We start from the raw sequence: 50,047 nt of genomic DNA on the forward strand, positions 1-50,047 counted from the left end.
ATTCCCTTCACGGACGCGCTGCGCGGCCAGGTGCGCGGCCTCGCGCAGGACCTCAACGAAGAGGGGCTGCGCGTGCTGGCCGTCGCCTATAAATGGATGCCGGGCGAGGATCGCGCCTATACGATGGAGGACGAGACGGACCTCGCGCTCGCGGGCTACATCGCCTTCCTCGATCCGCCCAAGGAGACCGCCGGGCCGGCCATCGCCGCCCTGCAGCAGCACGGCGTCCGGGTCAAGATCCTGACCGGCGACAACGAGCTGGTGACGGCCAAGATCTGCCGTGAAGTTGGCCTCAGGGTGGAGGGCATGCTGCTTGGCTCGCATATCGAGACCATGGACGACCAGCAGCTGGCACAGGCAGCGGAGTCGACCACGGTGTTCGCCAAGCTGACGCCGACCCACAAGGAACGCATCGTGCGGCTGTTGCACAACAAGGGCCACGTGGTCGGTTTCATGGGCGACGGCATCAACGACGCGCCGGCCTTGCGTGCAGCCGACATCGGCATTTCGGTCGACACCGCGGTCGATATCGCCAAGGAAGCGGCCGACATCATCCTGCTGGAAAAGAGCCTGATGATCCTGGAGCAGGGTGTGCAGGAAGGGCGCAAGACCTTCGCCAACATGCTCAAGTACATCAAGATGACGGCCAGCTCCAACTTCGGCAACGTCTTCTCGGTGCTGGTGGCCAGCGCGTTCATTCCCTTCCTGCCCATGCTGCCGCTGCAGCTGCTGGTTCAGAACCTGCTTTACGACATCTCGCAGATCGCCATCCCCTTCGACCGCGTGGACGACGAGTTCCTGGTGCGGCCGCAGCGCTGGGACCCGGCCGACCTGGGGCGCTTCATGGTGTTCTTCGGGCCGATCAGCTCGGTCTTCGATATCGCGACCTATGCGCTGATGTGGTTCGTCTTCGGTGCCAACACGCCCGAGCAGCAGACGCTGTTCCAGTCTGGCTGGTTCGTCGTGGGCCTGCTGACTCAGACGCTGATCGTGCACATGATCCGCACGCGCAAGCTGCCCTTCGTGCAGAGCATCGCGGCGCCGCCGCTGCTGGCGATGACGGCGCTGATCGTTGCGCTGGGCATCTTCCTGCCCATGGGGCCGGTGGCGGGCTACTTCAGGCTGCAGGCGCTGCCGCCGCTGTACTTCGCCTTCCTGCCGCTGATCCTGCTGGCCTACATGGGGCTCACGCAGTCGGTCAAGGGCTGGTACGCCCGGCGCTACGGCTGGCAGTGAACGGTCACGCAAGCCCCGTACGCTGAGCCCCCCCCAAGAGGAGAGACATGCAAGCTTTTCAGAACCTGAACCTGCCTTCGCTGCTGGACACCGTGACCAGCGTCGGCGCGGCATTCGCGCTTGGCGCGGCCATCGGCCTGGAGCGGCAATGGCGGCAGCGCACGGCGGGCCTGCGGACCAACGCGCTGGTGGCCGTCGCGGCGGCCGTGTTCGTCGACATGGCGAACCGGCTGGGCGGCCATGACGCGGCCGTTCATGTCGTGGCCTATGTGGTCTCGGGCGTGGGCTTCCTTGGCGCCGGCGCCATCATGAAGGAGGGCGCAAACGTCATCGGGCTGAACACGGCCGCGACGCTGTGGGGCTCGGCCGCCGTGGGGGCCTGCGCCGGGGCGGACCTGCTTGCCGAGGCGCTGGTCGCGACGTTCTTCGTGCTGGCCAGCAACACGCTGCTGCGCCCGGTGGTCAACCGCATCAACCGGCGCCCGCTGAAGGAGAGCGCGGGCGAGGCCAGCTATGTGGTGCAGCTGGTCTGCGCGCCCGATGACCAGGCGGAGCTGCGCGAGCAACTCGTCGAGTACCTGGAGGCGGCCGCCTACCCGGTGCGCGAGGTCGAGGCGCGGCCGCTGGGCGACGACGCGATGGAGCTCGAAGCCCGGCTGTTCTCGACGGCGGTGGACCCCGACGAACTCGACCGCGTGATGGACGGGCTGCGCCAGCTCGAGGGCGTGCGCCAGGCCTACTGGACGGGCTCGTCGGACGAGTAGCGCATCACCGCGCGGCGCCCGGCTGCCGCAGAATCCGGGCATGCCGTTCTTCGTCTACGTCAAGATCCCGCTGGATGGGGGCCAGGCCGAGCGCATGCCGGCGCTGCACGAGGGCCTGGAGCGCGTCCTGGCTGCCCAGGCGCTGGGGGAGCTCATCGGCTGGGGTGGCTCCTTGTCGGCCCCGCCCGGCGGTCCGGGCGGGGCCGCCGTATCCCACCACCGGCTGGACATCGAGGTCATCGACCAGGGCCGGGCCCTGGCGGTGCTGCAGGATGCGCTGGCAGGCTTCGCGGCCCCGGACGGCACCGAGCTGCATTACACGGAGGCCGGCCGGGCCATGCAGAGGGTCTATGCCGGCGCCCGCTGGGCGGCCGCGACGCCCAGCACGGCGACCAGTCGCCACGCGCGCGGCCCGGGCCGCTGAAACGCCGCGGCCGTCAGCCCAGTTGGCGGTCGCTGGGCCTTGCCAGGTAGAACCACTCCGTTCCAGGCTGCGACTTGGTGTTCGGGAACACGATGCGCCCCTCGCTGGGCGCCAGCACGGCCGCGCCGCTGGCGCGCGTGCCGATGCGCTGGTCCTTCTCGATGGCGTCGAAGCTGGCCCATTCGCGCTCGAAGGCGTCACCCATGTCGTCGCGGTCGATGACGTCGTAGAGCTGCAGCAGCTCGGGCGGCTGCGCGGGGCGGTGCGGCTCGACGGCGCTCTCGTCCAGCATGCCGAGGAAGACCAGCGCGCGCAGGATGGCCAGCCGCGCGACCTCGGGGCCGTTCGGGTCCAGGTGCTGGCCGCATTCCAGCGTGATGGCCCAGCCGCCGGTGGAGCGCATGTACTCGGTGGTGCCGACGCCGTAGTGCGGGTCGCTGATGAGCGCGGCGCGGCGCGAGCCGTCGTGCTCGCGCTGCTGGCGCCGCTCCAGGCCCAGCGCGTAGGTGGACAGCCAACCCTCGACGATGCGGCCCACGCCCAGGCGCGCGGCCAGTGCCGACTCGGTGGCCTCCTGCGCGAAGGGCTCCAGGTCGCCGCTGTTGTTGCGCGGGCCGATCATCGCGAAGGCCGGGCCCTGGCCCTGGAAGCTGTGCAGGTCCAGGATGCCGTCGTGCTGTGCGATCAACGGGCACAGCACGCGCGCGATGCGGTCCTCGAAGTCGTGCACCACGGCGGGCGGGCGCAGGTTGCGGTTCAGGTTGCGGTCGCCCTCGCGGCGGTTCAGCTGGTGGGCGAGCGGGTTGACGATGGGGACGAAGGTCAGCGTGCCGCGCAGCAGCGTCAGCTCGCCGGCATCGAGCTGGCGCATGATCTCGGTCATGGCCCGGGTGCCGTGCACCTCGTTGCCATGCACTGCGCCCGTCACGAGGAAGCGCGGGCCGGGCCGCAGGCCGGCGAACTGGTGGACGCGGAGGTGGGTCGGTTGGGTCATGGCTTGAGCAGGGCGGAGGTCAGGGCCTGGTCGGCGGGGAAGACGCGGCGCGGCAGGTCGGCTGCAAGCCGGCCGGCACGACATTCGACGAGGCGGTAGAGCGTGGCGAAGGCGAAGTCGGGCGGCGCCTCGCCGGCGCCCAGCACCAGCTCACCGCCGCGGCGCACGCTGTCGGCCAGGAAGGCCGGCAGGCGCAGGTGGTAGGGGTTGCGGGCGATCTCGCCGGTGTGGCGCTCGAGCGCGGCGATGAGGCGGGCCGTGTCGGCGATGCCGGTCTGCACCAGCGCATTGGGCTGGTCTTGCGTGGACCAGAACTCGGTCAGCGCCAGCACGGTGTCGCTGCGCGCGGCGGCCAGCGCGTCGACGACGAGACGGTACACGCCACGATGGCTGGGGTTGTCGTCCAGCGCATGCGGCGCCAGCACGAGGGCGGGGCGGTGCGCGGCCAGCAGCGCGGCGATCACGGCGACATGGCTGGCCCACAGTGCCGGATCGCGCTGCGCGGTGTCGGGGCGCACGTCGGACAGGCCTTCGGCGCCGACGGCCAGACAGTCGAAGCCCAGCACGTCGCAGGCGGCCAGCAGCTCGGCCCGGCGCGCCTCGCGACGCTCGGTGCTGCTGCCCAGCGTGACGGCGACGTTGCTGATACGCCAGCCGGCCTCCCGCTGCAGGCGCAGCGGCAGGGCGCCGACGATGCATTCGTCGTCCGGATGGGGCGCGAAGATCAGGCAATGGCCGGGATGCGGCTCGGCTGCGGGTGTGGCCGGGCGGTCGGGCGGGTTGCCCAGCAGCACGGCAAAACGGTTCAGGTGCTCGCGCCAGCGGGCGAGATCGGCTTCCAGGGACGACATGCCGTCATCCTACCGAGGCGCTGGTTTCGCGGGCCATGTCGCCAGCAGCACACCCAATAAGGCCAGGCCATAGGCCAGCGCCTGCGTGGTGGACATCGACTCGCCCAGCAGCAGCCCGATCAGCGCCGTGCTGATGGGCAGGAAGACCATGAAGACGCCGGCCTTGGCCGCCGGCAGCCGCCGCAGGCCGGCCATCCACAGCCACACGGTGATGACGCTGGCCGTGGCGGCGTAGTAGCCCAGCAGCGCCCAGTCCTGCAGGCGCGGCGCGGCGAAGTCGAAGCTGGAGGCCTGCCAGATCGCCAGCGGCGCGACCAGCACCAGGCCCCAGAGGTTGATCAGCGCGCTGATGCGCTTGGGCCCCAGGCCGGCCGTCAGCTTCTTCCCGATGACGACATAGCAGCCCTCGCAGAACACGGCGGCGAGCAGTAGCAGCGCGCCCAGCGGCGTGGTCTCGGCGCCGCCCTGCTTGCCGGCGGCGACCAGAGCGATGCCGCCCACCGCGCAGGCGATGCCCGCCAGCACACGGCGGCTGAGTTGCTCGCGCAGGAAGACCCGGCTCAGCAGCGCCACGGCCGCCGGGATGCCGGCCATGATGACGCCGGCCACGACGGCGGAGCTCTGCCGCAGGCCGAACAGCATGCAGATGGAGAACAGGAAGTTGCCGAGGAAGGACTCGAGGAAGAGCAGTCCGCGCGAGCGCGTATCCAGCGGCGCTTCGTGCGCCGGCTTCCTCAGCCAGGGCAGCATCAGCACGGCCGCGAGGCCGAAGCGCAGGCCGGCGAGCAGGAAGACGGGGAAGGCCGCCACCAGCAGCTTGGACAGGCCGACGTAGCTGCCCACCAGGCTGGTGCTGGCGGCGAGTAGCGCGTAGGCGCGCCAGGGCACGGGATGCATCTCAGGGCAGCGGGCCGTCGATCGTGAACGCGATGAACTGCGTGAACTGGGCCGGGTTGAAGTTGTTGTCCGACGCCAGGATCAGCGTGCGCTTGCCCTGGTGCATGGGACCGAAGGTGATGCCCTCGATGTTGTCCAGGGCCAGCACGCTGCCGTCGTCGTTCTTCAGGGAGGACAGGTCCAGCAGCAGGGTGCGCTTGACGGGCACGACGTCGCGGCCCTTGATGGTGGCCCAGCCCGACACGTCGGTGGCGCCGCGGGTGTCGACGAGGTAGAGCTTGATGGTGTTGCCCGTCGGCTGCCTGGTCAGCGCCGCGATGCCGGGCGTGGCGGCGCCGACCGCATAGGCGCGTTCGATGACGATGAACTCGTGGGCCGACAGCGCCAGCATGTCGGGCACGCCGTTGGTGGCGAAGTCGCCCGGGCGGGCCGGCGGGAAGGGCACGGGGCCCACCTCGTAGACATGCTCGGCGCCGGCCTTGCCGCTGTCCAGGTCGAAGGACAGCATGCGCGCGCGGCTGCCATGGCCCACCGCGCTGGGCGGGCTGTCCTGGGCCAGGCCGTTCTCGCTCATGGTCCACAGCGTCTTGCCGTCGGGCGTGATGGCGATGCTTTCGAAGGCCAGGTTGTTGTAGACCCCCATGTCGCCGGCCGCCAAGCCGCCGGCGCTGCCGCTGGGCAGGTAGTAGCTGGGCACCGGGAACTCGCCGGCCGGCTTGCCGTCAAGCGTCATGCGGCGCACGGTGGGGTTCTGGAACCCGGCTGAGCTGCGCTGACCCTCGTTGCTCCAGTAGATGAGGTTGCGCCGGCTGTCCAGGCGCAGGCTCTCGGGGTCGACCATGTTGCGGCCGAAGGGCCGGCCGTCGAGGTCCCGGATGGTGGTCATGTTGACCCAGCGGACGCCGGCGTCGCCGGGGCTGGCGCTGCGGCGGAACTTGGCCAGGTCCAGGGCCAGCTCGTAGAAGCGCGCCGGGCCCCGGTCGCTGCGGTCATCGCTGATGGCCAGGTAGCGGCCGGTGGCGGGCACGTAGTCGATGCTGGACAGACCGCCTACCGGCAGGCCGCGGAAGCTCGCGCTGGTCGGCACGATCTGCTGGCCGATGTAGTTCAGTGTCTGTGCGTGCGCGGACCCTGCCAGCAGCAGGGCGAGAAGCCATTTCATGTCGGGGGGACTCCAGGGGCGGCCGCGGCGGGCAACTGCGGCCGCCTCCGGCGGCGCGGATTATGCGGCGCGGCGCAGCGCGGCCCGGAGCGTGTCGATGATGCGCTCGATGTGGCCGCTCTCGATGATGAGCGGCGGCGACAGCGCGATGGTGTCGCCTGTCGTGCGGATCAGCAGGCCCTTGTCCCAGCAGTCCAAGAAGATGTTGAAGGCGCGCTTGGCCGGCTCTCCGGGCAGGGGCTTGAGCTCGATGCCGCCCACCAGTCCGATGTTGCGCACGTCGATGACGTTGGGTTCGTCGCGCAGGGAGTGCAGCGCCTCGGCGAACTCGGCCTGCATCTGGGTGGCGCGGGTCAGCAGGCCGTCGTCGGCATAGGTGTCCAGCGTCGCGAGGCCGGCCGCGCAGGCCAGCGGATGGGCGGAGTAGGTGTAGCCGTGGAAGAACTCGATGAGGTGTTCGGGCCCGGTCATGAAGGCGTCGTGGATCTTCTGCTGGGCGAAGACCGCGCCCATGGGCACGCAACCGTTGGTGATGCCCTTGGCCACCGTCATCAGGTCCGGCGTGACGCCAAAGGTCTGCGCGGCGAAGGGCTGGCCGGTGCGGCCGAAGCCGGTAATGACCTCGTCGAAGATCAGCAGGATGCCGTGCTTGTCGCAGATCTCGCGCAGGCGCTGCAGATAGCCCTGGGGCGGCAGCAGCACCCCGGTGGAGCCGGCGACCGGCTCGACGATGACGGCAGCGATGGTCGACGCGTCGTGCAGCGCGACCAGGCGCTCCAGGTCGTCGGCAAACTCGGCGCCATGCGGCGGGATGCCGACGGAGAACGAATTGCGCGCCGGGTCGTGCGTGTGGCGGATGTGGTCCACGCCGGCCAGCAGGCTGCCGAACATCTTGCGGTTGGCGACCATGCCGCCCACCGAGATGCCGCCGAAGTTGACGCCGTGGTAGCCGCGCTCGCGGCCGATGAGGCGGGTGCGCGCGCCTTCGCCGCGCACGCGGTGGTAGGCGATGGCCATCTTCAGCGCCGTCTCGACGGACTCGGAGCCGGAGTTGGTGAAGAAGATGCGGTTCAGCCCCTGCGGCGTGATCTGCGCCAGGCGCTCGGCCAGCTCGAACGCCTTGGGATGGCCCATCTGGAAGGGCGGCGCGAAGTCCAGCTCGGCGGCCTGGGCCTGGATGGCCTGCACGATCCGGGGGCGGTTGTGGCCCGCGTTCACGCACCACAGGCCGGCGATGCCGTCCAGCACCTCCCGGCCCTTGTCGTCGCGGAAGAACATGCCATCCGCCTTCGTCAGCAGGCGTGGCGCCTGCTTGAACTGCCGGTTGGCGGTGAAGGGCATCCAATAGGCGTCAAGCCTGGAAACGTCTGCGCTCATGGCGGGCTCCGATGAAGGACGTCAGAGTCTAGAGGCGATTTTGACGGGATGGTCAGAATTTGCCGCCGCCTCAGGGTTCCCACCAGCGGCATCAGCTGCACGAGCAGGATGCAGGCCAGCATCAGGCCGCAGCCGAGCAGGCCGGCGGCGTTGAGGCGCTCGTCCAGCAGCAGGTAGCCGAAGGCGGCGGCGAACAGCGTCTCGGACGACAGGATGATGGCGGCGTCCGCCGCGTGGGCGTAGCGCTGAGCGACGACCTGGGCCGTGAAGGCGACGCCGACCGACAGCACGCCGGTATAGACGATGGGCCAGGCGGCGGCCTGGATGCCGGCCCAGCGCACCGGCTCCGTGACGAAGGCTGCGGCGAGCGACAGCAGGCCGCAGACGGCGAACTGGCCGCAGGCGACCAGGAAGGGCGCGCCCATGCGGTCGGCCCAGCGGCCCACCATCAGCACGTGCACGGCCCAGGGGACGGCCGAGCCCAGCACCCAGAGGTCGCCCAGGCCTATGCTCAGCTCATGTGCGCCTGACAGCAGGAAGGCGCCGGCCAGGCAGCCCGCCGCCGCCGGCCAGACCGACCAGTGCGCGACATGGCGCAGCAGCAGCCAGGCCAGCACGGGCACCAGCGGCACGTAGACGGCGGTCAGAAAGCCGGCGTTGGTCACGCTGGTGAACTGGATGCCGATCTGCTGCATGACCGCGCCCAGCGTCATCAGCCCGCCCAGCACGGCGATGTGCCCGCCGTCCGGCTTCGTCAGCGGCCGGCCTTCGCGCGCGAGGCGGCGCCACTCCAGCAGGGCCAGCGGCAGCACGACAGCCGCGCCGATCAGGAAGCGCACGCCGGTGAAGAGCAGCGGGCCGACGTCGGCCATGCCCTTGTTCTGCGCGACGAAGGCCGAGCCCCAGATGAGGGCGACGAAGGTGAGGAGGAGATTGGCCTGGAAACGCGTCATGGCTGGGCAAGGGCGGCGAGTTCCGCCTCGTCGAAGCCGGCGGCGCGGCGGGCCTCGAGGTTGAACGGGGCGCGCAGCTTGGGTGCCTGGTGGCGGGCGGCCAGCTCGGCATAGGTCGCAACGGCGTCCAGACCGCGCTGCTCGCACAGGAAGCGGTACCAGCGGTTGCCAGCGGCCACATGGCCGATCTCGTCGCGCAGGATGATGTCGAGGATGTCGCCGGCCCGATGGTCACCCGCGCCGACCAACTTGCGCCTGACGGCGGGCGAGGCGTCCAGGCCGCGCGCCTCCAGCGTGCGCGGCACCAGCGCAATGCGGGCCAGCAGGTCGTGCCGGGTCCGCTGGGCCATGTCCCACAGCGCGTTGTGGGCATCGAAGTCGCCGTAGTCGAAGCCCAGCGTCAGCAGGTGCTCGCGAAGCAACGTGAAATGCCTGGCCTCCTCCTGGGCGATGCGCAGCCAGTCGCGGTAGAAGGCCTCGGGCATGTCGGGGAAGCGCCAGCAGATGTCCAGCGCCAGGTCGATGGCGTTCAGCTCGATGTGCGCGATGGCATGCACCAGCGCCGCGATGCCGGCCGGCGTGCGCATGGACGGTGGCTTCAGCGTGATGTGCTCGACGAGGCGGGGGCAGGCCGGGCGACCCGGGATGCCGGCGGGCTCGGCCAGCACGGCGGCAGTGTCGACGGGCAGCGTCGTGGGGAGGGCCAGCGTGGCGGCGGCCTTGGCGGGCGCGTCGGCGGTCAGCAGCGGGGCTAGCGTGGCCAGGCGGAGTTCGGACATTCGCGCAATTTTAGAATTGCCGGTTTTGACGGGAGGCCGCGATGGCGATCTACCAGCTCGACGAGCACATCCCCGACGTGGCCCAGACGGCCTGGGTGGCGGACAGCGCCAAGGTCATAGGCCGCGTCACGCTGGGCGAGGATGTCAGCATCTGGTTCAACGCGGTGCTGCGCGGCGACAGCGACACGCTGACGGTTGGCGCCGGCAGCAACATCCAGGACGGCTCGGTGCTGCACGCCGACCATGGCTTTCCGCTGGTCATCGGCACGAACGTGACGGTGGGGCATCAGGTCATGCTGCATGGCTGCACGGTGGGGGACGAAAGCCTTATTGGCATCGGGGCCGTGGTCTTGAATGGTGCCCGCATCGGCCGCAACTGCGTCGTCGGCGCCGGCGCGCTGGTGACCGAGGGCAAGGAATTCCCGGACGGCACGCTGATCGTCGGCGCGCCCGCCAAGGTCGCCCGCGAGCTGACCGAGACCCAGATCGCCGGGCTGAAGGCCAGCGCGGCCCACTACGTCAACAACGGCCGCCGCTATGCGGCCGGACTGAAGAAAATTCGATGAGCGAACTCCACAAATTCCTGTTCGAGGGCCTGCCGGTGCGCGGCATGCTGGTGCGGCTGACCGACGCCTGGCGCGAGGTGCTGGCGCGGCGCGAGCCTGGCCACGAATACCCGCCGGAGCTGCGCGACCTGCTGGGCCAGATGAGTGCCGCGGCCGTGCTGATGCAGGCCAACATCAAGTTCAACGGCGCGTTGGTGCTGCAGGTCTTCGGCGACGGCCCGGTCAAGCTGGCCGTGGCCGAGGTGCAGCCCGACCTGTCCTTCCGCGCCACGGCCAAGTGCGTGGGTCCGATCGAGCCCGGCGCGACGCTGGAGGCCATGGTCAACGTGCAGGGCCGGGGCCGCTGCGCCATCACGCTGGACCCCAAGGACAAGTTGCCCGGCCAGCAGCCCTACCAGGGCGTCGTGCCGCTGCACGGCGACCAGCGCGAGCCGCTGCAGAAGGTCAGCGAGGTGCTTGAGCACTACATGCTGCAGTCCGAGCAGCTCGACACCCGGCTGGTGCTGGCCGCCAACGGTGACATGGCCGCCGGCCTGCTGATCCAGCGACTGCCGGTCGAGGGCGAGGGCAACCTGGAGGGCAAGCGCAACGAGGACGACATCGGCCTGTCCGACGCGTTCAACCGCATCAGCATGCTGGCGGCGACGCTGACCACCGAGGAGCTGCTGACGCTGGACGCCGACACGGTGCTGCGCCGCTTGTTCTGGGAGGAGACGGTGACCCGCTTCGAGCCCCAGAAGCCGCGCTTTGCCTGCACCTGCTCGCGCGAGCGCGTCGGCCAGATGCTGCGCGGCCTGGGCCGTGACGAGGTCGACGGCGTGCTGGCCGAGCGGGGCGAGGTCGAGATCGGCTGCGACTTCTGCGGCCGCCACTACCGCTTCGATGCGGTGGACGTGGGCGCGCTGTTCACGCCGCCGGGCCATCAGCCCGAGGGTGGCACGGCGACGACGCTGCAGTAGCAGCCGCCGTTGCCTGACGACCTGCCGCGGGGACGCCGGGACGCAGGCCATCGGGTCCTGCTGCAAATTCAAGCCCTAGAACCGCGGGTCGGCGGGCCGGGTTTCCTCCGTCCGTACGATGGTGTTCGTGGTCAGGGCGACTAGCTTGTTAGGAGCGACGGCCCCGTGATCCGGGGTCTCGCCGGGCGCCCCGGCATCGCCGTTCCATGCCGGCCACTGGAGTGAAGCATGACCTCCGACCAAAGATTGCTCGCCCTCATCGGGCGGCGCCTGCCGGCCATCTTCGACGTCATCCCGCGCGGACCGCAGGGCCCGGCCCTGCAGGATCGCGTCAGCGCCGTGGCCCTCAATCCCCAGCCGCTGCCGCCCGGCCCGGCCGAGCTGGTCGGCGCCGCGCTGGCGCAGGAATTCGCCCACATGGCCTCGATCAGCGACCGGCTGGGCCTGAACTGGAAGACCATGGCCCAGGACCTGGATGACTGGTGTCCGACGCAGCCGCGCAAGATCAAGTTCCCGGCCGGCTGGCCGCATGTGCCCGAGCCCGATCCGCATCCGAACTGGCTGGCCGAGCTGCACCTGGGCTTCGCGGCCAAGCTGGCGGCCATCTCGGCCGACCACCCGGGCACCCCGCTCGCGGCGATGCTGGACCGTGCAGTCAACCGCTCCGTTGATGCGCTGTCGCAACTGCGCGCACAGTGAGGCGTCGTTTCAGCCGGGCCGCCGCAAGGCCTGCAGCGCCTGAGCCAGGCGGTCGCCGTCGCTGTCGCCGCGGATGTCCACCCAGGGCAGGCCATGCTGCGCCAGGGTCGTGCGGATGCGCGCATCGATGCGCGCCCGCACCTCGGGGCCGTCGCGCAGGAAGCCGTCTGCCTCCCAGGGCAGGTCGGGTGCGCACAGCAGCGTCAGGTCGCAACGGCGCTGGAAGGCGAGCGCTTCGGCCGTCAGCGAGGTGTCGCCGAAGTAATGCTCGCTGCACAAGGCCGTGATCAGCGGCGTCGTGTCGCAGATCACCAGCTCGTGCCGGCGGGTGGCGGCCTCGATGCGGGTCGCCTGCTCAGCCGCGATCGCGGCCTGCTCCTGCTGCTGCGGCGTGCGGCCCTGCGCGGCGCACCATTCGCGAAGGTACTCCGCCACCAGGCCGGCCTTGCAGCGCGCGGCCAGCGCCTCGGCCAGCGTGGACTTGCCGGTGCACTCGGCACCGAGCAGCGCGACGATGCGCGCGCTCATGCCTGTCGCCAGGCCCGCCAGCCTATGACGCTCATGGGGATGAAGCCGGCGTAGAGGATGACGGTCAGCCAGTAGCCCTTGAGGCCGAACAGCGCGACGCTGACCGCGTTGACGACGATCCAGGTCGGCCAGTTCTCCTCGTACTTGCGCGCCAGCAGCCATTGGCCCAGCAGGCTGGCCACGGTGGGGAAGGCGTCCCAGTAGGGCAGGGGGCTGTCGGTGGCCTTGGCGAGGAACAGGCCCAGCAGCGGCCAGGCGGCCAGCGTCAGCAGCACCGGCCTGGTGAGGCCCCGCAGGCCCAGGCGGCGCACGCTCAGCACCTCGCCGTCGCGCGTGCGGCCGAAGCGCCATTGCCACCAGCCCCACAGGGCCAGCGCCGCGAACACGAGCTGCAGCGCCGCCTCGCCGTAGAGTCGGCCGTCCCAGAAAAGGGCGAAGTACATCAGCGAGCTGATCAGCGCCAGCGGCCAGGCCAGCAGGTTCACCCGCATGTTGCAGACGACCATCCAGACGGCCAGCACGAAGGCGACCATCTCCAGCCAGGAGATGGGGCTGCCGAAAGCGGTGAAGGCCGGCGCCAGCAGCGCCGCCCAGGCGGTGGCCAGCATCAGCGCGTGCCGCCGCTTGACGCCGCGGCTACCGGCACGGGCACGAAGATCTCGTCGGACTTGATCATGCCCAGCTCGAAGCGGGCTTTCTCTTCCACCATCTCCAGGCCTTCACGCAGGTCGCGGAGCTCGGCCTGGAGCTGCGCATTGCGGGCACGGGCCGAGTCGTTGTCGGCCTGCGCCTCGGCCACCTCCTCACGGAGGTGGGCCACATAGGGAATGCTGCCCCGGCCCACCCAGAGCTGGGCTTGGATGGCCACCAGGAAGAGGGCCAGGACCAGGGCGAGCGCCTTCAATGCTCAGCGCAGGTTGTAGAAGGCAGCGCGGCCGGGGTAGACGGCGATGTCGCCCAGGTCTTCCTCGATGCGCAGCAACTGGTTGTACTTGGCCATGCGGTCCGAGCGCGACAGCGAGCCGGTCTTGATCTGGCCGGCGTTCAGGCCGACGGCGATGTCGGAGATCGTGCTGTCCTCGGTCTCGCCCGAGCGGTGCGAAACGACGGCCGTGTAGCCGGCGCGCTTGGCCATCTCGATGGCGGCGAAGGTCTCGGTCAGCGTGCCGATCTGGTTGATCTTGATCAGGATGGAGTTGGCGATGCCGCGCTCGATGCCCTGCTGCAGGATCTTGGTGTTGGTGACGAAGAGGTCGTCGCCGACGATCTGCACGTTCTTGCCCAGGCGGTCGGTCAGCAGCTTCCAGCCATCCCAGTCGCCTTCGGCCATGCCGTCTTCGATGGAGATGATGGGGTACTTGTCGACCCAGGTGGCCAGCATGTCGGTCCACTCGGCCGCGGTCAGCTGGATGCCGCCTTCGCCTTCGAGCACGTACTTGCCGTCCTTGTAGAACTCGCTGGCGGCGCAGTCCAGGCCGATGGCGATCTGCTCGCCGGCGTTGTAGCCGGCCTTGTCGATGGCCTGCAGGATCAGCTGGATGGCGGCCTCATGGCTCTCGACGCTGGGGGCGAAGCCGCCCTCGTCGCCGACCGCGGTGGAGATGCCCTTGTCGTGCAGGATCTTCTTCAGCGCGTGGAAGACCTCGGCGCCCCAGCGCAGCGCTTCACGGAAGCTCGGCGCGCCCACGGGGATGATCATCAGCTCCTGCAGGTCAAGCGAGTTGTTCGCGTGGGCGCCGCCGTTGATGACGTTCATCATCGGCACGGGCAGCTGGCAGCCGTTCATGCCGCCGAAGTAGCGGTACAGCGGCAGGCCGGACTCCTCGGCCGCGGCGCGGGCCACGGCCATGGACACGGCCAGCATCGCGTTGGCGCCCAGGCGGCTCTTGTTCTCGGTGCCGTCCAGGTCGATCAGCGTCTTGTCCAGGAAGGCCTGCTCGGAGGCGTCCAGGCCCAGCACGGCCTCGGAGATCTCGGTGTTGATGTGCTCGACGGCCTTCAGCACGCCCTTGCCCAGGTAGCGGCTCTTGTCGCCGTCGCGCAGCTCGATGGCTTCGCGCGAGCCGGTGGAGGCGCCGGACGGCACCGCCGCGCGGCCCATGACGCCGGATTCCAGCAGCACGTCACATTCGACGGTGGGGTTGCCGCGGCTGTCGAGGATCTCTCGGCCGACGATGTCAACGATGGCGCTCATTCAATGTCTCCAGAAATTAAAACAGGGCGGCGGCAGTGTGCCTGCAAGGCGTTACCGCGTCACAACATCAGACGCCGTCGATCAACACCATGCGCATCACGGCCGCGCCTTCGCGGGCCTGGCGTGCACGGGCGTACTCGGTGGAGTCGTAGAAGGCTTGGGCCGCTTCGCGCGACGGGAATTTCAGCAGCACGACGCGTTCGGGCGTCCAGTCGCCCTCCAGCACCGTCACCGCGCCGCCGCGCACGCAGACCTCGGCGCCATGCACCTGCATGGCGATGGACGAGAACTTGCGGTAGTCCTCGTACTGGGTCGGGTCGGTGACGGTGACGTTGGCGAGGATGTAGGCGGAAGGCATGGCCGGATCAGCAGGAGAAATCGTTTTCCAGCAGGGGCTGTTGCTTGACGACGCGATCCAGCGCCACCAGCTGCTCCAGCAGGGTCTTCATGTGCTTGAGCGGCACGGCATTGGGGCCGTCGCTGAAGGCCTCGGCCGGGTTCGGATGCGTCTCCATGAACAGGCCGGCCACGCCCACGCCCACGCCGGCCCGAGCCAGCACCGGCACCATCTCGCGAGCACCGCCGCTGGAGCCGCCGAGGCCACCGGGCTTCTGCACCGAGTGGGTGACGTCGAACACCACCGGCGCGCCCGAGTTGCGCATCTCGGCCAGGCTGGTCATGTCGGCCACGAGGTTGTTGTAGCCGAAGCTGACGCCGCGCTCGCAGGCGAGGAAACGGTCCTCCGACAGGCCTACCTCGGCCGCAGCGGCACGGGCCTTGTCGATGACGTTCTTCATGTCCCAGGGCGCGAGGAACTGACCCTTCTTGATGTTGACGGGCTTGCCACTCTGCGCGACGGCGCGGATGAAGTCCGTCTGGCGGCACAGGAAGGCCGGCGTCTGCAGCACGTCCACGACGCTGGCGACCTCGGCCACCTGCGAGGCGTCGTGCACGTCGGTCAGCACGGGCAGGCCGGTCTGGCGGCGCACCTCGTCGAGGATCTTCAGGCCGGCTTCCATGCCGACGCCGCGCTTGCTGGTGCCGGAGGAGCGGTTGGCCTTGTCGAACGAGCCCTTGTAGATCAGCGGGATGCCGAGGGACGCGCAGGCCTCCTTCAGCAGGCCGGCCACGTCAAGGGACATCTGCAGCCCCTCGATCGAGCAGGTGCCCGCGATCAGGAAGAACGGGCGGTCGATGCCGGCCTGGAAGCCGCAGAGTTCCATGTCAGTGACCTTCGTGCTTGTGGTTCAGGGCCGCCTTGATGAAGGCGGTGAACAGCGGGTGGCCGCCCCAGGGCGTGGACTTGAACTCGGGGTGGAACTGCACGCCGACGAACCAGGGGTGCACCTCGCGCGGGAGCTCGACCATCTCGGTCAGCTTCTCGCGCTGGGTGATGGCCGAGATGACGAGGCCGGCCTTCTGCAGGCGATCGAGGTAGTGCTCGTTGGCCTCGTAGCGGTGGCGGTGGCGCTCGTTGACGACATCGCCATAGATGTCGTGGGCCAGCGTACCGGACTTGACGTCGGAACTCTGCGCGCCCAGGCGCATGGTGCCGCCGAGGTCGGAGTTGGCGTCACGCTTCTGGATGCTGCCGTCGGCGTCCTGCCACTCGTCGATCAGCGCGATGACAGGGTGGGGCGTCTCGGGGTCGAACTCGGTGGAGTTGGCGTTCTCCAGGCCGGCCATGTGGCGGGCGTACTCGATGGTGGCGACCTGCATGCCCAGGCAGATGCCCAGATAGGGCAGCTTGTGCTCGCGGGCGTACTGCGCGGCCAGGATCTTGCCCTCCACGCCGCGCTTGCCGAAGCCGCCGGGCACCAGGATGGCGTCGAACTTGCCCAGTTCGCCCACCGTCTCGGGCGTCAGCGTCTCGCTGTCGATGTACTCGATCTTCACGCCGGCATGATTGTGGATGCCGGCATGGCGCAGCGCCTCGTTGAGCGACTTGTACGAGTCCGACAGGTCGGTGTACTTGCCGCACATGGCGATGGTGAGCTGCTCCTTGGGGTTCTCGACCTCGTAGACCAGGTTGTCCCAGCGCTTCAGGTCTGCGCTCTTGGTGTTGAGCTGCAGCTTGGTGCAGATGAGCTGGTCCAGGCCCTGCTCGTGCAGCACGCGCGGCACCTTGTAGATGGTGTTCACGTCCCACATCGAGATCACGCCGTACTCGGGCACGTTCGTGAACAGCGAGATCTTCTCGCGCTCGTCGTCGGGGATGCGGCGGTCGGCGCGGCACAGCAGCGCGTCGGGCTGGATGCCAATCTCGCGCAGCTTCTGCACCGTGTGCTGGGTGGGCTTGGTCTTCAGCTCGCCGGCGGCGGCGATCCACGGCACATAGGTCAGGTGCACGAAGGCGACGTTGTTCGGGCCGGCCTTCAGGCTCATCTGGCGCGCCGCCTCGAGGAAGGGCAGCGACTCGATGTCGCCCACCGTGCCGCCGATCTCGACGATGGCCACGTCCACCGCGTCCGGCGTGCCCTGGCCGGCGCCGCGGCGGATGAACTCCTGCATCTCGTTGGTGATGTGCGGGATCACCTGAACGGTCTTGCCAAGGTAGTCGCCGCGGCGTTCCTTCTCCAGCACCGACATGTAGATCTGGCCGGTGGTGAAGTTGTTGGCCTTCTTCATCCGCGTCGTGATGAAGCGTTCGTAGTGGCCCAGGTCCAGGTCGGTCTCGGCACCGTCGTCGGTGACGAAGACTTCACCGTGCTGGAACGGCGACATCGTGCCGGGGTCGACGTTGATGTAGGGGTCCAGCTTGATGAGGGTGACTTTGAGGCCGCGCGATTCGAGGATGGCAGCCAGGGAGGCCGACGCGATGCCCTTGCCCAAGGAGGACACCACACCGCCGGTGACGAAGACGTATTTGGTCATGTCTTGCAGCACGCCAGAACAGCATGCTGTGGTGGGAAATTGCGATTGTAATGGAGCCCCTCGTCCGGTCGCGTTTCGCTGGACGCGAACGCACCTTGCCGGTCATGCGGACCGTGCTGCGGCAGGCAGGTCCTGCCCGCTGAGCGTGGTGTGCCTGCGCGCGGACGTGCCCACGCTCAGGCCAGCAGCTCCAGCACCAGGTCCGCCGTCTCGTCGGGCTTCTCGAAGGGGAAGAGGTGGCCGCCCTCCATCCAGCGCCAATGGCTGCCGGCCAGTTTCATGGACGCGGCCGCGCCGGCCTGGCGCAGCTCGACCGAGCGCGTGCCGCCGATGAAGGCCACCGGGCATTGCGGTGGGCGCAGGCGCAGCAGCAGCGGCAGGTGGTGGGGCAGCGTGCGGTAGATGTGGGCTTCGACCTCGCGCTTGAAGCGCAGGCGCACCTGGCCGTCGTCCGACGCCTCGAAGCCGGCCGCGACGTAGTCGGCCAGCACGCGCGGGTCCCAGCGGGCGAATATCTTCTTTGCCGCGAAGTGCTGGTGGACGGCCTGGCGATCCGGCCAGGCATGGCGGCGCTCGCGGGCGATCTTGGACGGGCCGTAGCGGTGGATGAGTCCGGTCGTCTTGGCCATGGCGACGGCGGCGGCCTTCAGGCCGGAGACGACGGGCGAGTCCAGCATGACGAGGCGGCCGACGAGGTCGGGCCGGCGGCAGGCCGCCATCAGGCTCAGCATGCCGCCCAGAGAATGGCCGACGAGAGCGACCTGGCCTTCCGGCCTGACCTCGGTGTCGATGAAGTCCAGCAGCTGGTCGCGCAGCCGGCGCCAGTCGCCGGTGACCGGGAAGCGCGGGTCATGGCCGAAGCGGTCCAGCGCTTCGACGCGCCAGCCGGCCGCGCGCCAGCGTTCGAACAGCACGCGGTAGCAACCGGCGGGGTAGCTGTTGGCGTGCGAGAAGACGATGGTCCCTCGGCTCATGCCCTGGCCAGCCTCTTCAGCTTGTAGAGCGCTTCCAGCGCGTCACGCGGCGACAGCGCATCGGGGTCCATGCCGTCCAGCGCGGCCACCAGCTCGCTCGGCTCGGGCAAGGGCGGCGGAGCGGGCGGGGCGGCGAAGAGGTCGAACTGGTCGTCTGCCGCGTTGGAGCGCGCCTCCAGCGCCTCCAGCGTCGCGCGCGCCTGGCGCACCAGGCTGGCGGGCATGCCGGCCAGCTTGGCCACCTGCACGCCGTAGCTGCGGCTGGCGGGGCCGGCCTGCAGCTCATGCAGGAAGACGATGTCCTCGCCGCTCTCCACGGCCGAGACGTGCCAGTTCTGCGCCATCGAATGCTTGGCCGGGAACTCGGTCAGCTCGAAGTAGTGCGTCGCGAACAGCGTGAAGGCGCGGGTCTTGTCGTGCAGGTGGCTGGCGATGGCCGAGGCCAGCGCCAGGCCGTCGAAGGTGGATGTGCCGCGGCCGATTTCGTCCATCAGCACCAGCGACTGGTCGGTCGCCGAATGCAGGATGGCTGCGCCCTCGGTCATCTCCAGCATGAAGGTGGACTGCGCGTTGGCGAGGTCGTCCGCCGCGCCGATGCGGGTGTGGATGGCATCCATCGGGCCGAGGCGGCAGGTCGTGGCCGGCACATAGGAGCCGATGGCGGCCAGCAGCGCGATCAGCGCGACCTGGCGCATGAAGGTGCTCTTGCCGCCCATGTTGGGGCCGGTGATGACCAGCATGCGGGTGCGTGCGTCCAGCCGGCAGTCGTTGGGCATGAACTCGGCGCCGCCCGTCTCGGCCAGGCGTGCCTGCACGACTGGATGGCGGCCGGCCTCGATCTCCAGGCAGGGTTGGGCGACGAATTCGGGCCGGCTCCAGTTCAGCGTGATGGCGCGCTCGGCCAGCGCTGCCAGTGCATCCAGCCCGGCCAGTGCGCGGCCCAGCGCCGTCAGCGGCTCCAGGCGGCTGATCAGCGCGTCGATGACCTGCTCGTACAGCAGCTTCTCGCGCGCCAGCGCACGCTCCTGGGCCGACAGCGCCTTGTCCTCGAAGGCCTTCAGCTCCGGCGTGATGTAGCGCTCGGCGTTCTTCAGCGTCTGGCGGCGCTGGTAGTCCAGCGGCACCTTGTCCACCTGGCCCTGCGTGACCTCGATATAGAAACCGTGCACGCGGTTGAACTGCACGCGCAGATTGGCGATGCCGGTGCGGGCGCGCTCGCGCGTCTCCAGGTCCAGCAGGAAGCCGTCGCAGTTCTGCTGGATGCCGCGCAGCTCGTCCAGGTCGGCGTCGAAACCGTCGGCGATGACGCCGCCGTCGCGCGGCAGCAGCGCCGGCTCGGCGGCGATGGCCCGCTCCAGCAGCTCCAGGATGTCGGCCGGCGGGTTCATGGCCGCGTCGCGCAAGGCAGCCGGCGTGGCCGCGCGCAGCGCGGGCAGGGCCTGCAGCGTGGCACGGATGCCGGTCAGCTCGCGCGGGCGCACCTGGCGCAGCGCGATGCGCGCGGCGATGCGCTCCACGTCGCTGACCGACTTCAGGGCTTCGCGCAGCGGCTCGAAGCCCTCCGCATGCAGCGCCGCGATGGCGTCATGCCGCGAGATCGCTTCGCCGCGCTCGCGCCGCGGATGCAGCAGCCACTGGCGCAGCATGCGGCTGCCCATGCCGCTCTTGCAGGTGTCGATCAGCGAGAAGAGGGTGGGCGAGGACTCGCCGCGCAGCGTCTGCACCAGCTCCAGGTTGCGCTGCGTGGCGGGCGGCAGGTCCATCAGCTCGCTGGCGCGCTGCACGCGCAACGAGCGGACATGGGTCAGCGCCCGGCCCTGGGTGTGCTCGGCGAAGGCCAGCAGAGCGCTGGCAGCCGCATGGGCGAGGTTCAGCTCATGGGCGCTGAAGCCCTGCAGGTTGGCCACGCCCAGCTGTTCGCACAGCTTGCGCTGGCCCAGGGCGCCGTCGAACTGCCAGCCCGGCCGGTTCGTCACCGGGAAGCGCGCCTTCATGACGCCACTGGGCTGCAGCTCGCGGTTGACGAGGATCTCGGCGGGTGCCAGCCGCGCCAGCCAAGCAGGCAGCTCCACGTCGCTGCACTCGGCCAGAACGATCTCGCCCTGTGTCAACGACAGCCAGGCCAGCCCATGGCGGCGCCCCTGGCCGCTGACGCTGAGCAGCACGGCGTCCTGCTTGTCGGCGAGCAGTTCCGTGTCGGTGATGGTGCCCGGCGTGACGACGCGCACCACCTTGCGTTCCACCGGCCCCTTGCCGGCGCCGACCTCGCCCACCTGCTCGGCAATTGCCACCGCCTCGCCCAGCTTGATGAGCTTGGCCAGGTAGCTCTCCAGCGCATGCACCGGCACGCCGGCCATGACGACGGGCTGGCCGGCGCTCTGGCCGCGCTGGGTCAGCGTGATGTCCAGCAACGCGTTGCACTTGCGCGCATCGTCGTAGAAGACCTCGTAGAAATCGCCCATCCGGTACAGCAGCAGCGTGTCCGGGAAGTCGGCTTTGAGGCCCAGGTACTGGGCCATCATCGGGGTATGGTTGGAGAAATCGCTTGCGCTCCCCTCTGAAACTGGCGATTTCTCTTTATCAATCAACTGGTTATCTCCAATGTCTAACGAGCTCTAGCGACCGCTATTTGACCCTGTTGAACTCCGCCAAAACATGAGGACCTGAGCCAATTCGGAGCCAAAACGGCCGCCAGCGCCTAAAGTGGCCCCGCTTTTGGCGGGCAAGCTCTACCCAGCCTGCCGCGCCTTCACAGGAGCCAACCTGATGCGAATTGCCCTCAACCAGACCATCGTCGACACGATGTCGCTGGACGAGATTCCTATCCCGACCAAGCCGGTGACGTTCAAGGATCCTCCGCCTCCCAAGGTGGTCGTGACCGCCTCTGGCGCGAAAGTGGAAAAGGGCTTGGCCAATTATCTCGTCTACGACAACCACAACGATGCTCCGCCCGGGTTCGCCGTGCGAGTGGGGAAGAAGGCGTCGGTCTACTTGGTGGGCAAGCTGGTCGCCGGCCCCAAGCTCAAGATTCCCGTCGCGGTCGCGCCGCGGGCGCAAGGGAAGCGAGCCGCCGCTGCCCATCGCGCAAGCTCGGAAGCGGGCCTGGGATCTGCTCCAAATCGCCAAGAAGCATGGAGCGAACCCCAAGACTTGCCAACGGAGATGTTGGGGAGCGTGGGCGTGTGCGCGCTGAAATCGGCGGGCTGACTCATCGAAAATTCTGGGAATAGCAAAGCCCTCGGCGGAGGGCTTGAGAATGCGTCGCAGTCTAAGGGGCGGCCGACATCCGCCCGGGAGAGGGAGATGAACCGAGATTGGCTGGCCGGCCTGGCGCTGGTGGGCCTGGCTGCCACGGCGGCCGGTGATGACGGGGGCTCGCTGTGCACGCGGCTGGCCGATGAAGCCCGGCGGGCGCCTGCGTCCGCCTGGGCAGCACCCAGCCCCTTGGCGAACTGGATGAAGCCGGCGCCCGCTGCAGCGCCTTCGGCGCAGGCGGACGGGCTGGCCCGCGATGCGCGCTGGCGTGAGCAGCTCGCGGCGTCCGAGGGGCAGGTCGTGGGCGTGCAGCAGTTGGCCGGCGCGCCGGTCTTCCTGCTTGAGACGTTCGCCGGCACGGCAACTTGCCAGTCGCTGGTGCTGGTGGCCGCCCCGCCCGGCCAGCCCTCGCGGCAGCTTGAGCCGCCCTTCTCGCTGGACGGGTGGGACTTGTGCACGACCCGTTCAGCCGGGTTCTTCCAGGTGCTGGGCCGGCCGGCCTTCGTCGTGGGCGGTGCGCCGTCCATGACCAGCCCCGACTTCCACTACCGCATCGCGACCTGGGCGGGTCAGGGCTGGGGGCAGCGTTGCAGCGTCACGCTGAAGCGGCAGGTGGCGATGACGGCGGCGCAGCGCTTCTGCGCGCCGGGCGGCCGGGTCTGCGAGGCCGGCCAGCCGGTGGCGCGGCGGTTGGCGCAGGCCTACGAGCTGGCTCGCGCTGCGAACCGGCCGCTGGACGAGGTGGCCTTCAACGGCGGCCGCCGGCCGGATGCCGCGGTGGCCGCCGCGCTGAACCCGCCGCTCGCCGAGTCCGGTGCTGTGGGCGACATGAACCCACCGTTCCCGCTGTTCGGCGCGGATGAGAAGCGGCTGGATGCCATGCTGACCGTCTTCTCCAACGCCGATCCGCGCGTGCTGCCCGTGCGGGTGGAGGGGCGCTGGTGGCTGGCCGTCGTGGGTCGCTCCGGCGTGGGCTGGCGCGAGGGTGCTGCCGTCCTTGTCGCGCTGTTCGCCCCGCCAGGGCGGGCGGCCGATGGCGTGGCGTCGTATCAGTTCCTGGTTCGCCCTACAGGACTGCTCGATGCGGCAGCCTCCGACGAGCGGCCGTAGAAAACGCCTTGATAGAGCAACTGCACAAAGAGGGCGGTGGCCCGTTCGGTACCCGGCACTTGACGGGCGCTTCCGTCGGCTGCGCCCCTGTGAATGCCACCTGTTCCAACGATGGCGTGTTGAACGGTGCAGCCATAGAGCACGAGCATGCGCTGAAGCCGACGGAGTGGCCGCCGCTGGCGGCGCCGGATTCGCAGGAGTGCAAGCCCGCCAAGCCGCGTTCAGGACGTCCTCGCAAGGATGCGGCGGCCGATGAAAACCGGACGCAATGATGGTGTTTGCCCTCGCTGCTGCTTGGGGGGGGCATTTGACCTTGAAGCGCTTGTGGCCCTCAGGCTGAGCCGTTGCGAATTTGGCTGCCTCTTATGACTGCGCGGCGCGATTCGCCGTGGACTCAACTTCGGGTGCCAAAAAGATTGCGGCTCATTCAGTCACGCACACGAGGTGGTTTTGTCCGTCAGCAGCTCCAACGTCCGGCTTGCCGATCTTGAGGTGCTGGAGTGCCAGGGTCGCCTGGGCAAAAACGGTCCAGCCGTTGACGACCAGCGGCTTGCCGCCGCCCATTCATCGTCCGCCAAAGGTGCCAACGCTGGATCGTTGCCATCGCTGGCCGCGGCCCGCGTGAGTACGACCTCACCGTCGGGGCGGATCGTGTAGTGGATCCTGTCGCGTTTGCCCAGGTGCAGCGCCCGGCGCACCGACTCAGGCACGGTGGTCTGGTAGCGGTCGGTCAGCGTCGACTCGAGTCGAGTCGCATGATGGCAGGCATGGCGTGGCTCCGGCCGGGATGTTCAGCTTCAGCGGTAATGCATTTGCATTGCCACTTCAAGAGCTCCGCGGGTTTGCTTGCGAAGTCTGCTTCGCGCCAAGCCCCTCGGGCTTTGTCTCAACGACGTGTGCGAGGAGCGATCACCGAGCCGCCATCCGGTCGGCCGAACCCGAAGGATTTAGCCGCGCCGCCAGCATTGTGCTGGCGGTAGTTCAAGAGGCTCCTGGTCGAGCGCAGCCGCTCCAGCAGGGCGCTTGGCTCATGGCAGGCAGGCTGCCCCCTCATGAGCCGTCAGACAGGCCGCAGAGCCTGCCTTCGGTGCACATTCAGTCTTCCGACTTGAACACCAGCTTGACTTCGTGCGTCTGGGCGGCGCCGGTGCCTTCGAACTTCCACTGGCTCAGCGCGTCGATGGCGGCGCGATCGAAGATGCGCTTGGGTTCGGCCTCGACGATGTCCACGCCAGAAACCTTGCCGTCGCCGGCGATGGTCATCTTGGCGCGCACGCTGCCGGCGTTGATGTTCTTCTTGACCGCCTCGCTGGGGTACTCAGGAGCCACCTTCTTCAGGATCTTGGCATCGGCGTGAGCCAGGGAAGCAGCGGCGACGAGGGCGAGGGCGACAGCGGAGCGGGCAAACATCAGAGGGCTTCTTTCGGCGATTTGGATGGATGGAATAGGTGGCTTTGGGCCGTGTTGCAAAACGTATTCTGGCCAGTCGATCCCCCACGGGTAAGGGGGGTGGCCGTGCATAAGTCACGCCCCGATGCGCGGGTTTGCCCGTAGTCGACGCCCTTGCCAACTCCGTCACGGCGTGGGCGCAAAAAAGCCCTCGCGAGGAGGGCTGGTTTGGGGAGCGGGCGGGCTTCAGGCCGCTGCGTCGTCGCCGACCTCGTCCTTCTTGATGCGCACGGGACCGCGCTTCTTGGGCACGGCAGGCGCAGCCGCGGGTGCGGCCTCGGCCGCGGGGGCCGGTGAGGGAGCCGCAGCGTCTTCTTCCTTGATGACGCGGGTGTAGGGGGCCAGCGTCGTCACGAGCTGGGCATAGATCTTGGGGTTGCCGGCGACGACCTCGCGCTGGTGCAGGAAGTCGGCCTCGCCGGTGAAGTTGCCGATCAGGCCGCCGGCCTCGGTGACGATCAGCGAGCCAGCCGCCACGTCCCAGGGCTGCAGGCCGGTCTCGAAGAAGGCGTCGTAGTAGCCGGCGGCGACGTAGCAGAGGTCCAGCGCGGCGGCGCCCGGGCGGCGCAGGCCGGCGCATTGCTGCATGACTTCCTCGAACATCTTCATGTAGCGCTTGAAGTTGTCGCCGCGACGGAAGGGGAAGCCGGTACCGATCAGCGCATCGCTCATGCGGGTGCGCTTGGACACGCGCAGGCGGCGGTCGTTCAGGAAGGCGCCGCGGCCCTTGGTGGCGTAGAAGAGGTCGTTGCGCGTCGGGTCGTAGACGACGGCCTGCTGCACGACGCCGCGGTGCGCCAGCGCGATGGACACGCAGTACATCGGCAGGCCGTGGATGAAATTGGTGGTGCCGTCCAGCGGATCGATGATCCAGACGAACTCGGAATGCTTGGCGCCATGGGTGCGGCCGGACTCCTCGGCCAGGATGCCGTGGTCGGGGTAGGCGCCCAGCAGCGTCTCGATGATCACCCCTTCACAGGCGTGGTCGACCTCGGTGACGAAGTCGTTCGGGCTCTTGGTGTTGATGCGCAGAGCTTCGAGGTCCAGCGAGGCGCGGTTCATGATGGCGCCGGCCGCGCGGGCCGCCTTGATGGCGACATTGAGCATGGGATGGAGAGACGTCTGCTGCATGCGGGCACTCGCTGGAAGAAGGGGCTGACAGGAGGAAAGAGCGGCGGGGCAGGCCCCGGATAATGGCGAGATTCTAGCCGCAGCCCCGTACAAACCCGTGGAATCCACACGTTTCGTTCTCATCAACACCAGCCATGCCGGCAACGTCGGCGCCGCGGCGCGGGCGATGAAGGTGATGGGCTTTGGTGACCTGGTCCTCGTGGCACCCCGCTTCGCGGACGTGCTTTGCCACGAGGAGGCCGTCGCCATGGCCAGTGGCGCGGCCGACATCCTGGCCCGCGCCCGCGTCGTGCCGACGCTGGCCGAGGCGCTGGACGACGTGGACTTCGCCTGCGCCACCGCGATGACGCCGCGTGACTTCGGCCCGCCCACCCGCGAGCCGCGGGCGCTGTTCGCCGAGCTGGCCGCCCGCGAGGCCGCGCCGCGGCTCGCTCTGGTGTTCGGCTCCGAGCGCTACGGCATGAGCAACGAGGACGTCTACCGTTGCCATGCGGTGCTGAGCATCCCGACCCACCCCGACTACGGGTCGCTCAACCTCGCCCAGGCCGTGCAGCTGCTGGCCTACGACCTGCGCCAGGCCCTCGGCGGTTTCGGCGTGCAGGCCCGCACGCCCGACCCCGAGCTCGCCGACGCCCGCGCCGTGCAAGGCCTGCTGGACCACCTGCAGGCGGCGCTGACCGACATCGGCTACCTGGACCCCGCCGCGCCCAAGAAGCTGATGCCGCGGCTCAACCAGCTGTTCAACCGGGCGGGCCTGACGAACGAGGAAGTACACATCCTGCGCGGCATCGCCCGCCAGATGCAGAAGACCGCAGTCCCAGCAGGCCCAAGGTAGCCCCACCTACACTGGCTGGCCTTTCCCCACTGGCCGCACCATGTTCCAGCGCCTGCGCGAAGACATCGCCCTCATCCTCGAACGTGATCCGGCCGCCAGGTCGGCGTGGGAGGTGCTGACCTGTTACCCGGGCCTGCACGCGCTGATGCTGCATCGCCGCGCCCACTGGTTCTGGCAGCGCGGCTTCAAGTGGCTGGGCCGCTGGATCTCGCACTGGAGCCGCTGGCTGACCGGCATCGAGATCCACCCCGGCGCGCGCATCGGCCGCAAGGTCTTCATCGACCACGGCATGGGCATCGTCATCGGCGAGATGGCCGAGATCGGCGAGGGCTGCACCATCTACCAGGGTGTCACGCTGGGCGGCACCTCGCTCGTCAAGGGCGCCAAGCGCCATCCGACGCTGGGCCCGGGGGTCATCGTCGGCGCCAATGCCAGCGTGCTGGGTGGCTTCACGGTGGGTGCGGGCGCGCGCATCGGCTCGGGCGCCGTCGTGACCAAGCCGGTGCCGGCGGGTGCGACGGCGGTGGGCAACCCGGCCCGCATCATCGAGGCCGCCAGCGAGCAGGCCCGCGAGGAGGCGGCCGCCAGGATGGGGTTCTCCGCCTACGGTGTGACCCAGGGCGACGACCCGGTCGCGCTGGCCATGCGTGGCCTCATCGACAGCGCCTCCGGCCACGAGCACCAGATCGCGCTGCTGTGGAGCGCGGTCTGCAAGCTCTCGACCCAGGCCGGCCGGCCCGTCGGCGACTGCGTGCCCGACGATGCCCAGCGCGACGAGACTTTCGACGCGGCGGAGATGAATCGACTCGTCAAGTGAGTCGGGCAGTTCGCTGAGTGCCGCGAGCTGGATGAGAATCGCGGGTCCGGGCCATGTCGGCCTGCCCCCGGCGACGATCGTTGTGCTTCTGCGCGAGTTACGACTGCGGCTTTTCTCCGACTTGCGATGGCTGCTGGGCCTGGCGATGGCGGCCGCCGTCGCCACGGCCGGCGCGGCCCCGGCCGGCAAGCGTTGGTCCGGGCTGGCCGACATCACCTTCCAGCATCTCAGCCAGGAGCAGGGCCTGCCCAGCGCCATCGCCACGGCGGTGGCCGAGGACGGCGAGGGCTTCCTGTGGGTGGGCACGCCGGGCGGCCTGGCGCGCTGGGACGGCTACCGCTTCAAGATCTACAAGAGCGGCGGCGAGCAGCCCGGCGCGCTGCCGGACAACTACGTGCAGTCCCTGCATGGCGACGCGGCAGGGCGGCTCTGGGTGGGCACCAGCGCGGCAGGCCTGCTCCGGCGTGACCCGGCGACCGACCGCTTCGTCGCCGTCCCGGTGGGTGGGCCGCAGGGGCTGAGCCATGTCAGCGTGCGCCAGATCGCCGACGATGGCGCCGGCGGGCTGTGGATCGTCACCGATGGCGGGCTGGACCACCTGGACCCGGCCAGTGGCAACATCGAGCATGCCAGCGTGGCCGGTGCCTGGGCCGAGCGCGCCGGCGCCCAGGTCTGGACCGTGCTGCTGGACCGCCGCGGCCAGCTCTGGGTCGGCAGTGCGGCGGGGCTGTTCCGCCGCCCCTCCGCTGGCGCGCCCCTGCAGGCCGTGCCGCTGGTGCCGGGGCGCGTCGTGCAGCCCCAGGCCCTGACCCAGGACGGGAACGGGCAGATCTGGGTCGGCAGCTTGCACGAGGGTGTCTTCGTGCTCGGTCGCGAGGGCGAAGCGCCCGCCGTCGAGGTGCGCGAGGCAGGCGTGGCCGGCAAGGACAACCTGTTCGGCAGCAACCAGATCACCCGGTTGCTGGAGGTCCAGCCGGGAGAGATGTGGGTGGCGACGCTGGGCCAGGGTGCCGTGGCCGTGGACATCGAGAGCCGCGAGACGCGCCGCATCCGTCATGTGCCGGCCTGGCCCGTCAGCCTGGCGGACAACGCGTTGCGCACCCTCTACCGCGACCGCGCCGGCCTCGTCTGGCTGGCCTCCGACCGCGGCCTGAGCCGCTACGACCCGCGCCAGGTCGGCGTGCTCGCGCGGCTGGGCGTGGCGGCCGACGTCGGCGACGCGCTGGATGCGCGCTTCATCAGCACCGAGATCAGCTGGATCCTGCCCATGCCTGACGGGCGGCTGTGGCTGGCCACGCACAAGAGCGGCATCGACATTCTCGACGCCAGTGGCGCCCGCGTGTCGGGCCTGCGCCCCGACGCCAGCCGCCCCGAGACCGCGCTGCCGCCGGACATCGTGCTGGCCATGGCGCGGGTGGCCGACGGCAGCGTCTTCATCGCCACCAAGCGCGGCCTCTACCGGGCCGACGCCGAGGGCCGCCGGCTGCAGCGCGTCGGCCTGGCGGGCCGCGACCCGGCCGCGTCGACCTGGGCCCTGCTGGCCGACGGCAACAGCTTGTGGATAGGCGGCCAGTTCGACGGCCTTTGGCGACTGGACCTGGCCAGCGGTCGCGGCGCGGCGGTCGTGCCGGCCGCGCCGGGCCTGACCGACCAACGCATCATGGTCCTGGCTCGCGGCGCGGCGGGCGAACTCTGGGTCGGCACGCGCAACGGCCTGAATCGCGTCGACCCCATCAGCAACGGCGTCGTGCGCTACCCGGCCGGACCGACGCGGCCGCGCGGCCTGTCGGCCGGCTTCGTGACCGCGCTGATGCTGGACGACGAGGGGCGGCTCTGGGTTGGTAGCTACGGCGGCGGCATCGACGTGCTGCCGGCGCCGGGCCGCGGCGAGCCGGTGCGGCGCCTGGGCGTTGCCCAGGGGCTGCCGGACGGCACGGTCAACGCGCTGCTGCAGGATCAGCAGGGCCGCGTCTGGGCGAGCACCGATGACGGTCTGGCGCGCATCGACGCCGGGACCCTGGCGGTGCATGCGCTGCGCCGCGCCGAGGGCGTCGTTTTCCCGACCTACTGGACAGGCGCCGCGGCGCGCACCGAGCGCGGTGAGCTGCTGTTCGGCGGCGCCGGCGGCATGACGGTGGTCATGCCCGAGAAGCTGCAGGCCTGGACCTATCGGCCGCAGGTGCTGGTGACGGATGTGCAGATCGGCGGCCGGTCGGTGGCGCTGGCGCCGGGCGGCGGGGCGCCGCTGGAGGTGCCGGCCGACGGCAACAGCCTGGCGGTGGAGTTCTCGTCCAGCGACTTCTCCGCGCCGGAGCGCAACCGCTACGCCTACCGGCTCGAGGGCTTTGACGCCGGCTGGATGTCGGCCGACGCGACGCGGCGCCTGGCGGCCTACACCAATCTGCCGCCCGGTAACTACAAGCTGCGCCTGCGCGCCTCCAACCGCGACGGGCAATGGGGCGAGCGCGAGCTGGCCCTGCCGGTGCGGGTGGGCGCGGCCTGGCACCAGACCTGGTGGTTCCGCATCATGCTGGCCGTGGTGCTGGGTCTGCTGCTGGCCGTGGCGGTGGCGGTGCGCACGCGACTGCTGCGTCACCGCCAGCTGGAGCTGGAACACAAGGTGCGCGAGCGCACGGCCGAGCTTCGGGCGCTGCACCAGGCGCTGGAGGAGAAGTCCGTGCAGCTGGAGCTGAGCAGCGTGACCGATCCGCTGACCGGCCTTCACAACCGCCGCTTCCTGAGCGACCACATCGAGCAGGACCTGGCGGCCAGCCTGCGCCGCTCGCAGGAGACGCTGGCCGCGGGCGGGCAGCCGCTGGACACAGACAGCGTCTTCCTGCTGCTGGACATCGATGCCTTCAAGCGCATCAACGATCGCCATGGCCATGCGGCGGGCGACGCGGTGCTGGTGCAGTTCGGCGCGCGGCTGCGCTCGGTGCTGCGCGAGTCCGACTACCTGGTGCGCTGGGGCGGCGAGGAATTCCTGGCCGTCGCTCGCGACACCGACCGCCTGCGCGCCGAGGAGCTCGCCGAGCGCATGCGCAGCGTCGTCGCCGCCATGCCGTTCACGCTGGACGACGGCAGCGAGCTGGCGGTCAGCTGCTCGGTCGGCTTTGCATGCATGCCCTTCGAGCCGGAGCGGCCCCAGGCGCGCAGTTGGCAGCAGGTCGTCAACCTGGCCGATCTGGGCCTGTACGCCGCCAAGCGCTCCGGCCGCAATGCCTGGGTGGGCGTGCACGCGGCCGTCGGGCGCGGCGCCCTGGGCCGGCGCCTCGTGGGGGACTTCGGCCTCAGCAGCAGCCGCGGCCTGGACGAGGTGGTCGCCGCAATGGGCTCGTCCTCCGAGCCCGATGCGGTCGTCGGTTAGGCCGGCCGCTGCGCGGACTTGGGCCTGAAGGCCTTGCAGACCTCGTCGCGCGTTTCCAGGTAGGGGCCGCCGATCAGGTCTATGCAGTAGGGTACCGCCGCGAAGATGCCGCTGGCCTTTTCGTGGCCGGCCAGCGTCTCGGCGATGGCCTTGGGTTGGCCTGGCAGGTTGATGATGAGCGCCTTGCCGCGGATGACGGCGACCTGGCGTGACAGGATGGCCGTCGGCACGAAATGCAGCGAGATCTGGCGCATCTGCTCGCCGAAGCCCGGCATCACGCGGTCGGCCACGGCCAGCGTGGCCTCGGGTGTCACGTCGCGCGGTGCAGGACCGGTGCCGCCGGTAGTCAGCACGAGGTCGCAGCGCTCGGTGTCGACTAGCTCGACCAGCGCGGCCGAGATGCCGGCCTGCTCGTCGGGGATCAGCCGCGGCACGAACGTTATGGGGTTGTGCAGCGCGCCGGTCAGCCAGTCCTTGAGCGCGGGCAGGCCCTTGTCCTCGTAGACGCCGCTGGAGGCGCGGTCGCTGATGGAGACAATGCCGATGCGGACCGGGTCACTCATCGTCGTCCGCCGCCTCGCTGGCCTTGATGAACTGGAACAGCTCGCGGTAGGCGCGGCCGCTGCGCTTCTCGGGCGCGTTGGCGGCGTCCTTGCGTGCGGCGCGCACGAGGCTGCGCAACTGCTGGATGTCGACGTCGGCATGGGCAGCGAGGAACTCCTGCAGCGCGTCGTCGCCGGCCAGCAGGCGCTCGCGCCAGCGCTCGGACTGGTGCAGCTTCAAGCTGTCCTGCGCATGGCCCAGCTTGAAGGTGGCGACGGCCTCCCGGATGGGCTCGGGATCGATCTTGCGCATCAGCTTGCCGATGTACTGCATCTGCCGGCGCTTGCCCTCGAAGTTGGTGATCTTCTTGGCGGCCTTCAGCGCGTCCGACAGGATCTCTGGCAGGGCCAGCGGCTCCCAGCGGCTCTCGGGCAGGGCCAGCAGCTCTTCGCCCAGCTTCTGCAGCGCGGTCATGTCGCGCTTCATCTGGGACTTGCTGGGGCGGTCGAAGTCGTCGTCGTCTTCGAATTCGGGGATGTTTTCTAGCATTGGTGGCCGTGTTCAGGCGAGTCCTATGATTGTCGCCCACACGAATTCAGCGCTCTTCATGTCCCACGCCCAAGACGGTTTCGCCTACAGCCCAGAACAATTCCAGCAGTGGATCGAGGACGCTCTCGCCGAGGCCAGGAAGCTCGGCGCGAGCGACGCTGGCGCGGAGGTGTCCGAAGGCTGCGGCCTGTCGGTTTCGGCCCGCCTGGGCAAGCTGGAGAACGTGGAGCGCAACCGCGACAAGTCGCTGGGCATCTCGGTCTACCTGGGCCAGCGCCGCGGCAATGCCAGCACGTCTGACTTCTCGCCGCAGGCCATCCGCGATACGGTGCGCGCGGCCTACGACATCGCCCGCTTCACGGCCGAAGACGAGTTCGCCGGCCTTCCCGAAGCCGCCGACCTGGCGCTGGATGCGGCGGCGCGACCCGAACTGGACCTCTTCCATCCCTGGGCCGTCGACGCGGCCCAGGCAGCAGAGATCGCGCTGCGCTGCGAGGCCGCGGCACTGGGCGTGGACCGCCGCATCACCAACAGCGAGGGCGCGGCCGTGTCGGCCCAGCAGTCGCATTTCTGGATGGGCAACACGCGGGGCTTTCGTGGCGGCTATGCCAGCTCGCGACATTCCATCTCGGTCGCGCCCATCGCCGGCCGCGGCAACGACATGCAGCGCGACGCCTGGTACAGCTCCATGCGCGACGCGGCCGACCTCGCGTCGGCGGAGGCCGTGGGCCGCTATGCCGCCGAGCGTGCGCTGTCGCGCCTGAAGGCGCGCAAGGTCGCCACGGCCGAGGTGCCGGTCTTGTTCGAGAGCACGGTCGCCATCGGTCTGCTGGGCGCGCTGGTGCAGGCCACCAGCGGCGGCGCGCTGTACCGGCGCACCAGTTTCCTGCTCGACAGCCTGGGCCAGCCGGTGACGGCGCCGCATGTCGACATCGCCGAGGATCCGCATGTGAGGAAGGGCAAGGGCAGTTCGCCCTTCGACGACGAGGGCGTCGTCACGCGCGCCCGCTCCGTCGTGCAGGGCGGCGTGCTGCAGGGCTACTTCCTGTCCAGCTACTCGGCGCGCAAGCTGGGCATGCAGACCACGGGCCATGCCGGCGGTTCGCACAACCTGCGCATGAGCAGCCGTGCGACGGCGCCAGGCGACGACCTCCCGACCATGGTGAAGCGAATGGGCCGCGGCCTGCTCGTCACCGAGTTGATGGGGCAGGGCGTCAACTACGTGACCGGCGACTACTCGCGCGGCGCCAGCGGCTACTGGGTGGAGAACGGCGAGATTGCCTACCCGGTTCATGAAGTGACCATTGCCGGCAACTTGAAGGACATGCTGCAGAACATCGTCGGCATCGGCGCCGACGAGTACACGATGGGCACCAAGACCGTCGGCTCCATGCTCGTCACCGGCATGAAGCTGGCCGGCAACTGACTATCATCAAAAAAACCTGCCAAAACCTGGAGACCTGCCAATGATCCGTTGCACGTTGAAGCCGCTCGCCCTGGGCGTCGCGACCGCCTTTGCGCTGCTGGCCGGCGCGGCCCATGCCGCCGACATCAAGCTCGGCGTCGCCGAGGCGCTGTCGGGTGGCGCGGCGCAGTATGGCCAGAGCATCCGCAACGGTTTCCAGCTGGCCGCCGACGAGATCAATGCGGCCGGCGGCATCAATGGCAACAAGCTGGTGTTGGTCGTCGAGGACGAGCAGGGCAAGAAGGAAGAGGCGATCAACGCCTTCAAGAAGCTGATCTTTCAGGACAAGGTGCTGATGCTGTTCGGCCCCACGCTGTCCAACTCCGCCCAGGCCGCCGACCCGATCGCGCAGGCAGCCAAGACGGTGGTGTTCGGCACGTCCAACACGGCTGACGGCATCACGTCCATCGGCGACCATGTGTTCCGCAACTCGGTCACCGAGGCCGACGTGCTGCCGGTCACGCTGTCCACTGCGGTCAAGAAGCTGGGCATCAAGAAGGTCGCCGTGCTGTACGGCAATGACGACGTCTTCACGAAGAGCGGCTACGACAACTTCAAGAAGGCCCTGGACGCGCAGAAGATCACCGTCACGTCGACCGAGACTTTCGCCAAGGGCGACGTGGACTTCAAGGCCCAGCTCACCAAGATCAAGGCGAGCAGTCCCGATGCGGTGGTGCTGTCCGCGCTGATCGCCGAGGGCGCGCCCATCATGGTGCAGGCCCGTCAGCTGGGCCTGAACGTGCCGGTCATCGGCGGCAACGGCATGAATTCGGTCAAGGTGTTCGAGCTGGCCAAGGGCGCGTCCGACGGCCTGTGGATAGGCTCCCCCTGGTCCATCGAGAACCAGACCAAGGAGAACGGCGCCTTCATCGTCGCCTACACCAAGCAGCACAAGTCGGCGCCCGACCAGTTCGCGGCGCAGGCCTATGACGCGATGCACATCACGGCCCAGGCACTGAAGAAGATCAAGCTCAGCGGCGACCTCGCCAAGGACCGCGCCGCGCTGCGCAATGCGCTGCCGGATGTGAAGTGGACCGGCGCGACCGGCGGCTTCGCCTTCCGCCGCGCGCTGGACAAGGCCGGCAAGCCGGCCGGTTACGACGCCGACCAGACCGCCATCGTCAGCGTCACCAAGGGTGGCCGCTACGCCATAGAGAAGTAAGGCGGCGCCAGCCGCTGCGGCCCGCGGAGCTCCACCGCGGGTCTGGTCTTTTGCGCAGGTTCCGACGTGCTCGAACAGCAACTCTTCAACGCCCTCTCGCTCGGCAGCGTCTATGCGCTGTTCGCGCTCGGCTTCACGCTGGTGTTCGGCGTGCTGGGCGTTGTCAACCTGTCGCACGGCGCCGTCTTCATGGTGGGTGCCTACGCGGCGCTTCAGGCCGTCCTCAAGCTGAATCTGCCGCTGGCCGGCGCGCTGGCCGTGGCCTTTCTCGCGTCGGGCCTGCTGGGGCTGGTCATCGACCAGCTGGTGCTGCGGCCGCTTCGGGCTCGCAATGCGCCGCACCTGATCCCGATGATCGCCACCATAGGCCTGGCCATCGCGCTCAACAGCCTGGCCCAGGGCCTTTTCGGCGCCGAGAACCTGCGCTTCCCGGCCGAGGTGCTGCCGCATGATGCGCTGACCCTCGCCGGCCTGCACGTGACGGTGCTGGAGCTGGGCATCATCGTGCTGTCCTTCTGCCTGATGGCCTTGCTGCTGCTGGTGCTGCGCGGCACGCAGCTGGGCCGGGCGCTGCGGGCCATCGCCGAGTCGCCCAAGGCTGCGGCGCTGCTGGGCATCAACGTCGGCGGGCTCTTCATGCTGACCAGCTTCTTTGCCGCCGGCCTGGGCGGCGTGGCCGGCGTGCTGATCGGCCTGTACTCCAACGCGCTGTTCCCGCTGATGGGCCAGCCCATCCTGCACAAGGGCATTGCCGTCATCATCCTTGGTGGCATGGGTGACATCCGCGGCGCGATGCTGGCGGGGCTGTTCCTCGGCTTCGCGGAGGTGCTGTCGGTGGCCTACATCGGCTCGACGATGCGCGACGCCGTCGGCTTCGGCCTGCTGTTCGCCGTGCTGCTGCTGCGGCCCAAGGGCCTGTTCGGCACCACCAACGAGCGAAAAGTGTGATGGCCGAGAGTTTCGACAGCTTCTGGGCCGTCTACAGCAACCTGGTGCTGACCCTGGGCACCAACTCGCTGCTGGCCCTGTCCATCTACCTGACGCTTTCCTGCGGCATGCTGGCGATGGCCAACGCGGCCTTCATGGGCATAGGCGCCTATGCGGCCGCGCTGCTGACGATGAGTGCCGGGGCGCCGTTCCCGCTCGCGCTGGCCGGGGGCATGGCGGCGCCGGCGCTGGTGGCCTTCGTGATCGGCGGGCCCACGCTGCGGCTGTCTGGCGTCTATCTGGCGATGGCGACTCTGGCCTTCGGCGAGGTGGTGCGCATCTTCATCCTCAACACCGAGGACTGGACCGGCGGCGCGCTGGGCCTGAACGGCATCCCGCAGCAGACTGAGTGGTGGCATGTCGCGCTGGCATTGGGCTTGGCCTGCCTGGTGCTCGGGCTGCTGCGCCGCTCCAAGGTCGGGCGCGCCTTCGAGGCCATCAAGCTCGACGAGACGGCGGCCGGGCTGATGGGCATCGACGTCAATGCGCACAAGATGCTGGCCTTCGTGCTGGGCGCGATGCTGGCCGGCCTGGCCGGCGCGCTGAACGCACACCTGACCTTCTTCATCGGTCCCAACGAATACGGCTTCGACCGTGGCGTCGAGATCCTGACCATGACCATCCTGGGCGGCATCAACGGCCTGATGGGCCCGATCTCCGGCGCCATCATCCTGACGCTGCTGCCCGAGCTGCTGCGCGGGCTGGCGGACTTTCGCAACGTCTTCAACGGCCTGATCCTGGTCGTCATCGTGCTGTTCCTGCCGCGCGGTCTGTGGGACCCGGCGCGGTTTTCCGCGCTGTGGCGCGCGTTGCCGAGCCGGCGGAGCTGAGCATGCTGAAGCTGCAATCCGTCTCGCGCCATTTCGGCGGCCTCAAGGTGCTGCAGGACGTCAGCTTCGAGGTGCCGACCGGCGGCATCTTCGGCCTGATCGGCCCCAACGGCGCGGGCAAGACCACGGTGGTCAACCTGATCACGGGCCTGCTGCCACCGACCTCGGGAGACATCCTGTTCGACGGCGCGAGCCTGGTCGGCCGCAAGCCGCACCGCATCACGACGGGTGGCATCGCGCGCACCTTCCAGAACATCCGCGTGTTCAAGGAGATGACGCTGCTGGAGAACGTCATCGTCGGCATGCACGGCCGGCTGGGCTATGGTCCGGCCGGGATGCTGCTGCGCCTGCCGGGTTTCCGCACCGCCGAGCGTGCCGCCCGTGAGCGGGCGCGCGAGCTGCTGTCGTGGATGAAGCTGGAGCACAAGGCCGACGACATCGCCGACAACCTCAGCTACGGCGAGCAGCGCAAGCTGGAGCTGGCACGCGCGCTGGCCACCGAGCCCAAGCTGCTGCTGCTGGACGAGCCGGTGGCCGGCATGAACGGCGCCGAGAAGGCCGAGCTGATGGAGGAGATCCGCAACATCCAGGCGCGCGGCTACACCCTCTTCATGATCGAGCACGACATGCGCTTTGTCATGGGCCTGTGCGAGCACATCGCCGTGCTGAACTTCGGCCGCATCATCGCCCAGGGCGGGCCCGACGAGGTGCGCAACGACCCGCAGGTCATCGAGGCCTACCTGGGGCGCGACGACGATGAATGAACCTCTGCTGAGCGTGCGCGGCCTGGCCGTCAACTACGGTCATGTGGAGGCCGTGCGCGGCATCGACCTGGACCTCGCGGCCGGCGAGATCACGACGCTGGTGGGCGCCAACGGCGCCGGCAAGTCGACCACGCTGATGGCCTTGTCCGGCCTCGTGAAGAAGGCGGCGGGCCGGGTGCTGTTCGACGGCCGCGACATCTCCGGTGCGGCGCCGCATCGCATCGTCGGCGACGGCCTCGTGCAGGTGGCGGAGGGCAGGGCGACGCTGACGACGCTGAGCGTGCGCGAGAACCTGGAGTTGGGCGCCTACACGCGCCGCGACGGCGCGGCGGCGCGCGCGCGCGACATCGACCGTGTCTATTCGCTGTTCCCGCGCCTGGCCGAGCGCGCCGCGCAACTGGCCGGCAGCCTGTCCGGCGGCGAGCAGCAGATGCTGGCCATAGGCCGCGCGCTGATGGCTCGGCCGCGGCTGCTGTTGCTGGACGAGCCATCGATGGGCCTCGCGCCCATCATCGTGCAGGACATCTTCCGCACGCTGAAGGCAATCAACGCCGAGGGGTTGACCATCTTCCTCGTCGAGCAGAACGTGAAGCAGGCGCTGAAGCTGGCGCAGCGCGCCTATGTGCTGGAGAGCGGCCGCGTGGTGCTGCAGGGCAGCGGCACCGATCTGCTGGGCGACCCGCGCGTGCAGGCCGCCTATCTAGGCCATTAGCCCAGCTGCTGCGCCTGCACGAACAGCCGGGTCGAGCGCGCGCCGGAGCGGCAGAAGCACAGCAGCGGCCGCGGCAGCGTCGCCAGCAGATCGGCAAAGGCGGCGATCTCCTCGGGCGACTGGTAGCCGCCCGCCACCGGCAGGTGGCGGTACTCCAGGCCCGCGGCCTCGGCCGCAGCCTGAATGGCTGCCGAGGTCGGCTGGTCCGGCCCATGCTCGAAGTCGGGGCGGTTGTTGACGACGCTCTTGAAGCCCAGGGCCGCGGCTTCGGCCATGGCCTCGGGCGTCAGCTGCGGGGCGACGCAGACATCGGGTGTCAGCGCTTGCAGGGGCAGGCTCATCGCAACCTCCTTACTTGGCCAGCGCGGCCTTGACGGCGGCCGACACCGTGCTCATCTCGGCCACGCCGCCCAGCTGGGTTTTGGCGGCGGCCATCACCTTGCCCATGTCGCCCGGGCCGCTGGCACCCAGCTCGGCCACGATGGCGGCGACCTTCTCGGCCACGGCCTCGGCCGACAGGCGCTCGGGCAGGTAGACCTGCAGCACGGCCAGCTCGGCGCTTTCCTTGGCGACGAGGTCGTCGCGGCCGGCGGCGGCGAACTGGGAGATCGAGTCCTTGCGCTGCTTGATGAGCTTGTCGACGATGGCCACGAGGGCGGCGTCGTCGACGGTGATGCGCTCGTCCACCTCTTTTTGCTTGACGGCGGCCAGCAGGCCGCGGATGGTCAGCAGACGGTCGGCTTCCTTGGCGCGCATCGCGGCCTTCATGTCTTCGGTGATGCGGTCTTTCAGGCTCATGGGGACATCCGGTTCGAAAAGACAAAAACCCGCGACAGCGTCCTGTGGCGGGTTTCGGGTCAACCGGAGCCGAAGCTCCGGGTCGCGTCAGAGACGATCAGTACAGCTTCTTCGGCAGCTGCATGCTGCGCACACGCTTGTAGTGGCGCTTCACGGCGGCAGCCTTCTTGCGCTTGCGCGCGGCGGTGGGCTTCTCGTAGAACTCGCGAGCGCGCAGCTCGGTCAGCAGGCCCAGCTTCTCGATGGTGCGCTTGAAACGGCGCAGGGCGACGTCGAACGGCTCGTTTTCCTTGACGCGGATGGTGGTCATGTAATTCCTTCAGATTGCGCTCGGTGTTCGCGGCTGGGTTCAGCAGCAGGTTCCGGATTGCTGCATCAACTACAGATGCCTGCGAATCGACGCGCGGGGTTTGCCAGCAAAGCCGGGGATTGTAGCCGGGAAATCAAGGACTTGCCAAGATTTGCTCAGGCGGTGACTGGGGCGGCCGCCAGGGCCTCGGCGCAGGCGGCCGCGCTGGCCCACGCCCACTGGAAGTTGTAGCCCCCCAGCCAGCCTGTCACATCAACGACCTCGCCGATGAAATACAGGCCGGGCAGATGCTTGCTTTCCAGCGTCTGCGAGCTGAGGTCGCGGGTGGAGACGCCGCCGCGCATGACCTCGGCCTTGCGCCAGCCCTCGTCGCCATTGGGCATCAGCGCCCAGTCGTGCACGCTGCGGCCCAGGCGTTGCAGATCGGCGTCGCGGCATTCCGGCAGCGGTCGGGCCACGTCCAGGCCGGCGCGCTCCAGCCAGGCGGAGGCCAGGCGCTGCGGCAGCCGTGCCGCCAGCTCGTTGCCCAGTTGGCGGCGCGATGTGGCCTTGGCCTCGACGAGTTCCTGGTCGAGCTTCAGCTCCGGCGCCAGGTTGATCTGCAGCGGCTGGTCGGCGGCAGTGCGGTAGCTGGAGATCTGCAGGATGGCCGGCCCGCTGAGGCCGCGGTGCGTGAACAGCAGGTCTTCCAGGAAGCGCCCCCGCGTCTTGCCGGCGCCGCAGGCCACCTCGACCGGCAGCGACAGCCCGGCCAGCGCGGCAAAGGGTGCCCAGGCTTGGGCGTCGAAGGTCAGCGGCACCAGCGCCGGGCGGGGTTCGACGATGGCATGCCCGAAGCGCTTGGCCAGGCGCAGGCCCCAGTCGCTGGCGCCTATCTTGGGTACCGGCAGGCCGCCGGTCGCGACGACCACGCGCGGCGCGCGCACCGGCCCCTGGCTGGTGTCCAGCTCGAAGCCGCCCTCGGCCAGCGGGCGCACGTCGGCCACCGTGCAGGGCTGCCAGCGCGTGACGCCGCCCGCCTCGCATTCCCTGAGCAGCATCTGGATGATCTGCTCGCTGGAGTCGTCGCAGAACAGCTGGCCCTTGTGCTTCTCGTGGAAAGCGATGCCGTGGCTCTGCACCAGCTTGATGAAGTCCTGCGGCGTGTAGCGGGCCAGGGCCGAGCGGCAGAAGGCCGGGTTCTCGGACAGGAAATTGGCCGGCCCGGCCTCGCGATTCGTGAAATTGCACCGCCCGCCGCCCGAGATGCGAATCTTTTCGGCGAGCTTGGGCGCGTGGTCGATCAGCAGCACCTTGAGCCCGAGCTGGCCGGCCCGACCCGCGCAGAACAGGCCTGCCGCCCCCGCGCCCACCACCACCGCATCGAATCCCTGCATACGCCTCCCGTGAATGGGCGGCATTGTCGTGGGTGGGTGCCCCGAAACTCGGTAGGATTCGAGCCGGGCATTGAAGTGGGCTTCTAGGGGGGAGTCCCGATTCGTGGGGTGGTCCGGCCTTGCTGGCGTCTCTTTTGCCCTACTACATTCCCTTGACACCCAGGGCGCGTCGCGGTTTGGGCCGCGAGTGCACGATCGCATCAAAAACGATTCCATGGACATGACTGCCGACCAGACAGCGATGGAGCCGCAACCCGGCAGCCTGGCGCATTGGCTGGCTGGACATGCCGAGCTCGGCAGCGAGGCGTTGGCCGGTCTGGTGGCGTTGATCGAGCCGCTGGGCAGCCAGGCCGCCATCAAGGCCGTGGCCACCGGGCGCTACGTGTTTGCGAGCGCCGGCCTGGCCCAGATGTTCGAGTGCGAGGCCATCGTCGGCCATGCCGATGCCGAACTGCTCAAGCCCGACGAGACGACGGCGCTGCGCCGCGTCGAACAGACCGTCATGGCCCAGCGCTTCCCCGTCGTCAGCGAGCACAAGCTGGAGATCAACGGCCGCCGGCGCGAGTTCAGCGTCACGCGGCTGGCCCTGGGGGCCGACTTCCTGCTTGCCGTCTGGCATGAGCGCACCGAGGAGCGCCACCGCGAGGCGCATCTGCAGCGCGCGTTGGCCCAGATCGAGCAGCAGCAGAGCGCCATCGAGCAGATCCGCCGCGAGCTGCAGCAGGGTTCGGGCCGCGATGAGGTTTCGGGCCTGTACATGCGTGCGCAGTTCGACGACCAACTGCTGCGCGAGATCGACCTGTCCTCGCGCGAGCATCGCGAGTTTGCCCTGGTCGTCATCGCGCTGGATGCGTCGCCCGTCGTCGCAGACCTGGGCGAGGACGCACAGCAGCGCCTGCTCGAAGGCATAGGCCGCATGCTGCGCGCCAACACGCGGGCCATGGACTCGGCCTGCCGCATCGGCGCCCAGCGCTTTGCCGTGCTGCTGTCGGGAGTGGGCCTGGCGACGGCCCATGCGCGCATGGAGCAGTTGCGCCGGCAATGCGCGGCCCAGATCGTCGTGCTCAACGGCCAGGACCTGGGCCTGTCGATCTCCATGGGGGTGTCCAGCTTCCCGCACACGGCCTCACGCCAGGACGAGCTGATGCTGGCCAGCGAGGCCGCCGTGCACGAGGCCCAGCGCCGCGGCGGCAACCAGGTCGTGCTGGCGTCCATCGCCTTCGGCTAGCGCGGGTTTAGGTGGCGGCATTCCTACAATGCCGCGATGCCCGAGACCGCTGTTCAAGATCTGCCCTTCGTCCACCTGCGCATGCACACCGAGTTCTCGGTGGTGGACGGCACGCTACGCACCGATGACGCCGCCGATGCGGCCGCCAAGGACGGGCAGGTGGCGGCGGCGATCACGGACCTGGCCAACCTGTTCGGCGGCATCAAGTTCTACTCGGCCGCGCGCAAGAAGGGCGTGCAGCCCATCCTCGGCGCGGACTGCTGGCTGGAGAGTGACGCGAGCGACAAGCCGCCCACGCGTCTGCTGCTGCTGGTGCAGGACCGCCAGGGCTATCTGAACCTCAGCGAGCTGCTGTCGCGCGCCTGGATACAGAACGTGCAGCGCAACCAGGCCTGCGTGACCTGGGACTGGCTGCAGGAGCTGGGCGGCGGGCTGATCTGCCTGTCCGGCGCCCAGCATGGCGGCCTGGGCCAGGCGCTGCTGCAGGGCGACAAGGTGCGCGCCAGGGAGTGGGCGCAGAAGCTGGCGGCGCTGTTCCCCAACCGCTTCTACATCGAGCTGCAGCGCGCCGGGCTCCCCGGCCAGGAGGCGCTGGTGCAGGCCAGCGTGCCGCTGGCGGCCGAGCTGGGCCTGCCCGTCGTCGCGACCCACCCCATCCAGTTCCTCGGCGAGGACGACTTCGAGGCCCATGAGGCGCGCGTCTGCGTGGCCGAGGGCGAGACGCTCGCCAACCCCAAGCGCATCAAGCGCTTCCTGCCCAGCCAGCACTTCAAGACCCAGGCGCAGATGCGCGAGCTGTTCAACGACGTGCCGAGTGCGATCCGGAACACCGTCGAGATCGCGCGGCGCTGCTCGCTGACGCTGGTGCTGGGCAAGCCGCAACTGCCCAACTTCCCGACGCCGCTGCTGGAAGACGGCACGCCCATGCCGATGGACCGCTACTTCCGCGAGCTGAGCCACGAAGGCCTGGCCGGGCGGCTGGAGCACCTGTTTCCCAACGAAGCCGAGCGCGAGAAGGAGCGCCCGCGCTATGTGGAGCGGCTGGACTTCGAGCTGGACACCATCATCAAGATGGGCTTCCCGGGCTACTTCCTCATCGTGTCGGACTTCATCCGCTGGGCCAAGGAGAACGGCTGCCCGGTGGGCCCGGGCCGGGGCTCGGGCGCCGGTTCGCTGGTGGCCTACGCGCTGCTGATCACGGACCTGGACCCGCTGCGCTACAACCTGCTGTTCGAGCGCTTCCTGAACCCCGAGCGGGTGTCCATGCCCGACTTCGACATCGACTTCTGCCAGGGCAACCGCGACCGCGTCATCGAGTACGTGAAGGACAAGTACGGCCGGCCGGCGGTCAGCCAGATCGCGACCTTCGGCACCATGGCTGCCAAGGGCGCGCTGCGCGACATCGGCCGCGTGCTGGGCATGGGTTTCGGCCATGTGGACTCCATCGCCAAGCTGGTGCCTGCCCCGCCCGGCAAGACAGTGACGCTGGCCAAGCTGCCGCCCAACTTCGATCCGGACAAGGCCAAGATGGTCTACGCCCGCCACGAGTCGCCGGAGATCGAGGAGCGCGAGAAATCCGACGAGGAGGTGGCCGGCCTGCTGGAGATGGCCGCGCGCGTGGAGGGCACGGTGCGCTCCATCGGCATGCACGCCGGCGGCGTGCTGATCGCGCCCGGCAAGATCACCGACTTCTGTCCGCAGTATCAACAGCCTGGCTCGACGTCCGCGGTGAGCCAGTTCGACAAGGACGACGTGGAGGCCATCGGCCTGGTGAAGTTCGACTTCCTGGGGCTGGCCACGCTGACCATCCTGGAGCTGGCCAAGGACTTCATCGTCGCCCGCCACGCCGACCGCAAGGGCTTCGACTGGGCCAATGTGCCGCTGGACGACCGCAAGGTCTTCAAGCTCTTCGGCGACGGCTATTCGGAGAGCGTGTTCCAGTTTGAATCGCCCGGCATGCAGCGACTGCTGAAGGACGCCAAGCCGTCGCGCTTCGAGGATCTGATCGCCCTGGTGTCGCTGTACCGCCCGGGGCCCATGGACCTGATCCCGTCCTTCGTCGCGCGCAAGCACGGCAAGGAGACCATCGAGTACCCGCATCCGTTGCTGGGCCAGGTGCTGGAGGAGACCTACGGCGTCTTCGTCTACCAGGAGCAGGTGATGCAGGCGGCCCAGGTGCTGGGCGGCTACAGCCTGGGTGGCGCCGACATGCTGCGCCGCGCCATGGGCAAGAAGAAGGCCGAGGAGATGGCCATGCACCGCGAGATCTTCCGCAAGGGGGCCGCGGAGAAGGGCATAGACCAGGCCAAGGCCGACGAGGTCTTCGACCTGATGGAGAAGTTCGCGGGCTACGGCTTCAACAAGTCGCACGCCGCGGCCTACGCCTTGCTGTCGTACCACACGGCCTGGCTGAAGGCGCATTACACGGCCGAGTTCTATGCCGCGAACATGACCATAGAAATGGACGACACCGACAAGCTCAAGGTGTTGCTCAACGACGCCAAGATCTTCGGCATCGAGTTCCAGGCGCCCTGCGTGAACAAGGGCCAGTACCGCTTCGAGCCGCTGACGAGCCGGCTCGTGAACTACGGCCTGGGCGCCATCAAGGGCACGGGCCGGGGCGCCATCGAGGCCATCCTGGCGGCGCGCGAGGCCGGCGGGCCCTTCCTGAGCTTCTACGACTTCTGCCTGCGCGTGGACCGCAAGTCGGTCAACAAGCGCGTGGTGGAGGCGCTCATCAAGGCCGGCGCCTTCGACAGCATCAACCCCGAGCGCAGCAAGCTGCTGGCCAGCGTGGCTCGCGGCTACACGCATGCGGAGACGACCGAGGCCAACGCCGACCAGGGCGGGCTGTTCGACTTCGGCGACACGCATGGCTCGTCCACCGCCGAGCCCGACCTCGTGCACGCCGAGCCCTGGAGCATCAAGGAGCGGCTGTCGCTGGAGAAGACGGCAATCGGCTTCTACCTGTCGGGCCACCTGTTCGACCAGAGCGGCGCCGAGGTGCGCCGCATCGTCAAGCGCCAGATCGCCGACCTGGCGGACAGCCGCGAGCCGACGCTGGTGGCCGGCATCGTCAGCGGCATGCGCGTCATCAACGGCCAGCGCGGGCGCGTCGCCATCTTCAAGCTCGACGACAAGAGCGACGCCATCGAGGCCGTTGCCAACGAGGAGTTGCTGAACGCCAACAAGGAGTTGCTGGCCGAGGACGAACTCATCATCGCCCAGGGCAAGGTGCAGAACGACCGCTTCTCCGGCGGCCTGCGCATGAACGTGCAGGCGGTGTGGAGCCTGGCGGCCGCCCGGGCGCGCTTCGGCCGGCATCTGCTGCTGGGCAACGCCGGCGCGGCGGGACTGCTCAAGGAGATCGCCGATCGCTTCCCGCCGCGCGACGTCGAGACCGAGGAGGGCGGCACGCGCAAGCTGGGGCTGCCGGTACGCGTGGCCCTGCGGGCCGAGCCCGAGGGCGAGCGGGTCGGCGCGCGTTGGCTGATGGAGCTGGGCGAGGCCAGCCGCTTCTGGCCGGCCGACGAGGCGCTGGCGAGGCTGGGTGAGGCGGCCGAGGTCATTTACGAGGCCGGCTGAGGCCCGGTATCGGCGATGATTTCGCCGATGCCGCAAGCTGCGCCCCAGCCCCGACTCCAGTTGCAGGGGCTCGTCCGCCCGCAGCCGGTCACGGGCCTGATCCTGACCGGCGGCGGCGCGCGTGCGGCCTACCAGGCGGGCGTGCTGGCCGCGATCGCCCAACTGCGCCGCGACGCCGGCGCGACGGGCAATCCCTTCCCCGTCATCAGCGGCACCTCGGCCGGCGCCATCAACGCGGCGACGCTGGCCTGCCATGCCGATGACTTCGACGGCGCCGTCGACGGCCTTCTGCACCTCTGGCAGGGCTTGCACGTGGAGAGCATCTACCGCGCGGACGCCTTCGAGGCCGTGAAGAGCGGCGCGCGCTGGCTCAGCATGCTGAGCCTGGGCTGGGCGATTGCGCGCTGGCGTCGCAGCCACCCCAAGAGCCTGCTGGACAACTCGCCGCTGCGGTCCCTGCTGGGCAAGTACCTGGACATGAACCGTGTCGAGGCCATGCTCGCCGGTGGCCACCTGCGCGCGCTGGCGCTGACCGGTTCCAGCTACACCTCGGGCCAGCATGTCACCTTCTTCCAGACCCACCATCATGTGGTGCCCTGGCTGCGTGAGCAGCGCATGGCGGTGCAGACACCGCTGACGCTGGCCCACCTGATGGCCTCGTCGGCCATCCCTTTCATCTTCCCGGCCGAGTTGCTGGACCTGGAGGGCATGCCCGAGTGGTTCGGCGACGGCTCGATGCGCCAGAGCGCGCCGATCTCGCCGGCCGTGCACCTGGGCGCCGAGCGCATCCTCGTCATCGGTGCCGGCCGCATGAAGGAGCCGGAAGGCCGCCGCCTCGGGGCGACGGACAACCACCCCAGCATGGCCCAGATCGCCGGCCATGCGCTGTCCAACATCTTCCTGGACGCGCTGGCCGTCGACGTCGAGCGGCTGCGCCGCATCAACCGCACGCTGGCCCTGCTGCCGCAGGAGGCGCGCACGGCGACGGCGCTGCGTCCCATCGAGCTGCTGGTCATCGCGCCCAGCCGCCGCCTGGACGACCTGGCCGGCGAGCACCAGGCCAGCCTGCCGCATTCGGTGCGGGCCATGCTGCGGGCCATCGGCGTGTCCGGCAAGGGCCAGAAGACGAGCGGCTCGGCACTGATCAGCTATCTGCTGTTCGAGCCCAGCTTCATCAACGAGCTGATCAACCTCGGCATGAGCGATACGCTGGCCAAGCGGGCCGAGGTGCAGCGCTTCTTCGGCTGGCCGGCCCGCACGCCGCAGATCGACCCGGCGCTGCTGCGCCGCAGCCGTTCAGCCGGCTTCGCGGCCAGCGGCTGAGAACGGCCTTGCGGCCAGCGGGCGCTGAGGCCGGCAAGGGCAGAGGCTCCAGGTGGGCGTGGGTCGCCTGGTTCGCGTCGACCTCGGCCTGCGTCAGCGCGGCGAGCGTGGGCGGGGCGGGTGAGCGCCGTGCAGCGGCGCCCGCCGCCTCGCCTTCAGGCCTCGCCGGCCTGGGCCCGGACCATGGCCGCGTAGGCGCCGTCGCGTGCGATCAGCTCGGCATGGGTGCCGGTCTCGACCAGCCGACCGCCGCCCAGCACATGGATGGCGTCGGCGTCGCGGATGGTGGACAGGCGGTGGGCGATGACGATCAGCGTCTTGCGGCCTGACCAGGCCGCCAGCGCCTGCTGCACGGCGCGCTCGCTCTCGGTGTCCAGCGCCGAAGTGGCCTCGTCGAAGATCCAGATCGGCGCGTCCTTGTAGAGGGCCCGGGCGATGGCCAGGCGCTGGCGCTGGCCGCCGGACAGCTTGCTGCCATTGGCGCCCACGGCCGTCTCCAAGCCCTCGGGCAGCGTCTGCACGAAGTCCCACAGGTGGGCGGCGCGCAGCACCTGCTCCAGCTTGGCCTCGTCGCGCGGCTGGGCATAGGCGATGTTGGCGGCGACGGAGTCGTCGAACAGCACGATGTCCTGCGACACGACCGCGAACTGGCGGCGCAGCGATGCACGGCTCAGTGCCTCGATGTCGGTGCCGTCCAGCAGGACTCGCCCTCCGTCGGGCAGGCCGAAGCCCAGCAGCAGGTGGATGATGGAACTCTTGCCGGCGCCTGAGGCGCCGACCAGCGCCGAGGTCTTGCCGGCCGGGAAGAGCAGGTTCAGGCCGTCCAGCGCCGGGTGGGCAGCGCCGGGATAGGTCAGCCGCACGTCGTCCAGCCGGATCTCGCCGCGCGCCGGGCCTTCCAGCTGGCGCGTGCCGCGGTCCACCTCCTTGGGGGCGTCCATCAGCTCGAAGCAGCCGCGCGCCGTGATCAGCGCCCGCGTGACCGGCGCGGCGAGGTCGGAGAGGTGGCGCAGCCGCGAGGTCAGCAGCAGCAGCGCGGCGACGAACTCGGCGAAGTCGCCCACGCCGGTGCCGGTATGGCGGGCCTGCCAGAGCGCGATGCAGATGATGGCCGACAGCCCCACGGCAGCGACCAGCTGCGACAGAGGCTGCGACAGCGCGCCGGCCGTCACCGTCTTCAGGTTGGCGCGGCGTACCTCCTGCGACAGGGCAGTGAAACGCTCCAGCTCGTGAGGCGCTGCGCCGAACTGCCGCACCACGCGCCAGGCGCGCGTGATGTCGTCCACGCGGTTCACCAGCGCCAGCTGGGTGTCGTAGGAGCGCGAGGCCATCAGCCGCACGCGCTGGTTGACCTTCTTCATGACGAAGGCCATCAGCGGCGTGATGACGAGGCTCAGCAGCGTCAGCTGCCAGTTCACGTAGAACAGGTAGATCAGCATCGCGAGGGCGGGCAGGCCGTCGCGCAGCACGTTGATGCCGACCTCGCCGACGAGCTGCAGGATCTGTTGCGGGTCGTTGACGACCTTGCTGACCGCGGTGCCGGGCTGCATGCGCGTGTAGACCTGGGCGTCCAGCCGCAGCAGCGCATTGACCAGCGCGGCGCGGAAGTCCATCACGCAGCGCGTGACCGTCCAGTTGAAGAGGTACTGGCCCGCAAAGCCGAACAGGCCGCGGATGAAGTACAGCCCGATCAGCACCACCGGCACCATCCACAGCGAGAAGGCGTTCTTCGCGAAGCCCTCGCCAAACGCATACTTGATGAGCTTGGGGATGGCGGGCTCGGTGGCGGCCAGGCCGATGTAGGCCAGCACCGTCAGCGCGGCGCCCCAGCGGTGTGGATAGACGAACTGGCCGAGGCGTCGGGCAGGAGAGACGTTGTCGGGAGACATGGGGCGCGATTGTCGTCGCTGTTCGGGCGCCACCCGTGCGCGGCCGGCCATGGGGCGGCCCCACCATAGAATGCCGCGCCTCCGGCCCCATTCCCGATGCCCCAGACTTTGCTGCACGCCACCGACACCCGCCCGCGCACCGCGGTGCTGCTGCAGTGGGTCGGCATGGGGGATCTGGTCTGGCATGTGCCCTATTTCCGCCGCGTCGCAGAGACCAGCCAGGGTGGGCAGGCATCGCTGATCGCGTCGCCGACCGTCTTCGCGTCCCAGCTGGTGGGCCACGAGCCCTGGGTGGGCGAGATCATCGACTTCGACCGCCACCCACGCCGCCACGAAGGCCGCCAGGGCCGCCACCGGGGCGTGCTGGGCATGCTCCGCATGGGCCTGGAACTGCGCGAGAAGCAGTTCGACCGCATCGTGCTGTTCACGAACCACACCAACCGCTCATTGGTCGCGCTGGCAGCCAAGATTCCCGAGCGCCTGGGCTATGGCACGACCTGGCTGCAGCGCCGGCTGCTGTCGCACGGGCCGTGGATCAAGCGCTACAGCGGCCCGGCCGTGGGCACCTACGAGGACGCGACGCGGTTCGCCGTGGCGCATGGCTGGTGCGATGCGCCCATCGTGCCCAGTCTCGTCGTGCGCCCCGAGGCGCTGGAGCGAGTGCAGGCGCGGCTGCAGGGCCTGCCCCGGCCCATGCACGCGCTGTGCATAGGCTCGTCGGAGCCGTACAAGCAATGGGGCCTGGACAGCTTCGCGGCGCTGGCTGCCGAGATCGCACGCGCCGGCCATGGCGTGGTGCTGATCGCCGGCCCGGCGGAGCGCGAGATGGCGCAGGCCATCCTGCAGCGTGTCGACCCGGCGCTGCGCATGCGCCTGCTGGCCGTCACCGACGGCACGGTGGCCGAGACGGTGGCCGCCATGTCGCTGATGCGCACCTGCCTTGGCAACGACACCGGCGGCGTGCAGATCGCCGCCGCCGTCGGCACGCCGACCTGGGTCATGCTGGGGCCGCGCCCGCTGCTGGCCCATGACCCGCAGACGCTGCACCTGCTGACCGCGCGCCGCCTCGCCGACATCCGGCCGGATGACGTCGCCCGCATCGCATTGGGGCAGGGCGCATGAGCGGTGAAGACACCCGGCCGCTGACGGCCGTGCAGCTGCAGCTCAACGGCATGGGCGATCTGGTCTGGCATGCGCAGTACTTCCGCTGCGTCGCCGAGCAGAGCCGCGACGGGCAGGTCAGCGTCATCGCGGCGCCCACGACGATGGCGCGCGAGCTGATCGGCCACGAGCCCTGGGTGCGCGAGGTCATCGACTTCGACCGCCGCCCGCGCAAGAGCGAGCGCCGGCGCGGCCGGCACAGCGGCCTGGACGGGTTGTGGCGTTTCGGCGCCGAGCTGGCGCCCAAGGGCTTCGACCGCATGGTGCTCTTCTCCGACCACCCGGGCCGCGCCATCCTGGTCTGCTGGCGGGCCGGCATACGCACCATCCTCGGCTTCGGCGAGACCTGGCTGCAGCGCCTGCTGCTGACCCGGTCGGCATGGATCCGGCGCTACCGTGGCCCGGCCGTGGCCGGCTACAAGGATGCCACTGCCTTCTCCATCGCCCAGGGCTTCTGCACGGCGCCCATCGTGCCGCGCATCAGCGTGCGACCTGACGCGCTGGACCGCATGCGCGAGCGCCTGGCCGCGATGCCGCGGCCGCTGCATGTGCTGGCCATAGGCGCCTCCGAGCCCTACAAACAGTGGGGCGAGGGCAACTTCGTCGAGCTGGCCGGGCGCCTGGCTGCGCGTGGCCACGGCGTGCTGCTGCTGGGCGGCCCCGCCGAGGCCCAGCTGGCGCGGGACATCCAGGCGCGCGTGGCGCCGGCGCTGCGCGCGCAGGTGGCGACGATGACCGACGGCACGGTGGCTGACAGCGTGGCCGCGCTGTCGCTGGCGCAATCCTGCATAGGCAACGACACCGGCGCCATCCAGTTCGCCGCCGGAGTGGGTCGGCCGGCCTTCGTCGTGCTGGGACCGCGACCGCCGCTGGAGCATGACCCCGAGCATGTGCACATGCTGCGGGCCGCGCAGCTGGCGGACATCGGCGCCGCCGACGTCGAGGCGCAGGTGATTGCCGCGCTAGGCTGAAATTCCTCGAGCCTCCGGCCGAGTTTCCCTGTTGATTCAAGCACTTGGCGGGAATCGGGGGTGCGGCTGCTGTCTACAACTTGATGTCTTGGACGAGTTGCAGGGCGCGGTGCTGGGTTGGGCTGGGCTGGGTGAGGAGCTCGAAGCTCGGGGCATCAGGGCCTGCGCCTGGCGTGCGGCAGGTGTTGCGCACGAGCGT

General features: G+C 69.4%; 49 protein-coding genes and 1 pseudogene. 23 read left to right on the top strand and 27 right to left on the bottom strand.

Annotation, left to right across the window (positions count from 1 at the left end):
* The 3 genes from mgtA to JOY88_RS01640 form a co-directional block, all read left to right on the top strand.
* A partial coding sequence (gene mgtA, locus JOY88_RS01630; protein ID WP_293499790.1) for a magnesium-translocating P-type ATPase occupies positions 1 to 1,236 on the top strand: 1,236 nt, incomplete at its 5' end.
* A gap of 47 nt (positions 1,237 to 1,283) precedes the next feature.
* On the top strand, positions 1,284 to 2,000 hold the full coding sequence (locus JOY88_RS01635) for an MgtC/SapB family protein (protein ID WP_293499791.1): 717 nt from the start codon (positions 1,284 to 1,286) through the stop codon (positions 1,998 to 2,000).
* A gap of 40 nt (positions 2,001 to 2,040) precedes the next feature.
* Positions 2,041 to 2,424 (top strand): hypothetical protein, encoded by a 384-nt coding sequence (locus tag JOY88_RS01640; RefSeq protein WP_293499792.1) that lies wholly within the window; start codon positions 2,041 to 2,043, stop codon positions 2,422 to 2,424.
* A 13-nt stretch (positions 2,425 to 2,437) separates the two neighbouring features.
* On the opposite strand, the gene JOY88_RS01645 is transcribed toward JOY88_RS01640, so the two are convergent.
* Genes JOY88_RS01645 through JOY88_RS01675 form a run of 7 tightly spaced genes read right to left on the bottom strand, consistent with a single transcriptional unit; the run spans position 2,438 to position 9,437 of the window.
* On the bottom strand, positions 2,438 to 3,418 hold the full coding sequence (locus JOY88_RS01645; RefSeq protein WP_293499794.1) for a succinylglutamate desuccinylase/aspartoacylase family protein: 981 nt from the start codon (positions 3,416 to 3,418) through the stop codon (positions 2,438 to 2,440).
* Positions 3,415 to 4,269: a PIG-L deacetylase family protein gene (locus JOY88_RS01650; protein ID WP_293499796.1), complete on the bottom strand. Its 855-nt coding sequence runs from the start codon at positions 4,267 to 4,269 to the stop codon at positions 3,415 to 3,417. Before JOY88_RS01650 ends, JOY88_RS01645 begins: the two co-directional genes overlap by 4 nt.
* A 9-nt stretch (positions 4,270 to 4,278) precedes the next feature.
* The gene (locus tag JOY88_RS01655; protein ID WP_293499798.1) at positions 4,279 to 5,166 is read right to left on the bottom strand and encodes a DMT family transporter; all 888 of its coding nucleotides are present in this window, start codon (positions 5,164 to 5,166) and stop codon (positions 4,279 to 4,281) included.
* 1 nt (position 5,167) lies between these two features.
* Complete coding sequence (locus JOY88_RS01660) at positions 5,168 to 6,328, bottom strand: esterase-like activity of phytase family protein (RefSeq protein WP_293499800.1); 1,161 nt, start codon at positions 6,326 to 6,328, stop codon at positions 5,168 to 5,170.
* 60 nt (positions 6,329 to 6,388) lie between these two features.
* A complete protein-coding gene (gene aptA, locus JOY88_RS01665; RefSeq protein ID WP_293499802.1) occupies positions 6,389 to 7,705 on the bottom strand; it encodes an omega-aminotransferase AptA in 1,317 nt (438 codons plus the stop codon).
* Positions 7,702 to 8,658 (bottom strand): DMT family transporter, encoded by a 957-nt coding sequence (locus tag JOY88_RS01670; RefSeq protein ID WP_293499804.1) that lies wholly within the window; start codon positions 8,656 to 8,658, stop codon positions 7,702 to 7,704. The genes aptA and JOY88_RS01670 overlap by 4 nt, the downstream gene beginning before the upstream one ends.
* Positions 8,655 to 9,437, bottom strand: a complete 783-nt coding sequence (locus JOY88_RS01675; RefSeq protein ID WP_293499806.1) for a ferritin-like domain-containing protein — start codon at positions 9,435 to 9,437, stop codon at positions 8,655 to 8,657. Before JOY88_RS01675 ends, JOY88_RS01670 begins: the two co-directional genes overlap by 4 nt.
* A 41-nt stretch (positions 9,438 to 9,478) precedes the next feature.
* On the opposite strand from JOY88_RS01675, the gene JOY88_RS01680 reads away from it, so the two are divergent.
* The 3 genes from JOY88_RS01680 to JOY88_RS01690 all read left to right on the top strand — a co-directional run bounded on the left by JOY88_RS01680 (position 9,479) and on the right by JOY88_RS01690 (position 11,661).
* Positions 9,479 to 10,003 carry a gamma carbonic anhydrase family protein gene (locus JOY88_RS01680; protein WP_293499808.1) on the top strand — a complete coding sequence of 175 codons (525 nt, stop codon included), beginning with the start codon at positions 9,479 to 9,481 and terminating at the stop codon, positions 10,001 to 10,003.
* Positions 10,000 to 10,962, top strand: coding sequence for an Hsp33 family molecular chaperone HslO (gene hslO, locus JOY88_RS01685; protein ID WP_293499809.1), 963 nt, complete (start codon positions 10,000 to 10,002; stop codon positions 10,960 to 10,962). Before JOY88_RS01680 ends, hslO begins: the two co-directional genes overlap by 4 nt.
* Positions 10,963 to 11,190: 228 nt before the next feature.
* Entirely contained in the window at positions 11,191 to 11,661 is a 471-nt protein-coding gene (locus tag JOY88_RS01690; protein WP_293499811.1) for a hypothetical protein, read from the top strand.
* Positions 11,662 to 11,670: 9 nt separating this feature from the next.
* Here JOY88_RS01690 and JOY88_RS01695 read toward each other — a convergent pair whose 3' ends face one another.
* The 9 genes from JOY88_RS01695 to mutS all read right to left on the bottom strand — a co-directional run bounded on the left by JOY88_RS01695 (position 11,671) and on the right by mutS (position 20,753).
* Entirely contained in the window at positions 11,671 to 12,189 is a 519-nt protein-coding gene (locus tag JOY88_RS01695) for an ATP/GTP-binding protein (protein ID WP_293499812.1), read from the bottom strand.
* Positions 12,186 to 12,797, bottom strand: a complete 612-nt coding sequence (gene pnuC, locus JOY88_RS01700) for a nicotinamide riboside transporter PnuC (RefSeq protein ID WP_293499814.1) — start codon at positions 12,795 to 12,797, stop codon at positions 12,186 to 12,188. The genes JOY88_RS01695 and pnuC overlap by 4 nt, the downstream gene beginning before the upstream one ends.
* Entirely contained in the window at positions 12,797 to 13,093 is a 297-nt protein-coding gene (locus tag JOY88_RS01705; protein ID WP_293499816.1) for a septum formation initiator family protein, read from the bottom strand. The genes pnuC and JOY88_RS01705 overlap by 1 nt, the downstream gene beginning before the upstream one ends.
* A 3-nt stretch (positions 13,094 to 13,096) precedes the next feature.
* Positions 13,097 to 14,383: a phosphopyruvate hydratase gene (gene eno, locus JOY88_RS01710; RefSeq protein ID WP_293499818.1), complete on the bottom strand. Its 1,287-nt coding sequence runs from the start codon at positions 14,381 to 14,383 to the stop codon at positions 13,097 to 13,099.
* A 67-nt stretch (positions 14,384 to 14,450) separates the two neighbouring features.
* Positions 14,451 to 14,741, bottom strand: a complete 291-nt coding sequence (locus JOY88_RS01715) for a DUF1330 domain-containing protein (RefSeq protein WP_293499820.1) — start codon at positions 14,739 to 14,741, stop codon at positions 14,451 to 14,453.
* Between the two features lie 7 nt (positions 14,742 to 14,748).
* A complete protein-coding gene (kdsA, locus tag JOY88_RS01720; RefSeq protein WP_293499822.1) occupies positions 14,749 to 15,606 on the bottom strand; it encodes a 3-deoxy-8-phosphooctulonate synthase in 858 nt (285 codons plus the stop codon).
* Between the two features lies 1 nt (position 15,607).
* Positions 15,608 to 17,257 (bottom strand): CTP synthase, encoded by a 1,650-nt coding sequence (gene pyrG / locus JOY88_RS01725; protein WP_293499824.1) that lies wholly within the window; start codon positions 17,255 to 17,257, stop codon positions 15,608 to 15,610.
* Positions 17,258 to 17,433: 176 nt separating this feature from the next.
* On the bottom strand, positions 17,434 to 18,231 hold the full coding sequence (locus tag JOY88_RS01730; RefSeq protein WP_293499826.1) for an alpha/beta fold hydrolase: 798 nt from the start codon (positions 18,229 to 18,231) through the stop codon (positions 17,434 to 17,436).
* A complete protein-coding gene (mutS, locus tag JOY88_RS01735) occupies positions 18,228 to 20,753 on the bottom strand; it encodes a DNA mismatch repair protein MutS (RefSeq protein WP_293499827.1) in 2,526 nt (841 codons plus the stop codon). The genes JOY88_RS01730 and mutS overlap by 4 nt, the downstream gene beginning before the upstream one ends.
* Positions 20,754 to 20,997: 244 nt before the next feature.
* Between mutS and JOY88_RS01740 the strand changes: the two genes are divergently transcribed.
* From JOY88_RS01740 to JOY88_RS01750, 3 genes are all read left to right on the top strand, one after another.
* A complete protein-coding gene (locus JOY88_RS01740) occupies positions 20,998 to 21,438 on the top strand; it encodes a hypothetical protein (protein ID WP_293499829.1) in 441 nt (146 codons plus the stop codon).
* Positions 21,439 to 21,534: 96 nt separating this feature from the next.
* A complete protein-coding gene (locus JOY88_RS01745) occupies positions 21,535 to 22,596 on the top strand; it encodes a hypothetical protein (RefSeq protein ID WP_293499831.1) in 1,062 nt (353 codons plus the stop codon).
* A gap of 8 nt (positions 22,597 to 22,604) precedes the next feature.
* On the top strand, positions 22,605 to 22,868 hold the full coding sequence (locus JOY88_RS01750; RefSeq protein ID WP_293499833.1) for a hypothetical protein: 264 nt from the start codon (positions 22,605 to 22,607) through the stop codon (positions 22,866 to 22,868).
* A gap of 151 nt (positions 22,869 to 23,019) precedes the next feature.
* Here the strand turns inward: JOY88_RS01750 and JOY88_RS01755 are convergent, their stop codons facing one another.
* The 4 genes and pseudogenes from JOY88_RS01755 to JOY88_RS01770 form a co-directional block, all read right to left on the bottom strand.
* Entirely contained in the window at positions 23,020 to 23,160 is a 141-nt protein-coding gene (locus JOY88_RS01755) for a hypothetical protein (RefSeq protein WP_293499835.1), read from the bottom strand.
* Positions 23,161 to 23,180: 20 nt separating this feature from the next.
* Positions 23,181 to 23,330, bottom strand: a pseudogene (locus JOY88_RS01760) (AbrB/MazE/SpoVT family DNA-binding domain-containing protein); the annotation flags it as partial.
* A gap of 361 nt (positions 23,331 to 23,691) precedes the next feature.
* Positions 23,692 to 24,006, bottom strand: coding sequence for an energy transducer TonB (locus JOY88_RS01765; RefSeq protein ID WP_293499837.1), 315 nt, complete (start codon positions 24,004 to 24,006; stop codon positions 23,692 to 23,694).
* 225 nt (positions 24,007 to 24,231) lie between these two features.
* Entirely contained in the window at positions 24,232 to 25,176 is a 945-nt protein-coding gene (locus JOY88_RS01770; RefSeq protein ID WP_293499839.1) for an inositol monophosphatase family protein, read from the bottom strand.
* 97 nt (positions 25,177 to 25,273) lie between these two features.
* On the opposite strand from JOY88_RS01770, the gene JOY88_RS01775 reads away from it, so the two are divergent.
* From JOY88_RS01775 to JOY88_RS01785, 3 genes are all read left to right on the top strand, one after another.
* Positions 25,274 to 26,011, top strand: coding sequence for an RNA methyltransferase (locus JOY88_RS01775; protein ID WP_293499841.1), 738 nt, complete (start codon positions 25,274 to 25,276; stop codon positions 26,009 to 26,011).
* 40 nt (positions 26,012 to 26,051) lie between these two features.
* Positions 26,052 to 26,828 carry a serine O-acetyltransferase gene (gene cysE, locus JOY88_RS01780; protein ID WP_293499843.1) on the top strand — a complete coding sequence of 259 codons (777 nt, stop codon included), beginning with the start codon at positions 26,052 to 26,054 and terminating at the stop codon, positions 26,826 to 26,828.
* 121 nt (positions 26,829 to 26,949) lie between these two features.
* Positions 26,950 to 30,195, top strand: coding sequence for a ligand-binding sensor domain-containing diguanylate cyclase (locus JOY88_RS01785; RefSeq protein WP_293499845.1), 3,246 nt, complete (start codon positions 26,950 to 26,952; stop codon positions 30,193 to 30,195).
* Here JOY88_RS01785 and mog read toward each other — a convergent pair.
* Positions 30,192 to 30,758, bottom strand: coding sequence for a molybdopterin adenylyltransferase (mog, locus tag JOY88_RS01790; protein WP_293499847.1), 567 nt, complete (start codon positions 30,756 to 30,758; stop codon positions 30,192 to 30,194). The genes JOY88_RS01785 and mog overlap by 4 nt on opposite strands.
* On the bottom strand, positions 30,751 to 31,287 hold the full coding sequence (gene yjgA, locus JOY88_RS01795; RefSeq protein ID WP_293499849.1) for a ribosome biogenesis factor YjgA: 537 nt from the start codon (positions 31,285 to 31,287) through the stop codon (positions 30,751 to 30,753). Before yjgA ends, mog begins: the two co-directional genes overlap by 8 nt.
* A 58-nt stretch (positions 31,288 to 31,345) precedes the next feature.
* On the opposite strand from yjgA, the gene pmbA reads away from it, so the two are divergent.
* From pmbA to JOY88_RS01825, 6 genes are all read left to right on the top strand, one after another.
* Positions 31,346 to 32,713, top strand: a complete 1,368-nt coding sequence (pmbA, locus tag JOY88_RS01800; RefSeq protein WP_293499851.1) for a metalloprotease PmbA — start codon at positions 31,346 to 31,348, stop codon at positions 32,711 to 32,713.
* 40 nt (positions 32,714 to 32,753) lie between these two features.
* Positions 32,754 to 33,914 carry an ABC transporter substrate-binding protein gene (locus JOY88_RS01805; protein ID WP_524539173.1) on the top strand — a complete coding sequence of 387 codons (1,161 nt, stop codon included), beginning with the start codon at positions 32,754 to 32,756 and terminating at the stop codon, positions 33,912 to 33,914.
* A gap of 66 nt (positions 33,915 to 33,980) precedes the next feature.
* Positions 33,981 to 34,862 (top strand): branched-chain amino acid ABC transporter permease, encoded by an 882-nt coding sequence (locus JOY88_RS01810; protein WP_293499855.1) that lies wholly within the window; start codon positions 33,981 to 33,983, stop codon positions 34,860 to 34,862.
* Positions 34,862 to 35,731: a branched-chain amino acid ABC transporter permease gene (locus JOY88_RS01815; RefSeq protein ID WP_293499857.1), complete on the top strand. Its 870-nt coding sequence runs from the start codon at positions 34,862 to 34,864 to the stop codon at positions 35,729 to 35,731. Before JOY88_RS01810 ends, JOY88_RS01815 begins: the two co-directional genes overlap by 1 nt.
* 2 nt (positions 35,732 to 35,733) lie before the next feature.
* Positions 35,734 to 36,495 carry an ABC transporter ATP-binding protein gene (locus JOY88_RS01820; RefSeq protein WP_293499859.1) on the top strand — a complete coding sequence of 254 codons (762 nt, stop codon included), beginning with the start codon at positions 35,734 to 35,736 and terminating at the stop codon, positions 36,493 to 36,495.
* Positions 36,488 to 37,207 carry an ABC transporter ATP-binding protein gene (locus JOY88_RS01825; RefSeq protein ID WP_293499861.1) on the top strand — a complete coding sequence of 240 codons (720 nt, stop codon included), beginning with the start codon at positions 36,488 to 36,490 and terminating at the stop codon, positions 37,205 to 37,207. Before JOY88_RS01820 ends, JOY88_RS01825 begins: the two co-directional genes overlap by 8 nt.
* Here JOY88_RS01825 and JOY88_RS01830 read toward each other — a convergent pair.
* The 4 genes from JOY88_RS01830 to JOY88_RS01845 all read right to left on the bottom strand — a co-directional run bounded on the left by JOY88_RS01830 (position 37,204) and on the right by JOY88_RS01845 (position 39,691).
* Entirely contained in the window at positions 37,204 to 37,548 is a 345-nt protein-coding gene (locus JOY88_RS01830; protein ID WP_293499863.1) for a protein tyrosine phosphatase family protein, read from the bottom strand. The two genes, JOY88_RS01825 and JOY88_RS01830, sit on opposite strands and share 4 nt — an antisense overlap.
* A 10-nt stretch (positions 37,549 to 37,558) precedes the next feature.
* Entirely contained in the window at positions 37,559 to 38,005 is a 447-nt protein-coding gene (locus JOY88_RS01835) for a GatB/YqeY domain-containing protein (protein ID WP_293499865.1), read from the bottom strand.
* Positions 38,006 to 38,102: 97 nt separating this feature from the next.
* A complete protein-coding gene (rpsU, locus tag JOY88_RS01840; RefSeq protein ID WP_293499867.1) occupies positions 38,103 to 38,315 on the bottom strand; it encodes a 30S ribosomal protein S21 in 213 nt (70 codons plus the stop codon).
* Between the two features lie 155 nt (positions 38,316 to 38,470).
* Positions 38,471 to 39,691 carry a BaiN/RdsA family NAD(P)/FAD-dependent oxidoreductase gene (locus JOY88_RS01845; protein ID WP_293499869.1) on the bottom strand — a complete coding sequence of 407 codons (1,221 nt, stop codon included), beginning with the start codon at positions 39,689 to 39,691 and terminating at the stop codon, positions 38,471 to 38,473.
* 214 nt (positions 39,692 to 39,905) lie between these two features.
* Here JOY88_RS01845 and JOY88_RS01850 point away from each other — a divergent pair, with 214 nt between their 5' ends.
* Genes JOY88_RS01850 through JOY88_RS01860 form a run of 3 tightly spaced genes read left to right on the top strand, consistent with a single transcriptional unit; the run spans position 39,906 to position 45,827 of the window.
* On the top strand, positions 39,906 to 40,919 hold the full coding sequence (locus tag JOY88_RS01850) for a GGDEF domain-containing protein (protein ID WP_293499871.1): 1,014 nt from the start codon (positions 39,906 to 39,908) through the stop codon (positions 40,917 to 40,919).
* A 36-nt stretch (positions 40,920 to 40,955) separates the two neighbouring features.
* Positions 40,956 to 44,504, top strand: coding sequence for a DNA polymerase III subunit alpha (gene dnaE, locus JOY88_RS01855; protein ID WP_293499873.1), 3,549 nt, complete (start codon positions 40,956 to 40,958; stop codon positions 44,502 to 44,504).
* Between the two features lie 27 nt (positions 44,505 to 44,531).
* Entirely contained in the window at positions 44,532 to 45,827 is a 1,296-nt protein-coding gene (locus JOY88_RS01860; RefSeq protein WP_293499875.1) for a patatin-like phospholipase family protein, read from the top strand.
* A gap of 155 nt (positions 45,828 to 45,982) precedes the next feature.
* Here the strand turns inward: JOY88_RS01860 and JOY88_RS01865 are convergent, their stop codons facing one another.
* Positions 45,983 to 47,716: an ABC transporter ATP-binding protein gene (locus tag JOY88_RS01865; RefSeq protein WP_293499877.1), complete on the bottom strand. Its 1,734-nt coding sequence runs from the start codon at positions 47,714 to 47,716 to the stop codon at positions 45,983 to 45,985.
* Positions 47,717 to 47,812: 96 nt separating this feature from the next.
* Between JOY88_RS01865 and JOY88_RS01870 the strand changes: the two genes are divergently transcribed.
* Together JOY88_RS01870 and JOY88_RS01875 are read left to right on the top strand one after the other, a co-directional pair.
* Positions 47,813 to 48,838, top strand: a complete 1,026-nt coding sequence (locus tag JOY88_RS01870; protein WP_293499879.1) for a glycosyltransferase family 9 protein — start codon at positions 47,813 to 47,815, stop codon at positions 48,836 to 48,838.
* Positions 48,835 to 49,848 (top strand): glycosyltransferase family 9 protein, encoded by a 1,014-nt coding sequence (locus JOY88_RS01875; RefSeq protein ID WP_293499881.1) that lies wholly within the window; start codon positions 48,835 to 48,837, stop codon positions 49,846 to 49,848. The genes JOY88_RS01870 and JOY88_RS01875 overlap by 4 nt, the downstream gene beginning before the upstream one ends.
* Positions 49,849 to 50,047: the final 199 nt, after the last annotated feature.

It is taken from the genome of Roseateles sp., assembly GCF_019237615.1.
Classification (GTDB): domain Bacteria; phylum Pseudomonadota; class Gammaproteobacteria; order Burkholderiales; family Burkholderiaceae_C; genus Pelomonas.

Coding starts and splice junctions, on each gene's coding strand:
- JOY88_RS01635 (WP_293499791.1), top strand. CDS start 1,284: ATGCAAGCTTTTCAGAACCTGAACCTGCCTTCGCTGCTGGACACCGTG.
- JOY88_RS01640 (WP_293499792.1), top strand. CDS start 2,041: ATGCCGTTCTTCGTCTACGTCAAGATCCCGCTGGATGGGGGCCAGGCC.
- JOY88_RS01645 (WP_293499794.1), bottom strand. CDS start 3,418: ATGACCCAACCGACCCACCTCCGCGTCCACCAGTTCGCCGGCCTGCGG.
- JOY88_RS01650 (WP_293499796.1), bottom strand. CDS start 4,269: ATGTCGTCCCTGGAAGCCGATCTCGCCCGCTGGCGCGAGCACCTGAAC.
- JOY88_RS01655 (WP_293499798.1), bottom strand. CDS start 5,166: ATGCATCCCGTGCCCTGGCGCGCCTACGCGCTACTCGCCGCCAGCACC.
- JOY88_RS01660 (WP_293499800.1), bottom strand. CDS start 6,328: ATGAAATGGCTTCTCGCCCTGCTGCTGGCAGGGTCCGCGCACGCACAG.
- aptA (WP_293499802.1), bottom strand. CDS start 7,705: ATGAGCGCAGACGTTTCCAGGCTTGACGCCTATTGGATGCCCTTCACC.
- JOY88_RS01670 (WP_293499804.1), bottom strand. CDS start 8,658: ATGACGCGTTTCCAGGCCAATCTCCTCCTCACCTTCGTCGCCCTCATC.
- JOY88_RS01675 (WP_293499806.1), bottom strand. CDS start 9,437: ATGTCCGAACTCCGCCTGGCCACGCTAGCCCCGCTGCTGACCGCCGAC.
- JOY88_RS01680 (WP_293499808.1), top strand. CDS start 9,479: ATGGCGATCTACCAGCTCGACGAGCACATCCCCGACGTGGCCCAGACG.
- hslO (WP_293499809.1), top strand. CDS start 10,000: ATGAGCGAACTCCACAAATTCCTGTTCGAGGGCCTGCCGGTGCGCGGC.
- JOY88_RS01690 (WP_293499811.1), top strand. CDS start 11,191: ATGACCTCCGACCAAAGATTGCTCGCCCTCATCGGGCGGCGCCTGCCG.
- JOY88_RS01695 (WP_293499812.1), bottom strand. CDS start 12,189: ATGAGCGCGCGCATCGTCGCGCTGCTCGGTGCCGAGTGCACCGGCAAG.
- pnuC (WP_293499814.1), bottom strand. CDS start 12,797: ATGCTGGCCACCGCCTGGGCGGCGCTGCTGGCGCCGGCCTTCACCGCT.
- eno (WP_293499818.1), bottom strand. CDS start 14,383: ATGAGCGCCATCGTTGACATCGTCGGCCGAGAGATCCTCGACAGCCGC.
- JOY88_RS01715 (WP_293499820.1), bottom strand. CDS start 14,741: ATGCCTTCCGCCTACATCCTCGCCAACGTCACCGTCACCGACCCGACC.
- kdsA (WP_293499822.1), bottom strand. CDS start 15,606: ATGGAACTCTGCGGCTTCCAGGCCGGCATCGACCGCCCGTTCTTCCTG.
- pyrG (WP_293499824.1), bottom strand. CDS start 17,257: ATGACCAAATACGTCTTCGTCACCGGCGGTGTGGTGTCCTCCTTGGGC.
- JOY88_RS01730 (WP_293499826.1), bottom strand. CDS start 18,231: ATGAGCCGAGGGACCATCGTCTTCTCGCACGCCAACAGCTACCCCGCC.
- mutS (WP_293499827.1), bottom strand. CDS start 20,753: ATGATGGCCCAGTACCTGGGCCTCAAAGCCGACTTCCCGGACACGCTG.
- JOY88_RS01740 (WP_293499829.1), top strand. CDS start 20,998: ATGCGAATTGCCCTCAACCAGACCATCGTCGACACGATGTCGCTGGAC.
- JOY88_RS01745 (WP_293499831.1), top strand. CDS start 21,535: ATGAACCGAGATTGGCTGGCCGGCCTGGCGCTGGTGGGCCTGGCTGCC.
- JOY88_RS01755 (WP_293499835.1), bottom strand. CDS start 23,160: ATGGGCGGCGGCAAGCCGCTGGTCGTCAACGGCTGGACCGTTTTTGCC.
- JOY88_RS01765 (WP_293499837.1), bottom strand. CDS start 24,006: ATGTTTGCCCGCTCCGCTGTCGCCCTCGCCCTCGTCGCCGCTGCTTCC.
- JOY88_RS01770 (WP_293499839.1), bottom strand. CDS start 25,176: ATGCAGCAGACGTCTCTCCATCCCATGCTCAATGTCGCCATCAAGGCG.
- cysE (WP_293499843.1), top strand. CDS start 26,052: ATGTTCCAGCGCCTGCGCGAAGACATCGCCCTCATCCTCGAACGTGAT.
- mog (WP_293499847.1), bottom strand. CDS start 30,758: ATGAGTGACCCGGTCCGCATCGGCATTGTCTCCATCAGCGACCGCGCC.
- yjgA (WP_293499849.1), bottom strand. CDS start 31,287: ATGCTAGAAAACATCCCCGAATTCGAAGACGACGACGACTTCGACCGC.
- pmbA (WP_293499851.1), top strand. CDS start 31,346: ATGTCCCACGCCCAAGACGGTTTCGCCTACAGCCCAGAACAATTCCAG.
- JOY88_RS01805 (WP_524539173.1), top strand. CDS start 32,754: ATGATCCGTTGCACGTTGAAGCCGCTCGCCCTGGGCGTCGCGACCGCC.
- JOY88_RS01815 (WP_293499857.1), top strand. CDS start 34,862: ATGGCCGAGAGTTTCGACAGCTTCTGGGCCGTCTACAGCAACCTGGTG.
- JOY88_RS01820 (WP_293499859.1), top strand. CDS start 35,734: ATGCTGAAGCTGCAATCCGTCTCGCGCCATTTCGGCGGCCTCAAGGTG.
- JOY88_RS01825 (WP_293499861.1), top strand. CDS start 36,488: ATGAATGAACCTCTGCTGAGCGTGCGCGGCCTGGCCGTCAACTACGGT.
- JOY88_RS01830 (WP_293499863.1), bottom strand. CDS start 37,548: ATGAGCCTGCCCCTGCAAGCGCTGACACCCGATGTCTGCGTCGCCCCG.
- JOY88_RS01835 (WP_293499865.1), bottom strand. CDS start 38,005: ATGAGCCTGAAAGACCGCATCACCGAAGACATGAAGGCCGCGATGCGC.
- rpsU (WP_293499867.1), bottom strand. CDS start 38,315: ATGACCACCATCCGCGTCAAGGAAAACGAGCCGTTCGACGTCGCCCTG.
- JOY88_RS01845 (WP_293499869.1), bottom strand. CDS start 39,691: ATGCAGGGATTCGATGCGGTGGTGGTGGGCGCGGGGGCGGCAGGCCTG.
- JOY88_RS01850 (WP_293499871.1), top strand. CDS start 39,906: ATGGACATGACTGCCGACCAGACAGCGATGGAGCCGCAACCCGGCAGC.
- dnaE (WP_293499873.1), top strand. CDS start 40,956: ATGCCCGAGACCGCTGTTCAAGATCTGCCCTTCGTCCACCTGCGCATG.
- JOY88_RS01860 (WP_293499875.1), top strand. CDS start 44,532: ATGCCGCAAGCTGCGCCCCAGCCCCGACTCCAGTTGCAGGGGCTCGTC.
- JOY88_RS01865 (WP_293499877.1), bottom strand. CDS start 47,716: ATGTCTCCCGACAACGTCTCTCCTGCCCGACGCCTCGGCCAGTTCGTC.
- JOY88_RS01870 (WP_293499879.1), top strand. CDS start 47,813: ATGCCCCAGACTTTGCTGCACGCCACCGACACCCGCCCGCGCACCGCG.
- JOY88_RS01875 (WP_293499881.1), top strand. CDS start 48,835: ATGAGCGGTGAAGACACCCGGCCGCTGACGGCCGTGCAGCTGCAGCTC.